The 41,144-nt window shown below is 61.5% G+C and carries 35 protein-coding genes (1 of these 35 cut by a window edge); 16 read left to right on the forward strand and 19 right to left on the reverse strand.

The window, feature by feature from the left end; all coding sequences use genetic code 11:
- Both VCB98_RS04160 and VCB98_RS04165 read left to right on the forward strand, forming a co-directional pair.
- Positions 1-726 carry the 3' portion of an acetyl-CoA C-acetyltransferase gene (locus VCB98_RS04160; protein WP_346050636.1) on the forward strand. Its footprint begins 558 nt before the window's first position, so the window shows 726 of its 1,284 coding nt (coding positions 559-1,284); the start codon falls outside the window, past its left edge; the stop codon is at positions 724-726.
- Between the two features lie 278 nt (positions 727-1,004).
- Positions 1,005-2,747, forward strand: coding sequence for an alanine/glycine:cation symporter family protein (locus VCB98_RS04165; RefSeq protein WP_346050637.1), 1,743 nt, complete (start codon positions 1,005-1,007; stop codon positions 2,745-2,747).
- A gap of 274 nt (positions 2,748-3,021) precedes the next feature.
- Here the strand turns inward: VCB98_RS04165 and gyrB are convergent, their stop codons facing one another.
- The 4 genes from gyrB to dnaA all read right to left on the reverse strand — a co-directional run bounded on the left by gyrB (position 3,022) and on the right by dnaA (position 9,383).
- Positions 3,022-5,457, reverse strand: coding sequence for a DNA topoisomerase (ATP-hydrolyzing) subunit B (gene gyrB / locus VCB98_RS04170; RefSeq protein ID WP_346050638.1), 2,436 nt, complete (start codon positions 5,455-5,457; stop codon positions 3,022-3,024).
- A gap of 157 nt (positions 5,458-5,614) precedes the next feature.
- The gene (recF, locus tag VCB98_RS04175; protein WP_346050639.1) at positions 5,615-6,682 is read right to left on the reverse strand and encodes a DNA replication/repair protein RecF; all 1,068 of its coding nucleotides are present in this window, start codon (positions 6,680-6,682) and stop codon (positions 5,615-5,617) included.
- A 21-nt stretch (positions 6,683-6,703) separates the two neighbouring features.
- On the reverse strand, positions 6,704-7,804 hold the full coding sequence (gene dnaN / locus VCB98_RS04180) for a DNA polymerase III subunit beta (protein ID WP_346050640.1): 1,101 nt from the start codon (positions 7,802-7,804) through the stop codon (positions 6,704-6,706).
- 241 nt (positions 7,805-8,045) lie between these two features.
- Positions 8,046-9,383 (reverse strand): chromosomal replication initiator protein DnaA, encoded by a 1,338-nt coding sequence (gene dnaA / locus VCB98_RS04185; RefSeq protein WP_346050641.1) that lies wholly within the window; start codon positions 9,381-9,383, stop codon positions 8,046-8,048.
- Between the two features lie 203 nt (positions 9,384-9,586).
- On the opposite strand from dnaA, the gene rpmH reads away from it, so the two are divergent.
- From rpmH to yidC, 4 genes are read left to right on the forward strand one after another with little or no spacing between them, the layout of a single operon-like run.
- Positions 9,587-9,721, forward strand: coding sequence for a 50S ribosomal protein L34 (gene rpmH, locus VCB98_RS04190; protein ID WP_253449863.1), 135 nt, complete (start codon positions 9,587-9,589; stop codon positions 9,719-9,721).
- A gap of 16 nt (positions 9,722-9,737) precedes the next feature.
- On the forward strand, positions 9,738-10,112 hold the full coding sequence (gene rnpA / locus VCB98_RS04195) for a ribonuclease P protein component (RefSeq protein ID WP_346050676.1): 375 nt from the start codon (positions 9,738-9,740) through the stop codon (positions 10,110-10,112).
- The gene (gene yidD / locus VCB98_RS04200) at positions 10,085-10,321 is read left to right on the forward strand and encodes a membrane protein insertion efficiency factor YidD (protein WP_346050642.1); all 237 of its coding nucleotides are present in this window, start codon (positions 10,085-10,087) and stop codon (positions 10,319-10,321) included. Before rnpA ends, yidD begins: the two co-directional genes overlap by 28 nt.
- Positions 10,314-12,017 carry a membrane protein insertase YidC gene (gene yidC, locus VCB98_RS04205; RefSeq protein ID WP_346050643.1) on the forward strand — a complete coding sequence of 568 codons (1,704 nt, stop codon included), beginning with the start codon at positions 10,314-10,316 and terminating at the stop codon, positions 12,015-12,017. Before yidD ends, yidC begins: the two co-directional genes overlap by 8 nt.
- A 525-nt stretch (positions 12,018-12,542) precedes the next feature.
- Here yidC and VCB98_RS04210 read toward each other — a convergent pair.
- Entirely contained in the window at positions 12,543-13,307 is a 765-nt protein-coding gene (locus VCB98_RS04210) for an alpha/beta hydrolase family protein (RefSeq protein ID WP_346050644.1), read from the reverse strand.
- A gap of 116 nt (positions 13,308-13,423) precedes the next feature.
- On the opposite strand from VCB98_RS04210, the gene mnmE reads away from it, so the two are divergent.
- Positions 13,424-14,767, forward strand: a complete 1,344-nt coding sequence (gene mnmE, locus VCB98_RS04215) for a tRNA uridine-5-carboxymethylaminomethyl(34) synthesis GTPase MnmE (RefSeq protein WP_346050645.1) — start codon at positions 13,424-13,426, stop codon at positions 14,765-14,767.
- Between the two features lie 15 nt (positions 14,768-14,782).
- On the opposite strand, the gene VCB98_RS04220 is transcribed toward mnmE, so the two are convergent.
- The 6 genes from VCB98_RS04220 to VCB98_RS04245 all read right to left on the reverse strand — a co-directional run bounded on the left by VCB98_RS04220 (position 14,783) and on the right by VCB98_RS04245 (position 21,492).
- Complete coding sequence (locus tag VCB98_RS04220; RefSeq protein ID WP_346050646.1) at positions 14,783-15,874, reverse strand: GGDEF domain-containing protein; 1,092 nt, start codon at positions 15,872-15,874, stop codon at positions 14,783-14,785.
- 74 nt (positions 15,875-15,948) lie between these two features.
- Entirely contained in the window at positions 15,949-17,115 is a 1,167-nt protein-coding gene (locus tag VCB98_RS04225) for an ABC transporter permease (protein ID WP_346050647.1), read from the reverse strand.
- Entirely contained in the window at positions 17,115-17,870 is a 756-nt protein-coding gene (locus VCB98_RS04230) for an ABC transporter ATP-binding protein (protein WP_346050648.1), read from the reverse strand. The genes VCB98_RS04225 and VCB98_RS04230 overlap by 1 nt, the downstream gene beginning before the upstream one ends.
- Before the next feature lie 9 nt (positions 17,871-17,879).
- Positions 17,880-19,301, reverse strand: coding sequence for an alpha/beta hydrolase (locus VCB98_RS04235; protein ID WP_346050649.1), 1,422 nt, complete (start codon positions 19,299-19,301; stop codon positions 17,880-17,882).
- Positions 19,302-19,336: 35 nt separating this feature from the next.
- Positions 19,337-20,536, reverse strand: coding sequence for an ABC transporter permease (locus tag VCB98_RS04240; RefSeq protein WP_346050650.1), 1,200 nt, complete (start codon positions 20,534-20,536; stop codon positions 19,337-19,339).
- Positions 20,533-21,492 carry an ABC transporter ATP-binding protein gene (locus VCB98_RS04245; RefSeq protein WP_346050651.1) on the reverse strand — a complete coding sequence of 320 codons (960 nt, stop codon included), beginning with the start codon at positions 21,490-21,492 and terminating at the stop codon, positions 20,533-20,535. The genes VCB98_RS04240 and VCB98_RS04245 overlap by 4 nt, the downstream gene beginning before the upstream one ends.
- 224 nt (positions 21,493-21,716) lie before the next feature.
- Here VCB98_RS04245 and mnmG point away from each other — a divergent pair, with 224 nt between their 5' ends.
- The 3 genes from mnmG to VCB98_RS04260 all read left to right on the forward strand — a co-directional run bounded on the left by mnmG (position 21,717) and on the right by VCB98_RS04260 (position 27,000).
- Entirely contained in the window at positions 21,717-23,612 is a 1,896-nt protein-coding gene (gene mnmG, locus VCB98_RS04250) for a tRNA uridine-5-carboxymethylaminomethyl(34) synthesis enzyme MnmG (protein WP_346050652.1), read from the forward strand.
- A gap of 155 nt (positions 23,613-23,767) precedes the next feature.
- Positions 23,768-25,168, forward strand: a complete 1,401-nt coding sequence (locus VCB98_RS04255; RefSeq protein WP_346050653.1) for a S8 family peptidase — start codon at positions 23,768-23,770, stop codon at positions 25,166-25,168.
- Positions 25,150-27,000, forward strand: coding sequence for an integrin alpha (locus tag VCB98_RS04260; RefSeq protein ID WP_346050654.1), 1,851 nt, complete (start codon positions 25,150-25,152; stop codon positions 26,998-27,000). Before VCB98_RS04255 ends, VCB98_RS04260 begins: the two co-directional genes overlap by 19 nt.
- A gap of 123 nt (positions 27,001-27,123) precedes the next feature.
- On the opposite strand, the gene VCB98_RS04265 is transcribed toward VCB98_RS04260, so the two are convergent.
- The 3 genes from VCB98_RS04265 to VCB98_RS04275 form a co-directional block, all read right to left on the reverse strand.
- Positions 27,124-28,551, reverse strand: coding sequence for a DUF945 family protein (locus VCB98_RS04265; protein ID WP_346050655.1), 1,428 nt, complete (start codon positions 28,549-28,551; stop codon positions 27,124-27,126).
- Positions 28,552-28,693: 142 nt separating this feature from the next.
- Entirely contained in the window at positions 28,694-30,109 is a 1,416-nt protein-coding gene (locus VCB98_RS04270) for a DUF945 family protein (protein WP_346050656.1), read from the reverse strand.
- A 79-nt stretch (positions 30,110-30,188) separates the two neighbouring features.
- Positions 30,189-30,620, reverse strand: a complete 432-nt coding sequence (locus VCB98_RS04275) for a thiol-disulfide oxidoreductase DCC family protein (protein ID WP_346050657.1) — start codon at positions 30,618-30,620, stop codon at positions 30,189-30,191.
- A 62-nt stretch (positions 30,621-30,682) separates the two neighbouring features.
- Between VCB98_RS04275 and VCB98_RS04280 the strand changes: the two genes are divergently transcribed.
- The 3 genes from VCB98_RS04280 to VCB98_RS04290 all read left to right on the forward strand — a co-directional run bounded on the left by VCB98_RS04280 (position 30,683) and on the right by VCB98_RS04290 (position 33,507).
- Positions 30,683-32,458: an SLC13 family permease gene (locus VCB98_RS04280; RefSeq protein WP_346050658.1), complete on the forward strand. Its 1,776-nt coding sequence runs from the start codon at positions 30,683-30,685 to the stop codon at positions 32,456-32,458.
- Between the two features lie 113 nt (positions 32,459-32,571).
- Positions 32,572-32,733 (forward strand): hypothetical protein, encoded by a 162-nt coding sequence (locus VCB98_RS04285; RefSeq protein WP_346050659.1) that lies wholly within the window; start codon positions 32,572-32,574, stop codon positions 32,731-32,733.
- Between the two features lie 6 nt (positions 32,734-32,739).
- The gene (locus VCB98_RS04290; RefSeq protein WP_346050660.1) at positions 32,740-33,507 is read left to right on the forward strand and encodes a hypothetical protein; all 768 of its coding nucleotides are present in this window, start codon (positions 32,740-32,742) and stop codon (positions 33,505-33,507) included.
- Positions 33,508-33,558: 51 nt separating this feature from the next.
- On the opposite strand, the gene VCB98_RS04295 is transcribed toward VCB98_RS04290, so the two are convergent.
- Together VCB98_RS04295 and VCB98_RS04300 are read right to left on the reverse strand one after the other, a co-directional pair.
- Positions 33,559-34,671 (reverse strand): histone deacetylase family protein, encoded by a 1,113-nt coding sequence (locus tag VCB98_RS04295; protein ID WP_346050661.1) that lies wholly within the window; start codon positions 34,669-34,671, stop codon positions 33,559-33,561.
- A 95-nt stretch (positions 34,672-34,766) separates the two neighbouring features.
- On the reverse strand, positions 34,767-35,885 hold the full coding sequence (locus VCB98_RS04300) for a diaminopropionate ammonia-lyase (protein WP_346050662.1): 1,119 nt from the start codon (positions 35,883-35,885) through the stop codon (positions 34,767-34,769).
- 59 nt (positions 35,886-35,944) lie between these two features.
- On the opposite strand from VCB98_RS04300, the gene VCB98_RS04305 reads away from it, so the two are divergent.
- Complete coding sequence (locus VCB98_RS04305) at positions 35,945-36,919, forward strand: MBL fold metallo-hydrolase (RefSeq protein WP_346050663.1); 975 nt, start codon at positions 35,945-35,947, stop codon at positions 36,917-36,919.
- Between the two features lie 496 nt (positions 36,920-37,415).
- Here the strand turns inward: VCB98_RS04305 and VCB98_RS04310 are convergent, their stop codons facing one another.
- Entirely contained in the window at positions 37,416-37,733 is a 318-nt protein-coding gene (locus VCB98_RS04310) for an MGMT family protein (RefSeq protein ID WP_346050664.1), read from the reverse strand.
- Complete coding sequence (locus tag VCB98_RS04315) at positions 37,733-38,095, reverse strand: hypothetical protein (RefSeq protein ID WP_346050665.1); 363 nt, start codon at positions 38,093-38,095, stop codon at positions 37,733-37,735. The genes VCB98_RS04310 and VCB98_RS04315 overlap by 1 nt, the downstream gene beginning before the upstream one ends.
- Before the next feature lie 67 nt (positions 38,096-38,162).
- On the opposite strand from VCB98_RS04315, the gene VCB98_RS04320 reads away from it, so the two are divergent.
- Both VCB98_RS04320 and VCB98_RS04325 read left to right on the forward strand, forming a co-directional pair.
- Positions 38,163-38,348 (forward strand): hypothetical protein, encoded by a 186-nt coding sequence (locus VCB98_RS04320; RefSeq protein WP_346050666.1) that lies wholly within the window; start codon positions 38,163-38,165, stop codon positions 38,346-38,348.
- Positions 38,349-38,418: 70 nt separating this feature from the next.
- Entirely contained in the window at positions 38,419-40,611 is a 2,193-nt protein-coding gene (locus VCB98_RS04325) for a prolyl oligopeptidase family serine peptidase (RefSeq protein WP_346050667.1), read from the forward strand.
- Positions 40,612-40,788: 177 nt separating this feature from the next.
- On the opposite strand, the gene VCB98_RS04330 is transcribed toward VCB98_RS04325, so the two are convergent.
- Positions 40,789-41,144: aldo/keto reductase (locus tag VCB98_RS04330; RefSeq protein WP_346050668.1), on the reverse strand; the 356-nt coding region annotated here is incomplete at its 5' end.

Genomic DNA, 41,144 nt, shown 5'->3' on the forward strand with positions numbered 1-41,144 from the left:
CAGGAATGGGGCCTGAGCCAGCGCGAGCAGGATGAGCTGGCGCTGGAAAGCCACCAGAAGGCGGCCAAGGCCTGGGAAGAAGGTTTCTTTGATGACCTGGTCACTCCCTTCCGCAATGCCGACCGGGACAATAACGTCCGCCCGGACAGCTCCTTGGAGAAGATGGCGACTCTGAAGCCGGCCTTCGATCGCAAGTCTGGCAAGGGAACGCTGACCGCGGCCAACTCGACACCCCTGACCGATGGGGCGGCGGCGGTTCTGTTGGCCTCCGAGGACTGGGCCAAGGAACAGGGGATGGAGCCAATGGCCTATCTCAAGGATGTGGAAGTGGCCGCACTGGATTTCGTCAAGGGTGAAGGGCTATTGATGGCGCCCGCCCTGGCCGTGCCCCGGCTGTTGGCGCGCAATGGTCTCAGCCTGCAGGATTTTGACTATTACGAGATCCACGAGGCATTCGCCGCCCAGACGCTTTGTACCCTCAAGGCCTGGGAATCGGCCGAGTTCTGCAAGGACAAGTTGGGTCTGGATCAGCCCCTGGGCGAGATCGACCGTAGCAAGCTCAACGTCAAGGGTGGCAGCGTCGCCCTGGGCCATCCTTTCGCAGCGACCGGGGCACGGGTGCTTGCCAGTGCCGCCAAGTTGCTGAAGGAAAAGGGCAGTGGCCGGGTGCTGCTGTCTGTGTGCACGGCGGGTGGTATGGGCGTGACGGCGATTGTGGAACGCTGATTCCGAGCGCCATCGTTGCAGTTGATAAGCCGGGCCAAGCGCCCGGCTTTTTTGTGCAATCGATTTTGCCGCGCGTCATGCTCACGATGATATTCATGGTGTTCGTAGCCCAAAACAAGTGCGGTTTGGGCCTGTTGTGTCTCCGCAACTTGCGAGGGCGGCCAGTTGTCGCCATCATGTTGCGCTGTCATGAATCGGCCCGTGCCTGTCCCGGGCCCTGTTGAAGTCAATCACGCGGGTGCCTGCGGGGCCCGCTCATCCGACCTGCGGGGGTCATAATGGAAACCTTCAATGCAGTCATGGCCAGCATCGGTGACGTGATGTGGCACGACTATGTGCTCTTCACGCTGCTGGCCACTGGTATTCTCTACACCGTCTGGAGTGGTTTTTCCCAGTATCGGGCACTGACACACGGCCCGGCCGTGCTCTCCGGTCGCTACGATGACCGCGACGAGAAAGGCGCACTCAGCCATTTCCAGGCACTCTCAGCCGTGCTTTCCGCCACAGTGGGTCTCGGCAATATTGCCGGTGTGGCACTGGCGGTCACGCTGGGCGGTCCTGGCGCGATCTTCTGGATGTGGGTCATCGGCATCGTCGGCATGGGCATCAAGCTCACCGAGGTGGTCCTGTCCATGCTCTACCGCAATATGGATGATCCGGACAATCCCCACGGCGGTCCCATGTGGGTGGTTTCCCGCGCAGTGGCCGACTGGAAGCCCAACTGGGCCTGGCTCGGTAAAACCATCGGCGCGCTGTTCTGTATCACCCTGCTGATTTCCACCACCACCGGCGGCAATATGTTCCAGGCCTTCAATGTGGCGGAAATCACCAATGCCCAGTTTGGTGTTCCCACCTGGATTACCGGCCTCATCCTGGCCACCCTGGTGGGCCTGGTGATCATCGGGGGCGTGAAACGGATCGGCGCGGTGGCCGCCAACCTGGTACCCATCATGGTGGTGGTTTACCTGATTTCCGGCTTCATCGTCCTGGGCATGAATTTCGTCGACATCCCCGGCTTGCTGCGGATGATCGTGGTTCACGCCTTCTCGCCCCACGAGGCCGTCAATGCCTTTATCGGGGGCAGTGTCGGCATGGCGGTGCTGATCGGCATGCAGCGGGCCTTCTTCTCTTCGGAGGCGGGTCAGGGCTCGGCGCCGATCGCCTACGCCGCTGCCCGAACCAAGGAACCGGTCCGCGAAGGCCTGGTGGGTGCCATGGGCCCATTCATCGATACCATCGTGGTCTGCACCATCACTGCCCTGGTCATCCTGTCCACGGGGATCTGGAATCGGGATGCTCAAATGCAGTTCGATCCCGAACCGGAGTTCGTGATGGTGGCCGCCGAGGGCGAGGCACCGCGCTGGAGCCTTGAGCCGATCAGGGTCCCCGAGATCCAGGGTGATGTGGAATTGCGGGGCGGCGAGGATGTGTTTGTGGTGGTCGAGGCCGATCACAGCGAGCGTCGCGGCAATAACCGCCACCGCCTGATGGGTGAGGTTGAAGAGCGTGACGGTGAGTTCTGGGTGAGCAGCTGGCGGAGCCTGGAGACCGACAGCCCACCCCAGCACACCGATGGCGGCCTGTATGTGAATTATCCCGGCGCCACGCTCACGGCCATGGCTTTTGACAGTGCAATTCCAGGGTACGGGTTCTGGATGGTGCTGTTGGCGGTCTGGCTGTTTGCCCTGTCGACCATGATTACCTGGAGCTATTACGGGGAGCAGGGCGTGGTCTTCCTGTTTGGCGAGCGTGCGGTAATGGCCTATCGCCTGATCTTCTGCGCCCTGATCGTGGTCGCCACCCTGGGCCTCATTCGCACCGATGAGGAACTCAATAACTTCACGGCCTTTGGTACCGGGGCGATGCTGTGGGTGAACGTGCCCATCATCCTCATCCTCGGCTGGAAGGCAATGAAGGCCTACAAGGAGTACATCGCTCGCCTGAAATCGGGCGAGATCAAGTATTCCGACAATCCGCCCAAGTTCCGGGAGATCATTCTCGGCAAGCGGGTTGACGACTGATCCAGCGTTTTGAGGTAATCAGAGGGAAAGGCCGCTCCGCCGGGGCGGCCTTTTTTTTGCGCTGATGGGCCGGGCCGACGATCAGTGACGCGGGTGGAAAGGGGGGTCATTTTGACGCCGGCAGCACGCTGTCTTCGGTGGGCTTTCGGGGAAGGCTTGGGCCAAGCCAGGAAGACGCCCAACTTCGTATATTATTTTGTTTCACAGCGACTGCTCCAGGCATATAAAAAAAGCCGCCCCGGGGGGCGGCTTTGTCGCGACACAGGCGCCGGCGTCAGATATCCAGATTGGCCACATCCAGGGCGTGTTTCTCGATGAAATCGCGGCGCGGCTCGACATGGTCACCCATGAGCGTGGTGAAGATCTCATCGGCGGCCACCGCATCCTCGATCTGAACCTGGAGCATGCGACGATTGTTTTCGTCCATGGTGGTCTCCCAGAGCTGATCCGGGTTCATTTCCCCGAGACCCTTGTAGCGCTGGATCTGCTGACCGCGCTTGGACTCCTCCAGCAACCACTCGATGGCCTCGGAAAAGTCGCTGATCTCCCTGCGGCGTTCACCCCGGGCGACAAAGGCACCGGGCTCCAGCAGCCCCTGCATGCGTTCGCCCAGGTTGGCGATTGCCTGATAGTCGGCGGACTCGAAGAACTCAGGCTGGATGGTCTTCTCAGAAGTGATGCCGTGGTGAGTCCGCAGAACCCGAATAGCGCTGACCTCACCGCTATCGGCTTCATGGGCCAGTTCAATGCGGTAGCGGCTGCCCTCCTCACCCTGCTGAATAGCGGCCTCCAGCTGGCCCCGCCAGGTTTCCATCCAGGCAGCATCGCGGAATCTGTCGGGCGTGATGCTCGGCAGATAGACCAGTCGGCGGAGGACATTTTCATCGTAACGCCGGGCCCGTCGGTGGATCAGGGTGTGGACATCCATGTAGGCGCTGGCCAGTTCAGCGAGGGCTTCCTCACTGATCGCCGGCGCATCAGCGCTGACATGGAGCTCGGCCTTTTCCAGAGCCGTCCGCAGCAGATAGGCATCCAGCTCGGCGTCGTCCTTGAGATAGACCTCCTGCTTGCCACGCTTGATCTTGTAGAGCGGGGGTTGGGCGATGTAGACGTGACCGCGTTCAATCAATTCCGGCATCTGGCGGTAGAAGAAGGTCAGCAGCAGGGTACGAATATGGCTGCCGTCCACATCGGCATCGGTCATGATGATGATGCGGTGGTAGCGCAGCTTGTCCGGGTCAAACTCTTCCTTGCCGATGCCACAGCCCAAAGCGGTAATCAGTGTGCCGACCTCGACCGAGGACAGCATCTTGTCAAAACGGGCCTTTTCCACATTCAGGATCTTGCCCTTGAGAGGCAGAATGGCCTGGGTGCGGCGGTCGCGGCCCTGCTTGGCGGAACCGCCGGCCGAATCACCCTCAACAATGAAGATCTCCGAGCGGGAGGGGTCTCGCTCCTGACAATCCGCCAGCTTGCCCGGCAGGCCGGCCACATCCAGGGCCCCCTTGCGCCGGGTCATTTCTCGCGCCTTGCGCGCGGCCTCACGGGCCCGCGCCGCGTCAATGACCTTGCCGCATATGGCCTTGGCCTGTTGCGGGTACTCGAGCAGGAAATCATGAAGATGCTCGGCCATCAGGCTCTCGACCACCCCTTTGACATCGGAGGACACCAATTTGTCCTTGGTCTGGGAGGAGAACTTGGGATCAGGCAGTTTGACCGACAGCACGGCAGTCAGGCCTTCTCGGGCATCATCACCGGTGGTGCCCACCTTTTCCCGCTTGGCCAGGCCTTCCGAATCGATATAGCCGTTCAGTGTCCGGGTCAGGGCAGCGCGAAAACCGGCCAGATGGGTGCCACCATCCCGCTGAGGAATGGTATTGGTGAAGCAGAACACATTTTCCTGGAAGGAATCATTCCACTGCATGGCCAGCTCCACCGTGATGTCGTCACGCTCGGCGGTAAAATAGAAAACCTGGTCATGAAGGGGAGTCTTGTTCCGATTCAGGTGCTCGACAAAGGCCCTGATCCCGCCCTGGTACTCGAAGACATCTTCTTTTTCGCTGCGCTCGTCGCGCAAGACGATGCGCACCCCGCTGTTGAGGAAACTGAGTTCCCTTAGCCGTTTGGCGAGCAGGTCGTGGTGGAATTCGATATCGGTGAAGATCTCGGCGCTGGGTTTGAAGCGGATTTCGGTACCCGTGCGCTCGGTGGGACCGGCATCCGTCAGTTCAGCCAGGGGCTCCCCTTCCCGGTAGCTTTGCTCCCAGACCCGGCCGTCGCGATAAATGCGCAGGGAGAGGCTTTCCGATAGTGCGTTCACCACCGAAACGCCGACCCCATGCAACCCGCCGGAAACCTTGTAGGAGTTGTCGTCAAATTTACCGCCGGCATGCAGGACGGTCATGATTACCTCAGCGGCCGGCCGGCCTTCCGCTTCGTGCCAGTCCACGGGAATGCCGCGACCATCATCGCGGACGGTCACCGATTCATCGGCGTGGATCTCGACCACGATCTCGCTGCAGTGACCGGCAAGTGCCTCGTCGATGGAGTTGTCCACCACCTCGAACACCATGTGGTGCAGGCCGGTGCCATCGTCGGTGTCGCCGATGTACATCCCCGGCCGTTTGCGAACGGCTTCGAGGCCCTTGAGGACCTTGATATTACTGGAATCGTAAGTCTGAGCGTCTGCCATGAAAGTGACCTGGTGCATCAGCGGAATTCAAGGGTCCCAGTATACCAGTGTGGGGCCTTCGCGGCAGCTTCTGATGGGGGTTTCCAGGTGGACAAGGCAAGTAGCCGGCGGGGGCTTCTGTGATGGGGTGAAAAAAACAAAGGAATGGTTCCACGTGGAACCATCGATATAGCCACTACTGTCTGAGCCGGCCCTGTTCCACGTGGAACAACTGACTCTCGGCGGGAGCAAATGCCTGAAGACGGGAGCCCTCGATGCCGGTCACAAAGATCTGCCCGGTCAGCGAACCCAGGAGTTCGCCCAGGCGGCTCGCGTGGTCACGATCAAGCTCCGACGGCAGGTCATCCAAAAGAACAACCACCCCCCGATCCCTCACCGTCTCGAACAGCGCGGCTCCCGACAACAGCAACGCCGCCGCCAACATCTTCTGCTGCCCCCGAGAGACCCGCTCCCGCGCCGGTCGCCCCTCAACCGACACCACCAGCTCAGCCCGATGCGGCCCCGACAGCGTATGCCCCATCCGGCGATCCGCCTCTCGATTCCGCATCAGGGCCTCTGCCAGCGACAAGCCCTTGCGCCAACCCGGCTGATAATCCAGGCCGACCTCGGCAACATTCAGACCCGCACTCGCCATCACGGAGAACTGACCCGCGAGATTTCCGACCTGCTCCCGCCGATAGCGATCCAATGCCTCGCCGCTCTCCGCGACGGCCTGATCCCAGCTCGAAAGACTTCGGTCATCGACGCCCGTGCGCAATGCCCCATTGCGTTGCGCCACCGCCTGACGATACCGCCGCCAGATCGGAAGGAACGCCGGTTCCACGTGGAACAATCCCCAATCGAGAAACCGTCGACGATTCTCCGGTCCCCCTTCGATCATCACCTGGGCCCCGGTATCGACCGCCAGCACCGGAAACAAGCTGGCAATCTCCGCCATCCGACGAAGATCCTCTCCATCCAGGCGCCACCGCCCTTGCCCACGCCCTCTTCTCACCCCGAGACGATGGGCACGCTGCCCCTGGATGTCACCCACAAGATCAAAACAATCCGCGCCGCTTCGGACCATACGGTCCACCTGGGCCGTTCGGAAAGAGCGGCCGCGGCCCAGAAAAAAAATCGCCTCGAGCAAGCTCGTCTTGCCCGAGGCGTTCTCACCACTAATCAGATTCCAGCTATGTCCCGGGGACCAGTCCAAGGCCTCGAAACAGCGAAAATCCCTAAGCCGCAGCCGCTTCAGTGACATCGGGTCACGACACTCCGACCGTCACAGTCGCATCGGCATGACCACATACTTGCAATCCTCACGGCCCGGATCCCGAATCAAGCAGCTGTTGTTGGAATCAATCAAGTCCATCCGGACCGTCTCGCAGTCCAGGGCCGATAGGGCATCCAACAGGTAATTGACGTTGAAGCCGATCTCCATGCCTTCCCCGTCAAAACCCACTTCGACTTCTTCTTCCGCTTCTTCCTGTTCCGGATTGTGAGCCTGAATCTTCAGCGCGTTGGGGACCAATTCCAGTCTCACCCCGCGATACTTTTCATTCGACAGGATCGACGCCCGCTGAAGCGATTCCCGCAGCCGAAGTCGGTCTGCCTCAACCACTTTCTCCCCGGTCCGCGGAATAACCCGCTCGTAGTCGGGAAAGCGACCATCGATAAGCTTGGACGTAAACTGCAGCCCTTCCACCCGGACTTGCAGATGGTTGGCGCCCAGTGCCACTTCCACGGGCGTGTCCTCATCGGACAGCAGTTTCTGCAATTCCAGTACCCCTTTCCGCGGCACGATCACCTGATGGGTGCCGACATCCGACAGGGTGACTTCGCGTTCGCACAGGGCGAGGCGGTGGCCATCGGTCGCCACTGCCCGCAGCCGATTGTCACTGACTTCAAGCAGGAGCCCATTGAGGTAATACCGCACATCCTGCTGTGCCATGGAGAACTGGGTGTTCTCCACCAACTCCCGCAACATGGCCTGAGGGATTTCGAAGCGGCGCTGGACCTGGATATCTTCCACCACCGGGAACTCCGCCGCCGGCAACGTCGACAGGGTAAAGCGGCTTTTCCCGGAGCGCAGTGTCATCCGCTCACCCTTGAGCTCCGCCACAATCTCTGCCCCTTCCGGAAGCGCCTTGCAGATATCGAGCAGCTTGCGACCCGGCACGGTAACCTCGCCGCCGCTCTCCACACGCCCCTCACCGGACGCGACCATCTCCACTTCAAGGTCAGTACCGGTGAAGGTCAAGCGGTCTCCTTCCGCGGCGATCTGAATATTGGCCAACACCGGCATCGTCTGCCGTCTTTCCACGACCCCGCTGACGGCCTGGACTGGCTTGAGCAATTGATCGCGATTCAGTTCGAATTTCATGGCTCCACCCTGTTTTGTCCACCGTGATGATAATTAATTATTTAAGTGAATAAATAAACCTGTTGTTGTTACTAGCGAACCACAACTCTGTGGACTGAATTATTTTTCCTTTTTATTTCAATCTCTTGCCGTCCATATCCACGCAATTCCACCGTTGTATAGAGTCGGCACAGAGCGGGGACAGGCTGTGGATAAAATGGGATGAATCTCGGAACCCCGTTTTATCCACAGCCTACCCACACTAACTCGTCAATGTTCTCAACAGGTTTTGATAGTCGTCGTTGATCCGCGCATCACTCTCCCGCAGCTCCTTTACCTTGCGGCAGGCATGCAGGACCGTGGTGTGATCACGGCCGCCGAATTCTTCACCAATTTCCGGAAGGCTATGGTTGGTCAGCTCCTTCGACAGCGCCATGGCAACCTGGCGCGGCCGGGTGATGGACCGACTCCGCCGTTTCCCCAGCAAATCCTTGATGCCCATCTTGTAATAATTGGCCACCGTTTTCTGGATATTGTCGATGGTCACCAGTTTTTCGTGCAGCGCCAGCAAATCCCGCAGGGCCTCTTTCGTGAAATCCAGGGTAATGGGCTGGCCGGTGAAACGACTGTTGGCAATCACCCGCCGCAAGGCGCCTTCCAGCTCTCGAACATTCGAGCGGATTCGCTGGGCAATGAAGAAGGCAACCTCATCCGGCAGATCGACGCCGTCCTGGGCCGCCTTTCGAAACAGGATCGCCACGCTGGTTTCCAGCTCCGGCGGCTCGATCGCCACCGTAAGCCCCCAGCCAAAGCGGCTCTTGAGCCGTTCTTCCAGGCCGTTGACTTCCTTGGGATAGCGGTCACAGGTGAGAATCACTTGCTGCTGGCCTTCCAGCAAGGCATTGAAAGTATGAAAAAACTCTTCCTGGGATCGTTCCTTGCCGGCAAAAAACTGGATATCGTCGATCATCAGGGCGTCAAGGCCACGATAGAGCCGCTTAAAGTCGTTGATCGTGTTGTGCTGGAGTGCCTTGACCATGTCGCCGACGAAGCGCTCCGAATGGACATAGGCAATCCGGGCGCGCGGATTCTGCTCCAGCAGACGATTGCCCACCGCATGCATCAGATGGGTCTTGCCCAACCCCACCCCGCCATAGATGAACAGCGGGTTATAGGCCTGGCCGGGGTTCTCCGCCACCTGACGGGCGGCGGCGCGAGCGAGCTGATTCGACTTGCCCTCGACAAAATTTTCAAAGGTGTGATCCGCCACCAGCCTGCTGCCGATCACTACTTCCGCTGCCTTCGGTCGCTGATCCGAGCTCTCTTCCGCTTTCTGCCGTCGCGGCCGAACGCCGGCGCTTCCGACTTCAAGGTTCACCTGTGGGGCCTGGCTGTCCCCGCTCAGCTCACCGACCGCATCCTCGATCAGGGTCAGGAACTGGTCACGAACCCAGTCCCGGACAAAGCGATTGGGCGCCAGCAGGCGCAGTCTGTGCCGCGATTCAACCACCTGCAGCGGTCTGATCCAGGTGTTCAGTTCCTGTTCGCTGAGGTCTCGACCCAGGCGGTCCAGACAGCGTTGCCAAAGCGAGTCGCTCACCGAATACTCCAATGCGAATGTCGGGGGAATGCAGGGCTCGGCCAGCACGGCCGGAAATCCCGCAGTCTATACTTCTCGCAGCCTGTTATCCACAGCCTCTCAGGGTTGACCGGAAACGCTGAAATGGGTATATTTCGCGGCTTACCTTTTGCGTCCCTGGAGCCACCGCTTACCGGGGCCCGGCAACACACGGATCAAGCGTCATGAAGAGAACCTTCCAGCCCAGCAACCTGCGCCGCAAGCGCACTCACGGTTTTCGTGCCCGCATGGCCACCAAGGGCGGGCGGAAAGTGCTCAAGGCCCGGCGTGCCAAGGGCCGTGCCCGACTGACCCCGTAAGCCCGCTTTGGCGCACGTGCAGGCCGCGGCGGCGTACCCGCCTGATGCGCGTCTGACCAGGGCAGAGGATTTTCGGCGGGTCTTCCGCCAGGGAAAGCGGTCGAAAGACCGCTTTTTCACGATATTGGCTTGCGCCAATGGTTTGCCGCAAGCCCGCCTGGGAATGGCCATCTCCCGCCGGAATGCCGGCTCGGCTGTTGAGCGAAACCGGCTCAAGCGCTTGGCCCGAGAAAGCTTTCGGCACCGGCAGTCAACATTGGCCGGATTTGATCTGGTGGTGATGAGCCGGCCGGAGGCCAGCCGGGCCGATAACCGAACGCTCTTTGAGAGCCTGGATCGTCACTGGCAGCGGCTGATGAAGCGATGCGATTCTTCCTCCTCTTCCTCGTAAAGGCCTATCGGCTGTTGATCAGCCCCTTGTTCGGCCAATGCTGCCGTTTTCACCCCAGTTGTTCCGAGTATGCAATGGAGGCGCTCCAGACCCACGGCGCCCTCCGTGGTGCCTGGCTGAGCCTGCGCCGTGTTCTGCGCTGCCACCCTTTTAATGAAGGTGGTTTCGACCCCGTTCCTGGAAGTTGTAAACATCATCATCATGGATAATCAGCGTTTCTTCCTCATCCTCGCCCTGGTGGCCCTCTCCTTCTGGACCTGGATGGAGTGGAACCAGTATTTCGCCGAACCGCACGCCGACGCCCCGGAAGCGGCCGAGGAACTCACCCTGGATGAGTCCCTGGACGACGATGCCGTACCCCGGCCCGACGATGAACCCGACGCTCCGCGTCCGGATGATGATCCAGCCGACGCGCCGACCCTGGAGACCGTCCCCGAGCGCCCCGGCGGTGAAGAGATCACCCTCGAAACCCCGCGCCTCCGTGCTGCCATCCAGACCATTGGTGGTGAGCTCAGCCGATTGGACCTGCTGGATTATCGTGAGGACCTGGATCGCGACGACCCGATCCGCCTGCTGGACAATCGTCCTGACCGCCTGTTCGTGGTGCAACCGGGTCTGATCGCTGCCGGCGACTCCACCAGCATTCCCCGTCGAATCGAGTTCACCCACGAGGAAACCTGGGCCATCAACAGCGACCGTGAGCGGGTCGATGAAACCGAAAGCGACGGTCGTGCCGTTCGCCTGGTCTGGGAGGGCGAAGACGGCCTGCATCTGACCCGCACCTTCTACTTTCTTCCCAACAGCTATCAGGTCAAGCTGGAGCAGCGTCTCGAGAACCGTGGCGAGAACGACTGGCGGGGTGGCAGTTATCTGCAGATCGAACGGACCGATCCCGATATTTCCCGCTCCATGTTCAATCCCTCGACCTTCTCCCACAATGGGCCGGCCTATCACGACAGCGAGCGCTATGAGCGCCTGAGCTTCTCCGATCTCGCCGATCAGGACCTGCGTCTGGATGTGCAAGGTGGTTGGGCGGCGATGGTGGAACATTATTTCGTCGCCGCCATGATTCCCTCCAGTCCCGATCAGGGCGTCCGCTATTACACTCGTCATCGAGGTCAGGATCGCTATCTCATTGGCATGGCGGACCAGCGTGCCCGCAATCTCCAGGCCGGGGACGCGGTCGTTTTCGAACAGACCCTTTATCTCGGCCCCAAAATCCAGAGTGAGCTGCGCCCCGCTGCCCCGAACCTTGAACGGGTCGTTGACTACGGCATCATGTGGATCATCTCCCAGCCGCTGTTCATTGCCCTTAACTGGATTCACAAGGTGGTGGGCAACTGGGGTTGGGCCATCATCCTGCTCACCTTCCTGATCAAGCTGGCATTCTACAAGCTGTCCGAGACCAGCGGTCGCTCCATCGCCCGGATGCGCAAGCTGCAACCGAGACTGCAGACCATTCGCGAACGCTATGCGGATGACAAGCAAAAGATGAACCAGGCCATGATGGAGCTCTACAAGCGGGAGAAAGTCAATCCCGCTGCCGGTTGTCTACCCATCCTGATTCAGATTCCGGTCTTCATCGCCCTGTACTGGGTGCTGCTGGAATCCGCCGAGCTGCGTCACGCGCCCTGGATGTTGTGGATCCAGGATCTGTCATCACCGGATCCCTATTTCATCCTGCCGGTGATCATGGGTGCGTCCATGTTCTTCCAGCAGAAACTGAATCCGCCGCCGCCGGATCCGATGATGCAGAAGATGCTGATGTTCATGCCGCTCATGCTGATCGGTATCGGTATCTTCATGCCGGCCGGCCTGGTCCTCTACTGGGCCGTGAACACCATCCTCTCGGTGGCCCAGCAGTGGAAGATCAACCGGGTCATCGAAAGCGGCCAGGAAAACTAGCTTCTGTCCGATCAGCCAGGCTGACAGAACGGGCCCCGTTCCTTCCGGGACGGGGCCCGTTCTGTTTGCGGATTGAATTCTTGATCTGAAAGCTGGGTTCCGGGGGTGGCTTGCCTTCGAATCGGCCCAAGCCATCGCGGATAAATCCGCTCCCACGGTGCCTTCGGCCTAGCCAACCGGCACCGTAGGAGCATATTCATTGGCGATAAACGCCAAGGGCTGGCAAAAGGATTCAGGCATGAACCAACCCATCCATTGGCACGGCCCAGGTGACCAGCACCCAAGGTAGGTCCCTGTCCTGGGGGCCTGACTCAGGGCTGTGAGCGACAGGATGTCGCGTGCAGAGTCCCCAGGGACGGGTCCACGACGTCCCTGAGCCAGGCCCCCAGGACAGGGACCGGAGCGCACCCGTCACCGGACTCAATGGGCACACACCCCGCCGAAGCTATCCCAGCAGTAACCCTTGAACTTAGGAACATCCGCGCTTCCCTAAAACGATGACGCCTGACGTCTTCAAACCTGTCGCTAACCGTCAGCCAGATACCGTCTGGCCCACGCCGTGATCATATCGGCTGCCCAGTCTGCATCCTCTCTCCCGGTCAACAGATGATCCGCCCCATCCAGGGAGACAAAGCTTTTGGGATGCTTGGCTGCCTGGAAAATCGCCGCCGCATTGTTCACCGAAACAATATTGTCCATTGGCGCGTGCATCACCAGCAACGGTCGCCTGAGATCGGCGATCCGCTCCCGCCATGGCCGGTTTTCCATGTCGTCGATAAAGCGCTTGCGAATCGTGAAGGGTCGGCCGCCAATCCTGACCTCCGCCTCGCCCGCCGACTCGATCTTCTCCCGCTGATCACCCAGCAAGTGAAGGACATGGGCCGGGTCCGCCGGCGCACCCAAGGTCACCACCGCCTTGACCTCATCCAGATCCCCCGCCGCATGCAGCACGGCCGCACCCCCAAGGGAATGGCCCACCAACAAGGAAACCGGCCGACCCGACTCCGCCATGGCGCGGCTGGCCGCCTTCAGATCCGCAATGTCACCACCAATCCCTTCGGCGCCAAATTCACCCTCGCTCTCCCCCAGGCCGGCAAAATCAAAGCGCAAGACGCCAATGCCCCGCGCCGCCAGCGCTCGGCTAATGGCAACCGCCCCGAGTGAACTGCTCCCGCAGGTGAAACAATGCGCGAATACCGCCCAGGCATGCGTCGGCCCCGACCCTTGCTCAAGGACACCATCCCGCCGTTGCCCCTGATCGCCTTCGAAGGAAAATGTTTCCTGCCCCATCTGTCGCCGCCTCGTTGTTAAATTCGTAAACGCCTACTTCCTAATCCATTAGTCGATGCCAACGGGTACCGCCCGTTACAGTCCGGCATCGCCGACTCTTACGGTACACTGGGCCCATGCAGAGCAGCCAGGACCTCATTGCCGCCATTGCCACCCCCCCTGGACGGGGCGGGGTCGGCATCGTTCGGCTCTCCGGCCCATCCCTGGCCGAATTTGCCGCCCGACTCTGCGGCTTCAGGCCTCGGCCAAGACACGCCCATCTCGCCGATTTTCTGGACGCTCAAGGAAATAGCATTGATCAGGGATTGATCCTTTATTTCCCCGCCCCGGCCTCCTATACCGGCGAAGATGTCCTCGAGCTTCAGGGCCACGGCGGGCCGGTCATCCTGGACATGCTGCTACAACGCGTGATTGCACTGGGCGCCCGCCCGGCGCGGCCCGGTGAGTTTTCCGAGCGGGCCTTTCTCAATGACAAGCTCGACCTGGCCCAGGCCGAGGCAGTGGCCGATCTGATCGACGCCGGCTCCGCCGAGGCCGCCCGTGCCGCCACCCGATCGCTCAGCGGCGAGTTCTCCCGCGCCGTTCACGCCCTGGTGGAACAGCTAATCGAATTGAGGATCTTTGTCGAAGCCGCCATCGATTTTCCCGACGAGGAGATCGACTTCCTTTCCGACGAGCGGGTGGAAAGGCAGTTGAGTGAGATCACGGAAGCCTTCGATCAGCTCATGCAACGGGCCGAGCAGGGTCGGGTGATGCGTGAAGGTCTGCGCCTGGTCCTCGCCGGTCGTCCCAATGCCGGCAAGTCCAGCCTGCTCAATCGCCTTGCCGGACATGATGCCGCCATCGTGACCGATATCCCCGGCACCACCCGGGATGTCCTGCGGGAATACGTGCACCTGGATGGCCTGCCCCTCCACCTGATCGATACCGCGGGGTTGCGCGAGGGTGGTGATGCGGTTGAACAGGAGGGCATTCGTCGGGCCCGCGAGGCCATGGAAACGGCTGATTGCGTCCTGCTGGTGGTCGATGACCAGTCCCCTGAGGACATCGCCGAACTGCGTCGTGACCTGCCGCCCCAGCTACCGGTGATCATCGCCCACAACAAGATCGACCTCAGCGGCGGCACGGCGGGTTATCGGGACGATCAAGGACGCCGTATCGGGCTTTCCGCTCTTACCGGTGAAGGTATTCAGGCACTCAGTGAGCGCCTCAAAGCCGTGGCCGGCTATCGCCCGGCGGGCGAGGATGTATTCATGGCGCGCCGCCGCCATCTCGATGCCATCGAGCGGGCCCGGGCCCATGTGGATGCGGGCCAGGCGGAATTGATTGAGAGCCGCGCCGGCGAGCTATTGGCAGAGGAACTGCGACTGGCCCAGCAGACACTGGGCGAGATCAGCGGCGAATTCAGCAGCGACGATCTACTCGGGCGGATATTCTCCAGCTTCTGCATCGGCAAGTAGAGCAATCAGTCGCTCTCACTCGGCCGCCACCACCTGGTTCCGTCCCCCTTCCTTGGCTTCATAAAGAGCCTTGTCGGCCCGCTTGAGCAGGCTTTCACAGTCATCCCCCGGCCGCCACTCCGTCAGGCCAATGGAGACCGTCATGGCTACCGCACCCGCCTCGGTCTCGAACGGCAATTCGGCAATCCCCCGCCGGATCCTCTCCGCCGCCAGCATCCCGCCGTCAAGCCCGGTACCTGGCAAGACCACCAGAAATTCTTCGCCCCCAAACCGTCCCAGCGGTTGATCCTGCTGACCTCGGATAATGTCATCGGCCCGCAGCTCCCGTTCCACCCGTTCCACAAATTGCTTGAGCAGTTCATCGCCGAGCAGATGCCCATGGTCATCGTTGTGAGCTTTGAAATGATCCAGATCGAGCATGGCGATAGTGAGAACTTCGCCCTCTGTCTCCGCCCGGGCCACCGCCTCCTCCAATGAGCCGGTAATTGCACGTCGATTTCGGGTGCCGGTGAGGTGATCCCGATTGGCCAATTCCTCGATCCGGCCCATGGCCTGACGAAGATTGCTTCGCAGGCGGGCGACATACCCCCCCATGAAGGACATCCAGAGCAAAATCAGGCTCAGAAAGACCCACTGTGCCAGCTCAATCTGACGGGTTTCCGCATCGAGATCCGCCCATTCAGCGCGGATCAGGCTGGCGTAGGCCAGTGATGCGAATAGGGCGAGTCCAAGAAACTGCTGGGTATTGAGGCGAAAGACACCGAAGAAAAAGCCGGTGACGAAAACCAGCAACATGCCGCCGCGTGCTTCAGGCGCCGCCTGGGAGAGTAGCACCATCCCCCAGAAGATGCCGCAGGCAATCTGACCCAGGGTCATGCCCGGATCCCGAAAGCGCAGGTTCCAATTCCATCGGACCGCTGCAAGGAAAGCGGCATTGGTGAGCAGCATGAGCAGGAAGTAGATACCCAAGCCCGCAGGACCGATATGGAGCAGATCAATCCAATACAGGTAGATGCCGACCGCGATCCACATCAGGTAGGCAACCAGGCCCAGCAACACCCGCTGCGCCCTTAACGCCTGTTTGCGATCCCGATGCAATTGCAGCATGGCGAGCCCCGTCATCCCTTAGCGACAGTGTAGGCCGGGAATCCCCATCCCACCAGCAGGAGATTTCCCCCGGATCAGCCCAGCACCGATTCCCGGCGATAGAACAGCCAGGCTACCCAGGCCACCACGCCAGTCAGTGCCAGGGTCACCCCGGTGTTGAGCACCAGACCCAGAACCGGCAGGGTTTCCGCCCCCAACAGCTCAAGCATGGCCACATGCTGACCCAGAACCGGAATCGCCAGATTGAGGATGGTGGGTTCGAAAGGTCGGACAAAATGCACGATCATGGGCGCCAGGGGCACGATCATCACCACCGACAGCCAGGTCTGGGCTTCCTTGTAGCTCTTGGTGAAGGAGGCCACCAGACACATTACTGCAGCCCCCAGAAAGGCAAAGGGCGAGACCGTCAGAAACAGCATCACCGCCGTGGCCAGATCCAGGGAGAGGGCCATATCCACCGTCTCCATGGGCACAAAGCGTAATGCCACCGAGAAGGCCGCAATGACGATCGCCAGTGCCAGCAGTGAAAAGGTGGCGGTTGCGAGCAGCTTGCCCGCCAGGATCTCCCCCCGCCGGGCCGCCGTGCTGAGAAGCGGTTCCAGGGAACCCCGTTCCCGCTCCCCGGCGGTGGTGTCGATGGCCAGGTAAAAGCCGCCCATGAGCACGGTCAGCAGGATGAAATAGGGCAGCATGGCGGCAATCATCAGGCCTCGGGTCTCGGGGGTGGACACGTCCACTTCCTGTAACTGCAGCGGCCTGATGACGCGGCCATCGATACCCCGCGCCAGCAGGCGCAGCTCGGTCAATTGCCGGTCCCAGGCATTGATGGTGTTGCGCACCCGCTGGATCTGGCCACTCAGGCGCTGGCGGGAGCGATCCGCATAAAAGGCCAACGGTGCCGGCCGGCCATCGCGCAGCGCCTGACCATAGTCTTCGTCGATGACCAGGACGAAATCCACCTCCCGTTCCCGCACCGCCTTTTGCGGCTCGCCATCGAAGTCTTCGATCTGCAGGCGATTCTCTGCCAGAAAGGCCATCAACTCCGGTGCATGCTCGGCCCCCATGACCGGAAGATCCAGTGGCCGTTCCGCCTCTTCCATGCCCATGGTGATGGCCGTGCCCATGAACACCGCGAACAGGATGGGCCCGAACAATGGGCCGAACAGCAGTACCGAGAGCAGTGTTCGCCGGTCCCGCAGATTGTCCTGACATTCCTTGAGATAAACGATCCAGGTGCGCATCAGCTCTGTTCCCCCGCGTCCGCCGTTTGCGGTGCCTCGGCCTTGGCGATGGCCCGGACAAAGACCTCTTCGAGATCCTCGCTGCCCATGGCCTGGCGCAGCTGGTCCGGTTCCCCCCGGGCAACCACCTGCCCGTGGGCAATGATCACGATCTGGTCACACAAGGCGGCCACTTCCTGCATCACATGGCTGGAGAACAGAATGCAGAAGCCATCCTGGCGCAGGTCGCGGATCAGATCCCGCAGTGCCCGGGTCGCCATCACGTCCAGGCCGCTGGTGGGTTCATCCAGGATGAGGTTGCGGGGATTGTGGACAATCGACCGCGCCAGGGCGGTTTTCAGTTTCTGTCCCTGGCTATAGCCTTTCGCCGGGCGGTCCACGAAGGCTTTCATGTCCAGGCGCTCGGCGAGATGCTCGATCCGGGCATCCAGCGATTCCCGGTCGATCCCGTTCAGGCGGCCGAAATAGCGGATGTTCTCCCGACCGCTGAGGCGGGGGTAGAGCCCCGCATTGTGAGGCATCACGCCCATCGCCAGACGCGCCTGCTGGGGGGCGTCCACCACATTGATGCCATCGACCCGAATCTGGCCAGCATCGGGCCGGATCGCCGTCGAAATCATCCGCAGACTGGTGGATTTACCGGCCCCGTTGGGGCCCAGCAGACCGGTGATCCGACCGTCCTCGGCACGCAGCGATACGTCTCTCACTGCCTCGACGTCGCCAAAGCGTTTTTGCAGGCCATTCGCCTCGATCATGATCGACTCCTAAGGTGCCGGGCCGGAGAAATCCAGAAAGAAAGGCATCGGCCGCATCGCCGACAGACAGTCGCTGTCCAGCCCAGCGGGATCGCGGTTTCTCAGAAAATCCCGGACCAGAAACGGCAGACAGCCATGATGAATCACATTGTGGCCCTTGCCCTTGAGGATCACATGGCGACTATTGTCCAGGGTCGCTGCGGCCTGGTCTCCCCACTCCGGGGGCGTCACCGGGTCCAGTTCCCCGGACAGCAGCAACACGGGCCGCTCGGAGGCCACCGCCTGATGAAAGTCCGCGGGAATGTCGGCCCGCGGCCATTCCGCGCAGGCCGCCTGGAGCAAAGCCAGGGGATTCAGGCCCAGCAGTCCGTCCTCCTCGCTGAACGGGGAGTCCTCGTCAATAAAGGAGATGTCTTCGCTGCAGACCACCGCATAATGGAGGGGAATGCTGAGGCTGCCTTCCAGCGATTCTCCAAGGGTGACCCATTGTGCCGCCAGCGGTGCCCAGTCATCCTCCCGGGCGGCACGGTGGATCAGCAGCGGCATGATGGCCAGAACATCCGGTTGGTAGGCGGCAAAGCGCAGTAGCTGCCCGATCCGCTGCCGGTTAAGCGCCACCTCGGTCCATTCGTGGCTGCGGGGGTGGCGAATGGAAACCTCCCGTTCCTCTTCCGCCACGGATTCCAGCAAAGAGCGCAAGCCTTCTTCCAGATCCGGAAAGGCCTCCCGGCAATCTTCAGAGGACTCGCATCGTTGCAGCATTCGTTTCACAGCCCGTTCCGCGAACGGTGCCAGCATGGGCCCCAGCACTTCGTCCGCAGGGACCACCCCATCCAGAATCAGCGAGGCCACCCGCTCCTCGAACCGCCGCAAATAGTGCAGGCCGAGGCGGCTGCCGTAGGACACGCCATAGACATGCCATTCCTCAATGCCGAGATGTTCGCGCACCGCGTCAAGGTCCTTCGCCGAGGCCTGGGTGGTGAAATGGCGGGGATCCCTGTCCAGGGCCTCGCGACAGCGCTGCATGGCCTGGCCAATTTCCTCCGCCGATTCCGCTTCCGCCAATCCCGCGTCCGGGCATTCGAGGCGGGCCGAGCCACCGGTGCCTCGCTGGTCCACCAGGACGATCGGATGGTTCTGGCGCACCGCGCCGAGCGCGCGAACATGGGGAATGAAGGCTTCCAGTGCCGCCTGGCCCGGCCCACCCGCCAGCATCAGCAAGGGCTCGCCCTCGGCTTCGCCGGCCCGGGGCGCAATCCATGCCGCCGCCAACTGAATGGTCTCCCCATCCGGCTGGGACCAGTCCAGGGGCACGGAGACTTCAAAACACTGTGCCGAGATGGTCTGTGGCAATTGGCCACTGCGCAGGCTGCAGGCCTCGTAGTCGGCTGGCGCCGCGCTCGCGGCAAAGAACAGGGCAGCTATCCACATCGCTTGAGATCTCCGATTCCAAGCCCGAGCCGAGCTCAGCCTTCGCGACGCCACAGGGCGCGCAGCATCTGGCCCCAGCCGGGCTCCTTGCCGTACATGAGAATACCGGTGGCAAATATCCGTCCCGCCGCCCGTCGGACCCACCACACCGCCGCCGCCAGCAATACCAGGGAAGCGGCCAGGGCCAGGGGATCAACGCCGGCCATCACATGGCGGGCAGGCATCGCCGCCCAGGAGGTCGGCGGGAACCAGGACATGAACACCATGAAGGGACTGTCGGGCATGTCCAGACCGGTGAATACCAGCACCAGCGGCAATATGGGCAACAGCATCAGGCTCGACCGGGAGGAGCTGTTGGGGTCATCAATGGTGGCTGCGATGGCCGCCAGGATGCTGTTCCAGAACAGCAGACCCAGGAGCGCGAAGCCCAGGATCCAGAATGCGCTGCCCAGGGGCGGCAACCAGGCCGAAAGATCGGGCAAGCTGCCGCTGACAATGCGGTAGGCCAGCAGCCCCACCAGCCCCCAGAGGGCGACATTGAGCAGTGATTTCAGGCCCAGCACGGTGAGACCGAGAATCTTGCCATCCACCCAGGTTTGCGGCCGGATCATGGCCAGCATCTGTTCACAGACCCGCTGCTGCTTCTCCGTGGTGATACTGGCGAAATAGTAGGCAAAGCTGTTGAATACGGCGAGCAACATCAGCCCCAGCACCACCAGGGCGAAAATCCGGGAGCCAACGGCTTCCCCTGCCTGGCCGGTATCGATACGCAGGGCCAGGGGGCGTGACAGGGCCTCATACTCGGCCACTGAGAGGCCGGCATCCATCAGTGCCTGCTGCCGTGCCAGCTGGTTCAATATCTGGTCCAGGGATTCCTGCCAGCGGGCCTCTCGGGCCGCCAGCAGCACGGCGTTGCTGTTCGAATGCAGGATTAGCAGACCGTCCAGCGTACCCGCCGCTACCGATTCGGCAAGCGTATCCCTTGCGTCGGCCTCGGCGTTCTGGAAATAAAAGCGGTCCAGCTCACCCGCCGGCAGGGCCAGGTGCTCGCCGCCGATGACCGCAACCTTGAACTGCTGACCACTCTGGTAGCGGTCCATCAGCCAGACCCCGCCATAGACCAGACCGATTATCACCCCCATCACCAGCAGGGCAATCAGTTCCTGCCGCCATTTGAAATAGCGCATGAACTCCCAGCGCGCCACACTCAAGACCGGACCATTTCCCCTGTTCATGCCGTCATCTCCTCGGCGTCATTCTTTTCGCTGTTCGGCCCCTTTTCGCCGACGGCATGGAGGTAAATGTCATGCAGGCTCGGTCGCTCACTGTGCAGGGCCTCGATCGCGCCCAGGCCCTGCAAGGCGCCGAGCAGCTCGTTCATGTCGCTGTCCGAGGCCAGACTCAGCCGCAGCCGCCGCTCGTCGAGCCGCCGGCTATCCTGCACACCCGACAGTGAGGGCAGTTCGCGGGGGGGCTGGTCGCGGAACTGGACTTCCAGGGCGGTACCGAGACCGCTGTCGTGACGCAGGCTTTCCAGCGTCCCGGTCATGGCCTCCTGGCCCTGATTCATCAGCAGGATGTTGTCGGCGAGACGCTCCACCAGGGCCATCTGGTGAGCCGACAAAAGCACCGTCATGCCTTCCGCCCGCAACTCTCTCACCAGATCCAGAAAGCGCTCCTGGTTGACCGGGTCGAGCCCGGAAAAGGGTTCATCCAGGACCGCGAAGCGGGGCCGGTGGAGGATGGTGGAAATCAGCTGCACCTTCTGCTGATTACCCTTGGACAGTGCGCCCAGCTTCTCGGTCGCCCGCTCGCCAAGATCCAGTCGCTCCAGCCACTGGGTGGCGCGCCCACGGGCATCGCGGCGGCTGAGTCCCTGCAGGCGGCCAAAATAGACCAGCACATCCAGTACCGGCTGATCCTGGTACAGCCCCCGTTCCTCCGGCAGATAGCCGAGCTCCGGGCCGGTGATGGCAGCCTGCTCGCCGGCCCGTGCCTGGTAGCGGATGCGGCCGCTGTCCGGTCGGGTAATGCCGATCAGCATCCGCACCGTGCTGGTCTTGCCGGCCCCATTGGGGCCCAGCAGGGCAAAGATTTCCCCTTCCCGGATCTGGAAGTTGAGTCGATCCACGGCGGTGACCGTGGCGTACTGCTTGCGAATGGCCTCGACCGACAGAATCGATTCGGTCACGTTGCTTCCCCCCCCAATAGACCCGTCCCCGATCGGGGCAGGCATCGTCCAAAGCGGCTCAATATACCATTCCCGGGCCGGCATTCTCAGTCATGTCGCCGCACTACTCGACTCGAAAGTGCCGACCTTCTTGGCCGCCACCCGCCCTTAGCCCTTATAATGTCAGATTGAGCTGATAGTCAGGCCGATTCCGCCAGCAGGCGGGCTTGGCCGAGGCGGGAATTATGCGCAGGCAATTCGATGTCATTGTTGTGGGTGGCGGTCACGCCGGCACCGAGGCCGCCCTGGCCTCGGCGCGCGCCGGTGCGCGAACCCTGTTGTTGACCCAGAATCTGGACACCATCGGTCAGATGTCCTGCAATCCGGCCATCGGCGGCATCGGCAAGGGCCATCTGACCCGCGAGATCGACGCCCTGGGCGGAGCCATGGCCCGCGCCATTGATCGGGCCGGTATTCAGTTTCGCACCCTCAATGCCAGCAAGGGCCCGGCGGTGCGCGCCACCCGTGCCCAGGCCGACCGCAATCTCTACCGCCAGGCCATCCGCGCCCAGGTGGAAAACCAGCCCGGCCTGTCTCTCTTCCAGCAGGGCGTCGATGACCTGATCATCGACAACGACCGGGTTAGCGGCGTGGTCACCAGCATGGGCCTGCGCTTCGAGGCGCCGGCGGTGGTGCTGACCGTGGGCACCTTCCTCGGCGGACGCATCCACGTGGGCGGCACCCAGAGCGCCGGTGGCCGCGCCGGTGACGCACCCTCCAATGCCCTGGCCGAGAAACTCCGGGCCCGGCCCTTCCGCGTCGGCCGGCTCAAGACCGGCACGCCGCCGCGGATCGACGGGCGCTCCATCGACTTCAGCCGCCTGGAGGAACAGCCCGGCGACGATCCGGCCCCTGTCTTCTCCTATATCGGCTCGGCCGAGGAACACCCCCGCCAGGTCTCCTGCTGGATCGCGCGCACCAACGAAAAGACCCACGAGATCATCCGCGCCCACCTGCACGAGTCGCCCATGTTCACCGGCGCCATCGACGGGGTGGGACCGCGTTATTGCCCCTCGGTGGAGGACAAGGTCGAACGCTTTGCCGACAAGGATTCCCACCAGATCTTTGTCGAGCCCGAGGGCCTCGAGACCCACGAGATCTATCCCAATGGCATCTCCACCAGCCTTCCCTTCGAGGTCCAGGCCGCCTTCGTGCGCACCGTGGCCGGTTTCGAGAATGCCCACATCACCCGCCCGGGTTACGCCATTGAATACGATTTCTTCGATCCCCGCGATCTCAAGCCGAGTCTTGAAACGAAATTCGTGGGCGGGCTCTTCTTTGCCGGGCAGATCAACGGCACCACCGGCTATGAGGAGGCTGGCGCTCAGGGCCTGCTGGCCGGGCTCAATGCCGCCCGCCTGGTGCGTGACCAGGACAGCTGGTGTCCGCGCCGGGACGAGGCCTATCTCGGCGTGCTGGTGGATGACCTGATCACCCGCGGCGCCTCCGAGCCCTATCGCATGTTCACCAGCCGGGCCGAGCACCGCCTGCTGCTGCGCGAGGACAATGCCGATCTGCGCCTGACCCCCATTGCCCGGGAGATGGGGCTGATCGACGACCACCGCTGGAGTGTTTTCGAGGCCAAGCGTGAGGCGGTGGAGCAGGAGAAGCAGCGCCTGAACGGGCTGTTGATCCGCCCCAATCAGGTTTCCGCCGAGGAAGCCGAGCGGGTGCTGGGCGGCAAGGGCCTGTCCAGGGAACAGCACGCGGCCGAGATCCTGCGCCGCCCGGAAGTGGATTATGCCGGCCTCACCAGCCTGGCCGCCGTGGGCGAGCCGGTGGCCGACCCGCGGGTGGCCGAGCAGGTGGAAACCCAGATCAAGTACGCCGGCTACATCGAGCGCCAGCAACTGGAAATCGACAAGGCCCGCCGCCACGAAGACACGCCCCTGCCCGAGGATCTGGATTACTCGGCGGTGCGCGGCCTGTCCAATGAGGTCTGCCAACGTCTCGCCGAGGCCCGCCCCGCCACCCTGGGTCAGGCCGGTCGACTCCAGGGCGTCACCCCCGCAGCCATCTCCCTGCTCCTGGTCCACCTCAAGAAGCGCAAGGCCGGCTGGCGTGTGCGGCGCTCGGCCTGAAAAGCCGAGCGGTGCTCGCCACGGCAACCCCCAAATTCCCCCAGCACTCTGATCATTTCTCCAGAAAATTGACTGGCATTTACCTGTCGACTACGTTTTTCTTGTTACTCGGGTAAAACAGTCGAATTCAGACGGGTGACACGCACGCGAATTTTTTGCACTCCATTGAAGGGAGGGGGCATGACGACAGGCAAACATACATTGTAAGTTTTAATCGCGGTGCCGAAATCCCGGCTCACGCCATGCAAGGCCTAGTTAATGGTGTCGCCACTCAAGTCGGCGTGCAGCCAAGCCGTGTTTTTGAACATGCCCTCAAGGGATTCACCGCCGAACTCAATCACGGACAAGCCCAGGCTCTTCGGAATAACCCCAACATTCGGGCCGTGGAGGCTAACACCAAGTTTAACCTCCATCTCGCATCTGGTGATGGCTACGTCCAGTCCAACCCCGACTGGGGATTGGACCGTATCGCCCAGCGCGATCTACCGTTAAACGGCACCTACCAATGGGAGCTGGATGGGGAAGGTGTGCGAATCTATATCCTCGATAATGGTGTACGTGCAAGTCATCAGCGGTTTGAAGGCCGGGTAGAGCGAATCCATGATGAGTTCAACGGCAACGAAGAGGCCTATGAAGATACTTGTCGGGACGACGAAGGCCCGGAACCCTGCCTTATCCCCTCACGTTGTAGTGTCAACTCTGGCTCCGACAGTCCGGCCAACGACGATGAACATTCCGTAATGGGAAACCCAAACGAGCATGGCACCATGGTCGCGGGTCTCGCTGGCGCCTCCGAATTCGGTGTCGCTCGCGGAGCTGACATTAAGGATGTCCGCGCTTTTCGCTGTGATGGACAGCAGTTCCTCTCTGAGATCATTGATGGATTGAATGCGATCGTCGCCGAAGAGCAGAGCGAGGATGGAGTAGCTATCATAAACATGAGTTTCGGCGCCGCCGTGTCAGATCTCGATGGGAACTTCAGCCTGGAGCACGCCATAAGGCAGCTACCTGACAACATCTTGGTCGTTACAAGCGCCGGCAATGCAGGTGCGCCTGCAAGTGATTACTCCCCCGCACGCATGGAGGAAGTGCTCACCGTAGGTGGCACCGACAGTACAGATAATTTTTGGTCGGATTCCAATTCTGGCTCTGCAGTCGATATCCTCGCGCCGGCTGTTCAAGTTGAGAGCGTCGGCGCAGAAAGTGATGATCATACCCTTAAGCGTACAGGGACTTCGCTCTCCGCACCATTGGTTGTCGGCACTGCCGCATTGTTTGCCGAGGCAGGTGGTAAAGAGATTCTCCCGGAACAGGTACGCTACTTGCTTCTGTCGGATGCAACACAAGATCGGCTATCTAACCTTACCTCTGGCACGCCCAACAAGCTTCTCTATCAAGCTGTTTCGGCGGGCAATGGCGGGGAAATTTGTCCAGACGGTGATTGCGGGGATGACGGCGACGATGAAGATGAAGATGATGACGACGACGAGACGCCGCCGCCCATTATCGATTGCCCCTACATGACGGAGGACGGTACATGGGTGCATTGTCCGTAAGGATTTTCCAAAGCCCCCAACATGGCATCAGCCTGGTCCTTCTGGCCGGGCTGCTGCTTGCGGGGCCGGCCGTAGCAAACAGCGACGGCGACTATGAATTTGCCTCCGGGGCCTTTCCGCCGCCTGGGTGGGGTCGCATTGGTGGCGAGATCGCCGTCGGCGAACATTTTGCGGTGGTGCCCTATCCCAATGCCCCGGGCGGTGGGGTTGGTGATGTGGGTGCCGCAATCGTTCTGGCGCCGGATGAAAACGGCCAATGGCGGACGGAATCCAACATCCATGGGGCGGACTTCGGTTTGACCCTATCCAGTCTGATGGGACTGGGCGCGGCGATCTACGAGGATGAAATTTACCTTGGTGGTATTAATGGTGACTGGGCCGCCAGTGGCGACCGCGGCGCCGTCTATCGTTTTCGGCGGGAGCCGAGCACCGGCGAGGTAAGCTTTGAAGGGATTATCGAACGCCCCGAACCTGACACGGTGCATTTTGGTGGCTCGGTGGATGCCGACAGTGGCTGGCTGGCCGTGGGCGCGACCTTGGGTGAATCGACCGATATGACCGGCGCGGTCTATCTTTATGGCTGGGAAGAGGCCACCGGCGATTGGGATTATCGGCAAAAGCTTCTGGCGCCCCAGGAAGACCGGGATGAAAAGGAAGTGACGGATCGTTTCGGTGCGATGGTGGCCCTGAGCTATCCCTGGCTGGCGGTTCTGGCCAGCACCGCTTGGGTGGAGGGTGTTGAACGGGATATCGGTGCCATCTATCTCTATCGCCATGAGCCTGACGAGGGCTGGGTGCTTCATGACAAGGTCCATGACCAGACAACTCCGGAGGGATTCGAATTGCGCGAGACCGGCGGGGGGTTCTTTTTCGATGGAGAGCATTTACTTTTTAGTACGGTAATCCGTACCGCCGACGATGGCCTTTTCAACGAGCGGCGGCTACATGTATGGAAGAGAACGGGGCAGGGCAACGATGCGAGTTGGGAGAAGACGGCTCAGCTGGATGATCCTGATCCGCAGGAGATGCGTGCCAATAACTTCGGATTCTCATCAGCAATCCGGGATGATCGCCTTTATGTCGGCTATCCATCAGATTCAAATGCAAGCGGCGATTTCACGGGCGCGGTCTGGATTTATGACCGAGACGAAACCGCCCCCGAGGGTTGGGTACTCCACCAGCGGATTACCGAACCCTGGCCGAATCCCAGCCCGATTACCAGCAATAGAACAGGTTCTCGACTGGCGCTAATTGGCGAGACCGGCTTCCTCACTCGAGCATCCGGTGTCTTTCTGGACGGCAGTCAGGGCATCACCTGGATCGTGGAGCCGGACGCGCCGCCCGCCGATTTGAGCTGGTCGGATGCTGGCACGGAATCAGGATCGCCCGCGTTTACGCAGCAGTTGCGGGTGGACAATGCCGGCGAGGCGGGGGCCACGAATGTACTGGTGCGGTTGCAGTTGCCAGAGGAGTTGACCCTAACCGGGGCAGATGCGCCCTGCTGGTTTGATGATGATTTCGATGCCGGGGTCTGCTGGATCGAGTACATCGCCCCGGGAGATTTTCGGATCCTGGATCTGGCGCTGGAAACAGAGGCTGATGAAGGCACGGACTTCACGCTGGACCTGCGCATTGCCGCCGACCAGCGCGAACTCTCGCCCGAGACGCGTGACGGCGCATTTTCCCTCAGCGTACCCGCCGCTGAATCAAGCTCTTCTTCCGGCTGCAGTATCGGGCGCGGGCCCTGGGAAGTGCTGATCCTCCTTAGCGCGATCCTGATCGGGCGGCGGCGGTTTGCGGCGTCCGGCCTGAACGGCGCTTACCGCGAATAAATTCGCGCCCACGGTGCCTATTGCCGGTGGCCACGCCACCGTGGGAGCGGATTCATCCGCGATTGATCAGCTAATCCTGGCACCTCGCCAGACCGCTCAACCGCACCATCCCGACGCCTAAACTCAGAAGCGCAGAATCTCGCGCTCATTGATGAACAGCACGCCATCGGCCAGCTCAATATGAATGGCCAGACCGTCATCGGTCTCCAGCAGCATGTCCTGGGCGATGGCCGCATCCAGTTGGCTGTCCATCAGGCGCAGGCTGGCTTCATCGGCCTCTTCATCCAGGGGGCCACCCAGGGTCCACATGGCCAGGGCACGACGGGCCAGTTCCCGGCTGGTGCTGAGCTGGAGTTCACCATCCATCATCCGGAACCAGGCCGCCTCGGCCAGGAAGCCTTCCAGCTGCGCACGGTCCATGGGCCGGGCCTTGGCCTGACCATCGGCCTCGATCATCCCGCCCGGCAGGCTGAGCTGGAGCTGCTGCAGGCGTAAGCCGGGTTCATGGGTGATCAGGTCCAGAATGGGTTCCATGAGTGCGCCGATGTCCTGATCGATGCTTTCCGGATCATCCAGTCGCAGTTCACTGCTTGCCACTTGCAGGCGGGAGAGTGATTCCGGGTGCAGATTGAACAGGTCGATGTCCATCAACAGGGGACCGGCCTCGAACTCATCGGCTTGCAGGGCGTCGATTTGGATCTCGTGGCTCTGGGTCAGCAAGTCATTGCTTTCCCGGGTATCGGTCGCCCACATCAGGCCGCGCATGGTGTTGGGCCCTTCACCGGGCAGCCGCATCTCAATGGCGGCGAGGCGGAGTTCACTGCCACCCACCCAGATATCCGATGGGCCACGGCGTTGGCTCACATCCAGCCAGGGCGATTGCAGATGGACGCCATAGCCGTCGGCGTCAGCCAGATGCAGGGCACCGCCACGCAGCCGCATGCTGACCCGGTCCAGATTGCGGTTGGCCTGGAAATCCAGCAACAACTCGCCTTCATTGACCAGCCGCAGCTCGTCTTCAACCGCGACATCGAAGGCCGCCACCCGCAGGTGACCACGAAGACTGCCGGTCAGACCCAGGTGGGTGGTGCTTTGAAGATCAATGCCGTGCTCGCTGACGGCCGGCAGGCTGTCTCCCAGGCGGCTCTCGACCACGGCAAAACCCGGCCGCCAACGCTGGTGAAAGGGTGCGGGGGCCGTGAACGGAATCGGCCCGTGATGGACCCGCTCATCAATTTCGATAATTGGCCCTTGCCCATCCGGCTGCTCATCCGCCCAGCCCATCTCCTGAATGAGTTCACCCAGAAAGGCGTCATCCACCTGCAGGCTGACGCGGGCGGTGGAGCTGAACCAGCCCCGCTCGAAATCCGTGACCTGGGCACTAAAGCCAGGCTCGGCGGCGAACATGGCCGACCACATCTGCTTGTAGCGGCCCTCCGCCATCATGCCCACGCCGGCTGGCAGTACCAGCACCACCAGCAGCAGGACCAGCAACAGGCCGATCCCCATCCGCCGCAATTTCTTCTGGCTCTTGCTCTTGCCTTTGGCCATGACTCCTTCCCCGTGGCTGATTGTCTGGTGTCCCGGCCCAATCCGGGCCGTCGCAATCCCGATACTTTAGCAGGCTGCGGCCTCGGCAAGAAAAAACGGCCCCAAAAGGGGCCGTTCCATTCAGCACATTCCGGCAATGGGCCTAGAAATGCATCATCTCATCGCCGTTGAGTCGCAGGACCCCGTCTTCCAGCTCAACATGCAGCTCAAGCAGGCCCGCGTCCGTTTCCCGCAGCATGCCCTGATTGATGAAGCCATCGATCTGCTGATCCACCATGGTCTTCGTGTTTTCATCCAGTTCCTCATCGGCCGCCACTCCCATCATGCTGTTGGCGAACAGTCGCTGCAGCAGTGCCCTTGAGGTGCTCAGCCGGCCATGGCCGTTGGCCAGACGACCGAAGCGATCTTCGTTCAGGTAGGTCTCAAGCTGTTCCCGGGACAGTGGCCGTAACTGGATTTCCCCGGCACCGCTGATGCTATCGTCAAACAGGCGGGTATCCATGGAGTTCAGCGTGCTCCCCGGGCGGTGCAGGGCGACTTCGAGCAACGCGTCCAGCCAGTGATCGCTAAAGCTGTCCCCCGCCGCCTCGACACTGTCCTCATCCAGGGCCGGGGCCTCGGCAAAGGCAAGCTGAAGATCCGCCAGGGCCTGAGGGTGAAGATTGAACAAATCATAGTCCACCGAAATGGGGCCGACCTCCAGGGCCGGGCCCGCAATGGCCCCAATGTCGACCGTGTGATTCTGTACCAGGAAATCCTCTCGATTATCAGTCAGCGCCGACCAGGCGAAATCCCTCAATTCAAATGCCGGATCCGATCCCAGCGTCCGCACGCTATCCAGACCAAACTCCACCTCACCCAGCCAGAGCTGGGCCGGACCACGGCGCTGGTCCGAGCGGCCGTCGAAACCTTCCAGAATCACGCCACCAAACTGGCTATCCTCCAGTCGCAATTCATCACTGCCCATCCTGGAGCGGATCCGCTCAAATTTCAGATTGCTCTGAATCTCGACCCGGATCACCCCTTCATTGACCAGTCGCAGACCGTCGCCGACATGGACGTCGAAAGGCATGGCGCGGAGAAAACCGTCCACCCCGCCGAACAGGCCGAGACGAGTGCTGCTGATCACGAAGATGTCATTGTCACGGAAAAAAGGCAGTTCCGAAGCCGGCCGGGTATCCACCACCGCGAAGCCCGGCTTCAGGCGCTGATCCAGGGGCGCGGCGGAGGAAATCGGGAATGGCCCGTGATGGATCCGTTCTTCCAGATAAACCAGCGCGGTGTCACCGGGGCCGGCTTCGGCCATGCCGAACTCCAACAGCCATTCGGATGCCATTGGATCGCTGACCTCGATGCGCACCCGGCTGCGGGCATTGAACCAGCCGCGGTCGTATTCGACCACCTCGGCCTGATAGCCCGGCTCACTGTCCAGCGCGTTTGCCCACAGCGCCTTGTAGCGATGCTCGCTCATGGTCCCAACCGCTACCGGTGCCACCAGCACCAGCAGTACCAGGACGAGGGCACTACCCCCGAGCCAAAGCTTGAGTCGTGATTTCATGTCTTCCCCTTTTGTCTGTCAGTGATGGTCTGTCAATGGAGTGAATGGGTCTTCCGCCTCCCAACGGAAGATGGGGATTCTACACCGCGTCGCTGTCCTTCGACAGCATCCGGGCGCGGACATGGGCGCTGGCGATGCCGCAGGCGTCACGGCGTCCGAACCAGCGATAGCGGCGATTCCCGAACCAGCGATAGAGCCCATCCCTGAGCGGACGAGGCACGAGAATGAAGACGTAGAAAAGCGGCCAGGGCCAGCGCAGGGAGCGCAGGATTTCCAGGATGGCTCGGGAGTGGGAAAAGACCCGCTCACCCCGTATCAGCAGCACACTGTCGAGACCGGGTGGTTTCTCAATGCCCGCCCGGGCAAGGGCGGCCTGTCCCGCTTCGGACTGCAGGGTGGCGAAATAGACCGGCCAATCCCCGCGTCGCCTGACCACGAACGCCGCCCAGCCATTGCAGAGCACGCAATAACCGTCGAATAGCAGGATCGCGCATTCTCTCGGCCTTGCCATGCTTGCACTCCTCGCGCTGCTATGATCAGTTTGCCTGATCAGCGCTGCGAGTATTATCCCTTATGCCGGACCATCAGATCATTCTGATCCTCCTGCTGGCCACCCTGGGGCTCTTCATCTGGGGTCGTTGGCGCTATGACCTGGTCGCCGGCATGGCGCTGCTGGCGGCAGTCCTGCTCGGCCTGGTGCCGGCGGCCGAGGCCTTCGATGGTTTCGCCCACCCCGCCGTGATCACCGTGGCCGCGGTGCTGGTGATCAGTCGTGCCCTGGGTAGCGCCGGGGTGGTGGACCTGATCGCCGCCCAGGTGACTCGCATCGGCGACCGCGTTTTTCTCCAGACCCTGGCCCTGACGGTGGTGGTCGCCCTGTGTTCGGCCTTCATGAACAATGTTGGCGCCCTGGCGCTGATGCTGCCAGTGGCAATCCAGATCGCAAGGACCCACGGCTTTCCTGTCTCTCGCCTGCTGATGCCCCTGGCTTTTGGCTCTTTGCTGGGCGGGCTCACCACCCTGATCGGCACCCCGCCCAATATCATTGTCGCCACCTATCGCCAGACCGAGCTGGGCGAGGCCTTCGGCCTGTTCGAATTCGCGCCGGTCGGACTGGTACTGATGGTCGCCGGCATCATCCTGGTGTCGCTGCTGCCCCGTTGGGTACTGCCGGACCGCAAGGGGGAAAGCAGTCCCGATGAATTGTTCGAGATCGAGAACTACCTTCTGGAGTTGACCGTCGAGGAGGACGCCAAGCTGGTCGATGAACCGGTGCGTGCTCTGGCCGAACCCTTGGAGAAGGTGGATTACACCCTGGTGGGCATCGCCAGGGGCAAGCGCGTGATCAGCCCGGTGCGACCCTTCGAGCGCCTGCGCGCCGGCGACGTGATTATGATGGAAGCCGACCCGGAGGAGTTGCAGGGCCCGGCCGACAAGCTGGGCCTCAGCTTGCGGGGCAGCGGCAAGCTGGACCGTGAGCGGCTCGACAGTGAGGAGCTGGCCACCATGGAGGCGGTGGTGCTCCCCGAAGCCATGATGAGCGGTCATACGCTGCGAACCCTGCATCTGCCCCAGCGATTCGGCGTGGCCCTGCTGGCGGTGGCCCGTCAGGGCGAACGTCTGCGTGAGCGACTCGGTCGGATCCGCTTTCGCAGCGGTGATGTACTTTTGTTGCAGGGTGAGCGGGAGGCCCTGCAGGAAGCGGCCTCAAGATTGGGCTGTCTACCACTGGCCGATCGCGAGCTCAGTGTCGGCGCGCCCCGCAAGCTATTGACCGGTCTGGGCCTGTTTGCCCTGGCCATCGCACTGGTGGTCAGCGGTCTGCTGCCGGTACAGATCGCCCTGGCCGGTGCCGCCCTGGGCATGGTGCTCGGCAATGTGCTCAACCTGCGCCAGGCCTATGGCGCGGTGGATTGGCCGATCATCGTGCTGTTGGGGGCGATGCTTCCGGTGGGCATGGCCTTTGACAGCTCCGGCGCGGCCGGCATGCTTGCCGACGGGCTGGTGGCCCTGTCCGGGCAATGGCCGCCGGTGGCGACCCTGGCGGTGCTGATGATCGTCGCCATGACACTGTCCGATATCATCAATAATGCCGCGGCAGCCGTGCTGCTGGCGCCGGTGGCGGTCGCTGTCGCCAATGCCCTGGTCGTATCACCTGATCCCTTCCTGATGGCCGTGGCGGTCGGTGCCTCCTGCGCCTTCCTCACGCCCATCGGTCACCAATCCAATACCCTGGTCATGGGTCCGGGCGGCTACCGTTTCACTGACTATGCCCGACTTGGCCTGCCCCTGAGCCTGCTGGTCTTTGCCCTCGGGTTGCCGATGATTCTGCTGATCTGGCCGTTTTGAGCCTTAAGAGGGCTCATAATCACGCTTTAGTATTTCCTCGCCTGGACAGAACCGGTACCCTCTGCCATGCTTCGAGTAGATTCAGTAGAATTCCCACCGCAAGGCCAAGAGCCATGGCTAAAAAACAAGCTCAAGAACGAAAGCGAGTAAGGTTCGAAATCAATGCTCGTGGTGGCGTTGACGTTCATCTAGAGCAAATTCTTACCGGCAAAAAGACAAAAGAACAAGCCAAAGCTGCGAAGGATTACTTTGAACGGAGGCGCGAAGCGAGCTGAGAGCCAATGATATTTGGCTTACTATTGCTACTCGCTTTGGCGGGTGGCTATTTCTTCATTCGAGATTGGGAAATGACATCTTTCGTCTCACTGCGGGAAGATGGACATAGGCTTTATTTTCGTAGCGCGGTTGCAGGGATTGCAATTCTTATAGCATTTTCTATCTTGATTCAGGCCCTCCAGAAAATTTTTCCCGTTTCCCTAGCCCACGTTTCTGGCTATCTTGGCGTTCCCCCAGAAACTCACGTTTTTGCAACTGCATCGATTCTCACATTGTTCCTAGGTAAGTTTTTGGCCCTAGGGATCAATCGGTCTATGCGCCAACTACGCGAAAGCAGGTGTCGATTTATTCGTTGGATCCCATGTAGGCTGAATCTAGGTCGTGATCTGGAAGCATGGAGAGAAGAAGCTATTCGTGCTGACGATGTTGATTCCCTAGTCTTCGATGCGACGACCAATGAATTCCCTTTGCTACTTACCGTTGATAACGGGAAAATCTATATCGGCTATGTAGACAGCTGGCCAAAGCCTGGGTCGGAAAACGAATGGCTGACGTTATTGCCCTTGGCTTCTGGGTTTCGGAAAGATAATCTCGAAGTTGAACTCACAACGAGCTACGATGAGGTTATTGTCGAGTTGGCCAGTGACGAAAGCGAAAAGGCCTCTATTCAAGAATTATTATCGAAATACCAAGTTTGCGTTTGCAGAGACAACATTGTATCCATAAGCAGATTCGATTTCGAAACGTACAATAACGCCAGCCTATCATCATGATCTTCGTTACTACTACTTCTCTAAAGTAACGAACTGATCGTGCAACTCCGCTCAATCAATGTCATCGCCAAACGCACTGAGATGAAAATCCCGCGCCTCGGTAACCGCCGCCACCCCGGGATCGGTGGGGACCTTGGGATCGCCACCGGCCAGGACCTCCAGCACGGCGTGGACCCCGCGGGCCAGTGGTTGCAGGTTGTAGCCGCCTTCCAGCACAAAGGCCAGTCGCCCCTTGCAGAGCTGGTCCGCCAGATCACGCATGATTCCGGTGAGCTGGCTGAAGCCCTCGTCACTGCAGTTGAGGCAAAGATCCAGACGGTGAGGGTCGAAACCGGCCGAGACCAGGATCAGATCGGGCTGGAACCACTCTGCGGCCGGGACCAGAATCTCCCGGAAGGCGCGAATCATCGCCTCATCGCCGGCCCCCTCCGGAAGGGGCACATTGATGGTGGTACCCTCGCCGATACCCTCACCCACCTCCTTTAGATGGCCGCTGCCCGGATAAAAGGGTGCGGCGCGATGGGTATCGAAAAGCATCACATCGGGGTTGGCCCAGAAAATATCCTGGGTCCCATTGCCATGGTGGGCATCCCAGTCAACGATCAAGACACGCTCGCAATCCATCGCCATCTGCGCATGGGCGGCGGCCACGGCAACGTTGTTGAACAGACAAAAACCGCGGGCACGCACCGAGGTGGCGTGATGCCCCGGCGGCCGGGAGAGGGCGAAGGCGCTGTCCGCTTCGCCGGTCATTATCGCCTCGACGGCCCGGATCGCCGAGCCCGCCGCTACTTCCGCGGCCTCCACACTGCCGGGTGAGACCGCCGTGGTGTCCACGTCCAGCCAGGCATGCTTGCCACGCAGCTTGTAGATGGATTTGAGATAGCTGTCGGTATGAACCCGCAGCAACTCTTCGCGGGTCGCCACCCGGCCGGGTGCCAGCTCCACTCCAGCAATGGGCTCGGCTGCCAGCAAGTCGGTGATCGCCGTGATCCGACCGGGATGCTCAGGGTAGTTCCATTTCACCACCAGGCTGGAGAGAATTCCCCGCACCCGCTTGTTGAGCCGTCCCGGCAGGAACTCATCCTCCACGTCAGGGCGGTGCTCCAGCACGCGGGGATCGTTGAGGACCAGGACCTTGCGTTGCTTGGCATTGTCATTCACGCTCGCACTCCCTTCGCCACCTCAGTTGCAGCATAGCCCAGTGGAAGCGATCAGTAACGGTCGTTCTCGTTGTCCTGAGTCATGCCTGACCCCTGTCACGCCGGGGCCTCGGTGAGTATTGCGAGCACCCGAGCATGTTCATCCAGGTTCGCGGCCTTTCGTGCCGCCGGATCATCTACCAGCTTCGCCAGGCCCGCCAGCCCGGCGGTGCCGGTAGGGCTGGTGGCAAGTGATGGCTGGCCTTCCGCCAGCCTTCGAGCCATTCGCCGACAGCTGTCATCATCCACGCTCAGGAAATGTTCAGCCTGTCGGGCAAGAATCTCCCAGGCCAGGGGCGAGGGTTCGGCGCAATCCATCCCTCGCAGTACCGTGTCCAGTGAGCCCGCGCTGCGACGGCGCTCACCGGCACGGGCGCTAGTGAGCAGGCAGTCGGCCTCGGCCGGCTCCACCACGATCAGCGTCGGCCGCGACCGGCCCCAGCGGCAGACGCTCCAGGCCGCCAGCGACCCGGGCAGCCCGCCCACGCCGCCCTGAATGACCAGATGGCTGGGGGCCGCCAGGCCCTGGGACTGCCACTGAGCTTCACTTTCTTCCAGTATCTGGCCGTAGCCGAGCATGACCCGGCGGGCCGATTCCCGGTCACCCAGCAGGTTGCTGTCCGGCACGAAAATCCAGTCATGGGCCTTGGCCCTTTCCCGGGCCTGTGCCACGGTTTCATCGTAGCGCGCGTCAATGGTCTCGATGTGGGCCCCCTTGTCCCGGATCGCCGCGACACGCGAGGCCTCGGTGTGGGCGGGCAGAAAGACCCGGCAGGCCGCCCCGATCAGGCGCGCACCGGCCGTCACCGCCTGGGCATGATTGCCGGCACTGGCGCAGGCAATGGTGAGATTCGCGGCAGGCCGCATGGCCGGATCGAAAAGGGCCCTGGGTGGGCCGTCGAAACCGTTGGACCGCAGCGCCTCCCAGGCCAGCATGACCACTGCATAGGGTCCGCCCAGGCCCTTGAAACTGCGCAGGCCGAAGCGGGCCGATTCATCCTTGAGCAGCAGCCCGTCAAGCCCGAGCGCGTGGGCCAGATCGGGTGCACTGTGAAGGGGGGTTGGCCGGTACGCCGGGCAGGCCCGAATGAAGTCGGCGGCCTGGCCGAAATCCCGGGCCCTGAAGCCCGCCGGCAACTCAGTGGTCGCTGTTTTCTGCTGGTGATGGATCCACATCCCCTGTTCTCCGTCACAAGGCCTGTAAAATGGGCCGACACGCATCGACTGGAGGCGCTATGAGTGTGACCGCCACTCGCCCGAGACTGACCCGTTTCCCGCACGGTATCACGGCCATCGATACCGATTACCACCGGCCGCGTTTCGATGCCAGCCACCTGATCGTCGATCAAGGCCGCGCCGCCTATGTGGACACCGGCACCAGCCATTCGGTGCCGTCGCTGCTGGCGGCACTGGATGAATTCCGCCTGGACCGGGAGGCGGTGGATTATGTCCTGCTGACCCATGTGCATCTGGATCATGCCGGCGGCGCCGGCGAGCTGATGCGCCACCTGCCCAATGCCGTTTGTGTCGTCCATCCTCGCGGTGCGCGACACATGGTTGACCCAGGCAAGCTGATTGCCGGCACCAAGGCCGTGTATGGCGAGGCGATGTTCAATCAGCTGTATGGCGAGATTCCCCCGATCCCGGCCGAGCGGGTTCGGGAATCGCAGGATGGCATGACCCTGACCCTGGGCGAGCGCCACCTGACGCTGTTGCATACCCCGGGCCATGCCAAGCATCACTACTGCATCTTCGATGACCGGCCCCACGCCGTTTTCACCGGCGATACCTTCGGCGTTTCCTACCGGGAACTGGATACCGACCAGGGCGAGTTCATCCTCCCCACCACCACCCCGGTCCATTTCGACCCCGAGGCCATGCATGCTTCCATCGACCGGATCATGGGCTTGGAGCCGAATGCCTGTTTCCTCACCCACTACAGCCGCGTGACCGACCTGGACCGCCACGCCGAAACCCTGCACGCGGAGATCGACGCCTTCGTGGCCATCGCCCGCGAGCACCAGCAAAGTGATAATCGTGTCGACGAGATCGAGGCCGCTCTGATCGACCATCAGGCTGAACGCCTGGCGCGGCATGGCATCAGTGAGCCGGAACAGAAGGCAGGGGATATTCTGGGCATGGACCTCAAGCTGGACGCCCAGGGCCTGGATGTCTGGCTGACTCAGCAGGAGAAGGCGGCTTCTAGGTAAAGGCCTCGATTCATGCAGGACCCTTTGTTATCGGTGACGGGGCGCATTCCGGCTTTGGAGCCGACAGGGCTTTCCAAGGACACCGTAAACCCATCCATGGGGGCTCTGGGTTCGGTCGAAAGGCTGCGCATTCCTGCTCCGCCTCCCGGTCCAGCCCGCACATCCCTGTGCGGGCGTTCGGCAAGCCGCGATGGTCCACCGGACCATCGGTCTTGCCTCACCCTGGCTCACACTGCCTTGGAAAGCCCTGTCGGCTCCAAGGCCTACCTTGGGGGGTGGTCACCTGGGTAGTGCCTGCTGATGGCTTATTCTGGAATTTGAGCAAATTGCCTTCGATTTGGGCCGTTTAATCGCGGCTAAAGCCGCTCCTACGGCGGCTTCGGCGTAAGCTTATAGGCACCGTAGGAGCGAATTTATTCGCGATTGAAGGCCACCAGGACCTGGACCGAAATGCCCCACCGTCACCGCCATCGAAGGGTATTACCCTAATCGAAGCCTAATCAGAAAACCCAAACCGATAGCGCCCCAAATCAATCCGCCCGCGCAAGCCGAATTCCACCCCTTCCTCCGCCAGCCGATCCCGCTGGATGGAGCCGGCCCCGTCGTCCGGCAGGCTGAGCTCACCGCGGGCATTGATGATTCGGTGCCAGGGCAGGGTGCTGCCGGAGGGCAGGGCGTGGAGGGCATAACCCACCAAGCGGGCCTGGCCGGGAAGACCGGCCGCACGGGCGATATCACCGTAGGTACTGACATAGCCCCTGGGCACTGCCGCCACCGCGGCATAGATGCGCTCGTAATACTCCGACGACGCCATTACCGACCAGAGCCGGCCAGCATCGACCAGACCACCGTGAACACCAGTCCCCCGCTGGTGCCCAGAATGGCCAGCGTCAGACCGACCCCGGTGTAGGTACCGGTAAGCAGAATCAGGCCCAGCTCCGCCACCGTCACCACCATTACCAGCGCCGCTGCACTCAGGTAGTGTGCCCGGGCCCGGGCCTTGCCCAGCAGGCGGGTGGCGGCCAGCAGCCAGAAGGTGCCCGCCGCCCCGGCAAACAGCCCGGCCCCCAGCGGATCGATGGGTGCCCACAGCCCGGCGCTCACCAGCCAGGCGAGCAGAGCGATGCCGGTGGCGATGATCAAAAGGGCAAATCCGGCGGCGAGCAACTGGTACATGCGTGGGCTCCGTGGCAATCTGCGGCATTGGCTGCGAATACGCGACATTCTACCGCGAGGATCGATTATGCAAATTATTGCCATTGTCCTGATGATCTTCTTCGCCGTCTGCGGTTATCAGATCGCCCGCAAGGCCGGCTACAACCCCTGGCTGGGCCTGCTCGCCGCCATTCCCATTGTCCATCTCGTCCTTCTCCTCATCCTCGCCTTCAGCGAATGGCCGATCCATCGCGGTGAATCCCACGGCGGGTGACTTGGCCCGGGGCCCAGTTTGTCCTAGTCTTTCCAATTCCCCGAGCAAAGCAAACGGACTTTAAATCGCCATGTACAGACAATCCCTTATCAGTCTATCCGTCGCCTCGGCGCTCGCCCTGGCCGCCTGTGAGGCACCCGACCAAGAGACCCAGGAGGAAAGCCGGGCCGACGTCGCAGAAACCCAGCGTCCGGCCTACCCTGAAACCCGCCGCCAGGACCTGGTGGAGGAAATCCACGGCCACGAGATTGCCGACCCTTATCGCTGGCTGGAGGAGCTGGGCAGTGAGGAGGTTCGTGACTGGATCAATGCCCAGAACGAACTCACCTTCGAGCACCTCGAGAGCCTGGACGGGCGTCAGCGCTTCAAGGAGCGGATGACCGAACTCTGGGACTTCGAGCGCTACTCGGTGCCCAGCGAGGAAGCGGGCCGCTACTTCTACCGCCGGAACGACGGCCTGCAGGACCATGATGTCCTTTACTGGCTTTCGGAGCTGGATGACGAGCCGCAGGTCCTGATCGATCCCAACCGCTTTTCCGAGGATGGCACCGTTTCCCTGACCATGACCTCGGTGCGCGAGGATGGGGAATACATTGCCTACGGCAAGGCCGAGGGCGGTTCGGACTGGCAGACCTTCCATATCCGCAATATTGAATCGGGCGAGGACACCGGTGATTTCCTCGAGTGGATCAAGTATTCACCGGCCGCCTGGACCCATGATCACGAAGGCTTCTTCTACAGCCGTTACCCGGAACCGGAAGGGGATCCTTTGACCGCGCCCAATGAAGATCATCGGGTCTTCTACCATCGCATGGGCCAGGATCAGGAAGACAATGTTCTGGTCTACGAACGGCCCGACCGGCCGGATTGGCGCTTTGCCCCGGAAGTCAGTGACGATGGTCGCTATCTGATCCTGACCGTTCGGGAAGGTACCGATCGCCGCAACCGGGTCTATTACCTGGATTTGCAGGATCCGGAAGATCCCTCCTTCGACGGAGATGTGGTGGAGTTGCTGGATGATTTCGACGGCGGTTATCACTTCCTTGATAACGACGGCGAGACCTTCTTTTTCTACACCACCGCCGATGCGCCCCGTGGTCGGATCATCGCCATTGATACCGGCGAACCGGATCGTGACAACTGGGAAACCATTGTCGAGGAACGTGAGCGAGTGATCCGAGGCGTCAATGCCGTGGGTGACTATTTCATCGTCAACTACATGGAAGATGCCCACAGCCGCCTGTCGATCTTTGGCCGTGATGGCGAGGACAGGGGCGACGTGGAACTCCCCACGCTGGGAACCGTCGGCAGCGTCAGCAGCGGCCGTGACGGCGAGATGTTCTTCTCCTTCAGCTCCTTCCTCTATCCCACCACGGTGTTCCACCACAAGCCCGGTGAGTGGGAGGAGCCGGAACTGTTCCGACAGCCTGAACTGAGCGGCTTCGATCCGGAGGACTATGTGACACAGCAGGTCATCTATGAGTCCAAGGACGGCACCGAAGTCCCCATGTTCATTACCCACCGTCGGGATGTGGAGCCCGATGGCAATGTCCCCACCCTGCTCTATGGCTATGGTGGCTTCAACATTCCCATCCTGCCCTCATTCTCGGTGGAGAACCTGGCCTGGATGGAACAGGGCGGCATCTACGCTTCCGCCAACATTCGTGGTGGTGGTGAATACGGCCGTGAATGGCACCAGGCCGGTGTGCAGGACAAGAAGCAGAATGTCTTTGACGACTTCATCGCGGCCGCCGAGTATCTGATCGACGAGGGTTATACCTCGGCCGACAACCTGGGCATCTACGGTCGCTCCAACGGTGGCTTGCTGGTGGGCGCCGTCATCAATCAGCGCCCCGAGCTCTTTGGGGCCGCACTGCCGGCGGTGGGCGTGATGGATATGCTGCGCTTCCACAAGTTCACCGTGGGCGCGGGCTGGGCCCCGGATTACGGCAACCCGGAGGTCAAGGAGGACTTTGAAGTGCAGCTGCAGTATTCGCCTTACCACAACATCGCCGAGGGTCATGACTATCCGCCGGTATTGGTGACCACGGCGGACCATGACGATCGTGTGGTGCCTGGCCACAGCTTCAAGTACGCGGCCATGCTGCAGTACAAGCAGGCCGAGGACAGCGCCAGTCCCATGCTCATCCGCATCGAGGACCGCGCCGGCCACGGCGCCGGCATGTCCACCACCATGCGCATCGAGGAAGCCCGAGACCGTTGGGCTTTCCTGGCGGAGCACTTGGGATTGGAACTGGATTGAGGTGCCGGGTAAGCGGAATCGGCGGGCCCCGGAAGGGGCCCGTTTTTTTTGCCCCGTGGGAGCGGATTCATCCGCGATTGCAATCCAAGCGAAGGCACGCCGCTCTCTGTGGGCGATAGAAGAATGGTGTGCCAGCCGAGGGCATCCAATCGCGGATGAATCCGCTCCCACGGGGGTTTAATCGACGTCCCAGCTAGGCGCCAACCCCTCTGGGTTTATCACCCGCCCCTGGGGATCGGCCAGCCCGGCGATCTCACCCATCTCCTGTTGGCTGAGTTCGAAATCGAAGATGTCGATATTGGCGCTGGCGTGCTCCTCCCGGCTGGAGCGGGGGATGGCGACCACTCCGTCCTGCTGGATCAGCCAGCGCAGGGCTACCTGGCCCGGGTTCTTGCCGTGCTTGTCGGCAATGGTCTTGAGGGTCTCGCTCTCGAACACCCGGCCCTGGGCCAGGGGGCAGTAGGCGGTCAGGGCCATGCCGGCCTCGCGGAGCATGGGCTGCAGGGTCTTTTGGCCGAGGAAGGGGTGGTATT

It is taken from the genome of Natronospira elongata (assembly GCF_034931365.1).
GTDB lineage: Bacteria > Pseudomonadota > Gammaproteobacteria > Natronospirales > Natronospiraceae > Natronospira > Natronospira elongata.

Coding starts and splice junctions, on each gene's coding strand:
- yidC (WP_346050643.1), top strand. CDS start 10,314: ATGGATAATCAGCGTTTCTTCCTCATCCTCGCCCTGGTGGCCCTCTCC.
- VCB98_RS04280 (WP_346050658.1), top strand. CDS start 30,683: ATGCCGGACCATCAGATCATTCTGATCCTCCTGCTGGCCACCCTGGGG.
- VCB98_RS04320 (WP_346050666.1), top strand. CDS start 38,163: ATGCAAATTATTGCCATTGTCCTGATGATCTTCTTCGCCGTCTGCGGT.
- VCB98_RS04265 (WP_346050655.1), bottom strand. CDS start 28,551: ATGGCCAAAGGCAAGAGCAAGAGCCAGAAGAAATTGCGGCGGATGGGG.
- VCB98_RS04275 (WP_346050657.1), bottom strand. CDS start 30,620: ATGGCAAGGCCGAGAGAATGCGCGATCCTGCTATTCGACGGTTATTGC.
- VCB98_RS04290 (WP_346050660.1), top strand. CDS start 32,740: ATGATATTTGGCTTACTATTGCTACTCGCTTTGGCGGGTGGCTATTTC.
- VCB98_RS04220 (WP_346050646.1), bottom strand. CDS start 15,874: ATGCTGCAATTGCATCGGGATCGCAAACAGGCGTTAAGGGCGCAGCGG.
- gyrB (WP_346050638.1), bottom strand. CDS start 5,457: ATGCACCAGGTCACTTTCATGGCAGACGCTCAGACTTACGATTCCAGT.
- mnmE (WP_346050645.1), top strand. CDS start 13,424: ATGCAGAGCAGCCAGGACCTCATTGCCGCCATTGCCACCCCCCCTGGA.
- VCB98_RS04225 (WP_346050647.1), bottom strand. CDS start 17,115: ATGCGCACCTGGATCGTTTATCTCAAGGAATGTCAGGACAATCTGCGG.
- recF (WP_346050639.1), bottom strand. CDS start 6,682: ATGTCACTGAAGCGGCTGCGGCTTAGGGATTTTCGCTGTTTCGAGGCC.
- VCB98_RS04310 (WP_346050664.1), bottom strand. CDS start 37,733: ATGGCGTCGTCGGAGTATTACGAGCGCATCTATGCCGCGGTGGCGGCA.
- VCB98_RS04240 (WP_346050650.1), bottom strand. CDS start 20,536: ATGAACAGGGGAAATGGTCCGGTCTTGAGTGTGGCGCGCTGGGAGTTC.
- VCB98_RS04165 (WP_346050637.1), top strand. CDS start 1,005: ATGGAAACCTTCAATGCAGTCATGGCCAGCATCGGTGACGTGATGTGG.
- VCB98_RS04210 (WP_346050644.1), bottom strand. CDS start 13,307: ATGGGGCAGGAAACATTTTCCTTCGAAGGCGATCAGGGGCAACGGCGG.
- VCB98_RS04285 (WP_346050659.1), top strand. CDS start 32,572: ATGGCTAAAAAACAAGCTCAAGAACGAAAGCGAGTAAGGTTCGAAATC.
- VCB98_RS04230 (WP_346050648.1), bottom strand. CDS start 17,870: ATGATCGAGGCGAATGGCCTGCAAAAACGCTTTGGCGACGTCGAGGCA.
- VCB98_RS04315 (WP_346050665.1), bottom strand. CDS start 38,095: ATGTACCAGTTGCTCGCCGCCGGATTTGCCCTTTTGATCATCGCCACC.
- VCB98_RS04270 (WP_346050656.1), bottom strand. CDS start 30,109: ATGAAATCACGACTCAAGCTTTGGCTCGGGGGTAGTGCCCTCGTCCTG.
- yidD (WP_346050642.1), top strand. CDS start 10,085: ATGCGATTCTTCCTCCTCTTCCTCGTAAAGGCCTATCGGCTGTTGATC.
- mnmG (WP_346050652.1), top strand. CDS start 21,717: ATGCGCAGGCAATTCGATGTCATTGTTGTGGGTGGCGGTCACGCCGGC.
- VCB98_RS04305 (WP_346050663.1), top strand. CDS start 35,945: ATGAGTGTGACCGCCACTCGCCCGAGACTGACCCGTTTCCCGCACGGT.
- rpmH (WP_253449863.1), top strand. CDS start 9,587: ATGAAGAGAACCTTCCAGCCCAGCAACCTGCGCCGCAAGCGCACTCAC.
- VCB98_RS04235 (WP_346050649.1), bottom strand. CDS start 19,301: ATGTGGATAGCTGCCCTGTTCTTTGCCGCGAGCGCGGCGCCAGCCGAC.
- VCB98_RS04260 (WP_346050654.1), top strand. CDS start 25,150: ATGGGTGCATTGTCCGTAAGGATTTTCCAAAGCCCCCAACATGGCATC.
- dnaN (WP_346050640.1), bottom strand. CDS start 7,804: ATGAAATTCGAACTGAATCGCGATCAATTGCTCAAGCCAGTCCAGGCC.
- VCB98_RS04300 (WP_346050662.1), bottom strand. CDS start 35,885: ATGTGGATCCATCACCAGCAGAAAACAGCGACCACTGAGTTGCCGGCG.
- VCB98_RS04325 (WP_346050667.1), top strand. CDS start 38,419: ATGTACAGACAATCCCTTATCAGTCTATCCGTCGCCTCGGCGCTCGCC.